The 57,671-nt window shown below is 45.1% G+C and carries 43 protein-coding genes (2 of these 43 cut by a window edge); 15 read left to right on the top strand and 28 right to left on the bottom strand.

Going from position 1 to position 57,671, the window contains the following annotated elements; all coding sequences use genetic code 11:
* The 5 genes in view from QE382_RS15325 to QE382_RS15345 are tightly spaced (at most 49 nt apart) and all read left to right on the top strand, a layout consistent with a single transcriptional unit that may run on beyond the window.
* Nucleotides 1-2,071 carry the 3' portion of a SusC/RagA family TonB-linked outer membrane protein gene (locus tag QE382_RS15325; RefSeq protein WP_307186662.1) on the top strand. The gene continues 1,220 nt to the left of window position 1, outside the view, so the window shows 2,071 of its 3,291 coding nt (coding positions 1,221-3,291); the start codon falls outside the window, past its left edge; its stop codon occupies nucleotides 2,069-2,071.
* 20 nt (nucleotides 2,072-2,091) lie between these two features.
* A complete protein-coding gene (locus tag QE382_RS15330; RefSeq protein WP_307186663.1) occupies nucleotides 2,092-4,353 on the top strand; it encodes a RagB/SusD family nutrient uptake outer membrane protein in 2,262 nt (753 codons plus the stop codon).
* A 10-nt stretch (nucleotides 4,354-4,363) separates the two neighbouring features.
* The gene (locus QE382_RS15335) at nucleotides 4,364-7,084 is read left to right on the top strand and encodes an exo-rhamnogalacturonan lyase family protein (RefSeq protein ID WP_307186664.1); all 2,721 of its coding nucleotides are present in this window, start codon (nucleotides 4,364-4,366) and stop codon (nucleotides 7,082-7,084) included.
* Nucleotides 7,085-7,090: 6 nt separating this feature from the next.
* Nucleotides 7,091-7,774 carry a DUF6250 domain-containing protein gene (locus QE382_RS15340; protein ID WP_307186665.1) on the top strand — a complete coding sequence of 228 codons (684 nt, stop codon included), beginning with the start codon at nucleotides 7,091-7,093 and terminating at the stop codon, nucleotides 7,772-7,774.
* Between the two features lie 49 nt (nucleotides 7,775-7,823).
* Entirely contained in the window at nucleotides 7,824-9,326 is a 1,503-nt protein-coding gene (locus QE382_RS15345) for a sulfatase (RefSeq protein ID WP_307186666.1), read from the top strand.
* 101 nt (nucleotides 9,327-9,427) lie between these two features.
* Here the strand turns inward: QE382_RS15345 and QE382_RS15350 are convergent, their stop codons facing one another.
* The 6 genes from QE382_RS15350 to QE382_RS15375 form a co-directional block, all read right to left on the bottom strand.
* Nucleotides 9,428-11,365 carry a TlpA disulfide reductase family protein gene (locus QE382_RS15350; protein WP_307186667.1) on the bottom strand — a complete coding sequence of 646 codons (1,938 nt, stop codon included), beginning with the start codon at nucleotides 11,363-11,365 and terminating at the stop codon, nucleotides 9,428-9,430.
* The gene (locus QE382_RS15355) at nucleotides 11,358-12,722 is read right to left on the bottom strand and encodes a RagB/SusD family nutrient uptake outer membrane protein (RefSeq protein WP_307186668.1); all 1,365 of its coding nucleotides are present in this window, start codon (nucleotides 12,720-12,722) and stop codon (nucleotides 11,358-11,360) included. The genes QE382_RS15350 and QE382_RS15355 overlap by 8 nt, the downstream gene beginning before the upstream one ends.
* Before the next feature lie 26 nt (nucleotides 12,723-12,748).
* Nucleotides 12,749-15,994 (bottom strand): TonB-dependent receptor, encoded by a 3,246-nt coding sequence (locus tag QE382_RS15360; RefSeq protein WP_307186669.1) that lies wholly within the window; start codon nucleotides 15,992-15,994, stop codon nucleotides 12,749-12,751.
* A gap of 39 nt (nucleotides 15,995-16,033) precedes the next feature.
* Nucleotides 16,034-17,086 (bottom strand): FecR family protein, encoded by a 1,053-nt coding sequence (locus QE382_RS15365; protein WP_307186670.1) that lies wholly within the window; start codon nucleotides 17,084-17,086, stop codon nucleotides 16,034-16,036.
* 44 nt (nucleotides 17,087-17,130) lie between these two features.
* Nucleotides 17,131-17,658 carry an RNA polymerase sigma-70 factor gene (locus QE382_RS15370; protein ID WP_307186671.1) on the bottom strand — a complete coding sequence of 176 codons (528 nt, stop codon included), beginning with the start codon at nucleotides 17,656-17,658 and terminating at the stop codon, nucleotides 17,131-17,133.
* Nucleotides 17,659-17,827: 169 nt separating this feature from the next.
* On the bottom strand, nucleotides 17,828-18,250 hold the full coding sequence (locus tag QE382_RS15375; RefSeq protein ID WP_307186672.1) for a MarR family winged helix-turn-helix transcriptional regulator: 423 nt from the start codon (nucleotides 18,248-18,250) through the stop codon (nucleotides 17,828-17,830).
* Between the two features lie 48 nt (nucleotides 18,251-18,298).
* Between QE382_RS15375 and QE382_RS15380 the strand changes: the two genes are divergently transcribed.
* From QE382_RS15380 to QE382_RS15400, 5 genes are all read left to right on the top strand, one after another.
* A complete protein-coding gene (locus QE382_RS15380) occupies nucleotides 18,299-20,593 on the top strand; it encodes an ATP-binding cassette domain-containing protein (RefSeq protein ID WP_307186673.1) in 2,295 nt (764 codons plus the stop codon).
* Nucleotides 20,594-20,814: 221 nt separating this feature from the next.
* A complete protein-coding gene (locus tag QE382_RS15385; RefSeq protein ID WP_307186674.1) occupies nucleotides 20,815-21,963 on the top strand; it encodes a zinc-dependent alcohol dehydrogenase in 1,149 nt (382 codons plus the stop codon).
* Between the two features lie 11 nt (nucleotides 21,964-21,974).
* Nucleotides 21,975-22,499 (top strand): hypothetical protein, encoded by a 525-nt coding sequence (locus tag QE382_RS15390; protein WP_307186675.1) that lies wholly within the window; start codon nucleotides 21,975-21,977, stop codon nucleotides 22,497-22,499.
* A 132-nt stretch (nucleotides 22,500-22,631) separates the two neighbouring features.
* Nucleotides 22,632-23,414 (top strand): ABC transporter permease, encoded by a 783-nt coding sequence (locus tag QE382_RS15395; protein ID WP_307186676.1) that lies wholly within the window; start codon nucleotides 22,632-22,634, stop codon nucleotides 23,412-23,414.
* The gene (locus QE382_RS15400) at nucleotides 23,374-25,140 is read left to right on the top strand and encodes an FtsX-like permease family protein (RefSeq protein WP_307186677.1); all 1,767 of its coding nucleotides are present in this window, start codon (nucleotides 23,374-23,376) and stop codon (nucleotides 25,138-25,140) included. Before QE382_RS15395 ends, QE382_RS15400 begins: the two co-directional genes overlap by 41 nt.
* A 144-nt stretch (nucleotides 25,141-25,284) precedes the next feature.
* Here QE382_RS15400 and QE382_RS15405 read toward each other — a convergent pair whose 3' ends face one another.
* The 15 genes from QE382_RS15405 to QE382_RS15475 all read right to left on the bottom strand — a co-directional run bounded on the left by QE382_RS15405 (nucleotide 25,285) and on the right by QE382_RS15475 (nucleotide 42,029).
* On the bottom strand, nucleotides 25,285-26,151 hold the full coding sequence (locus QE382_RS15405; RefSeq protein WP_307186678.1) for a hypothetical protein: 867 nt from the start codon (nucleotides 26,149-26,151) through the stop codon (nucleotides 25,285-25,287).
* Nucleotides 26,152-26,813: 662 nt separating this feature from the next.
* On the bottom strand, nucleotides 26,814-27,650 hold the full coding sequence (locus tag QE382_RS15410) for a metallophosphoesterase family protein (RefSeq protein WP_307186679.1): 837 nt from the start codon (nucleotides 27,648-27,650) through the stop codon (nucleotides 26,814-26,816).
* On the bottom strand, nucleotides 27,644-29,443 hold the full coding sequence (locus QE382_RS15415; RefSeq protein ID WP_307186680.1) for a RagB/SusD family nutrient uptake outer membrane protein: 1,800 nt from the start codon (nucleotides 29,441-29,443) through the stop codon (nucleotides 27,644-27,646). The genes QE382_RS15410 and QE382_RS15415 overlap by 7 nt, the downstream gene beginning before the upstream one ends.
* 9 nt (nucleotides 29,444-29,452) lie before the next feature.
* The gene (locus tag QE382_RS15420) at nucleotides 29,453-32,746 is read right to left on the bottom strand and encodes a SusC/RagA family TonB-linked outer membrane protein (RefSeq protein WP_307186681.1); all 3,294 of its coding nucleotides are present in this window, start codon (nucleotides 32,744-32,746) and stop codon (nucleotides 29,453-29,455) included.
* A 78-nt stretch (nucleotides 32,747-32,824) separates the two neighbouring features.
* Nucleotides 32,825-33,865 (bottom strand): FecR family protein, encoded by a 1,041-nt coding sequence (locus QE382_RS15425; protein ID WP_307186682.1) that lies wholly within the window; start codon nucleotides 33,863-33,865, stop codon nucleotides 32,825-32,827.
* Between the two features lie 107 nt (nucleotides 33,866-33,972).
* Nucleotides 33,973-34,671 carry an RNA polymerase sigma factor gene (locus QE382_RS15430; RefSeq protein WP_307186683.1) on the bottom strand — a complete coding sequence of 233 codons (699 nt, stop codon included), beginning with the start codon at nucleotides 34,669-34,671 and terminating at the stop codon, nucleotides 33,973-33,975.
* Between the two features lie 89 nt (nucleotides 34,672-34,760).
* Nucleotides 34,761-34,934, bottom strand: a complete 174-nt coding sequence (locus QE382_RS15435; RefSeq protein ID WP_293880505.1) for a hypothetical protein — start codon at nucleotides 34,932-34,934, stop codon at nucleotides 34,761-34,763.
* Nucleotides 34,921-35,187: a hypothetical protein gene (locus QE382_RS15440; RefSeq protein ID WP_307186684.1), complete on the bottom strand. Its 267-nt coding sequence runs from the start codon at nucleotides 35,185-35,187 to the stop codon at nucleotides 34,921-34,923. Before QE382_RS15440 ends, QE382_RS15435 begins: the two co-directional genes overlap by 14 nt.
* Before the next feature lie 272 nt (nucleotides 35,188-35,459).
* The gene (locus tag QE382_RS15445) at nucleotides 35,460-35,864 is read right to left on the bottom strand and encodes a DUF5675 family protein (RefSeq protein WP_307186685.1); all 405 of its coding nucleotides are present in this window, start codon (nucleotides 35,862-35,864) and stop codon (nucleotides 35,460-35,462) included.
* Nucleotides 35,861-36,394: a DUF6266 family protein gene (locus QE382_RS15450; RefSeq protein ID WP_307186686.1), complete on the bottom strand. Its 534-nt coding sequence runs from the start codon at nucleotides 36,392-36,394 to the stop codon at nucleotides 35,861-35,863. Before QE382_RS15450 ends, QE382_RS15445 begins: the two co-directional genes overlap by 4 nt.
* Before the next feature lie 49 nt (nucleotides 36,395-36,443).
* The gene (locus QE382_RS15455) at nucleotides 36,444-37,088 is read right to left on the bottom strand and encodes a DUF6266 family protein (protein ID WP_307186687.1); all 645 of its coding nucleotides are present in this window, start codon (nucleotides 37,086-37,088) and stop codon (nucleotides 36,444-36,446) included.
* Between the two features lie 135 nt (nucleotides 37,089-37,223).
* The gene (locus QE382_RS15460; RefSeq protein ID WP_307186688.1) at nucleotides 37,224-37,733 is read right to left on the bottom strand and encodes a DinB family protein; all 510 of its coding nucleotides are present in this window, start codon (nucleotides 37,731-37,733) and stop codon (nucleotides 37,224-37,226) included.
* 154 nt (nucleotides 37,734-37,887) lie between these two features.
* Nucleotides 37,888-39,480: an MFS transporter gene (locus QE382_RS15465; protein ID WP_307186689.1), complete on the bottom strand. Its 1,593-nt coding sequence runs from the start codon at nucleotides 39,478-39,480 to the stop codon at nucleotides 37,888-37,890.
* Nucleotides 39,477-40,526, bottom strand: coding sequence for an HlyD family secretion protein (locus QE382_RS15470; protein ID WP_307186690.1), 1,050 nt, complete (start codon nucleotides 40,524-40,526; stop codon nucleotides 39,477-39,479). The genes QE382_RS15465 and QE382_RS15470 overlap by 4 nt, the downstream gene beginning before the upstream one ends.
* A 9-nt stretch (nucleotides 40,527-40,535) precedes the next feature.
* Nucleotides 40,536-42,029, bottom strand: coding sequence for a TolC family protein (locus QE382_RS15475; RefSeq protein WP_307186691.1), 1,494 nt, complete (start codon nucleotides 42,027-42,029; stop codon nucleotides 40,536-40,538).
* Nucleotides 42,030-42,121: 92 nt separating this feature from the next.
* On the opposite strand from QE382_RS15475, the gene QE382_RS15480 reads away from it, so the two are divergent.
* The gene (locus QE382_RS15480; RefSeq protein ID WP_307186692.1) at nucleotides 42,122-42,907 is read left to right on the top strand and encodes an AraC family transcriptional regulator; all 786 of its coding nucleotides are present in this window, start codon (nucleotides 42,122-42,124) and stop codon (nucleotides 42,905-42,907) included.
* Between the two features lie 254 nt (nucleotides 42,908-43,161).
* On the opposite strand, the gene QE382_RS15485 is transcribed toward QE382_RS15480, so the two are convergent.
* Nucleotides 43,162-43,476 (bottom strand): MerR family transcriptional regulator, encoded by a 315-nt coding sequence (locus QE382_RS15485; RefSeq protein WP_307186693.1) that lies wholly within the window; start codon nucleotides 43,474-43,476, stop codon nucleotides 43,162-43,164.
* Nucleotides 43,477-43,522: 46 nt separating this feature from the next.
* Nucleotides 43,523-44,236, bottom strand: a complete 714-nt coding sequence (locus QE382_RS15490) for a LytR/AlgR family response regulator transcription factor (protein WP_307186694.1) — start codon at nucleotides 44,234-44,236, stop codon at nucleotides 43,523-43,525.
* Nucleotides 44,237-44,871: 635 nt separating this feature from the next.
* Here QE382_RS15490 and QE382_RS15495 point away from each other — a divergent pair.
* Entirely contained in the window at nucleotides 44,872-45,417 is a 546-nt protein-coding gene (locus QE382_RS15495) for a cyclic nucleotide-binding domain-containing protein (protein ID WP_307186695.1), read from the top strand.
* Here QE382_RS15495 and QE382_RS15500 read toward each other — a convergent pair.
* On the bottom strand, nucleotides 45,371-47,797 hold the full coding sequence (locus QE382_RS15500) for a TonB-dependent receptor plug domain-containing protein (protein ID WP_307186696.1): 2,427 nt from the start codon (nucleotides 47,795-47,797) through the stop codon (nucleotides 45,371-45,373). The genes QE382_RS15495 and QE382_RS15500 overlap by 47 nt on opposite strands.
* A 235-nt stretch (nucleotides 47,798-48,032) precedes the next feature.
* Between QE382_RS15500 and QE382_RS15505 the strand changes: the two genes are divergently transcribed.
* Nucleotides 48,033-49,001 (top strand): surface glycan-binding family protein, encoded by a 969-nt coding sequence (locus tag QE382_RS15505; RefSeq protein WP_307186697.1) that lies wholly within the window; start codon nucleotides 48,033-48,035, stop codon nucleotides 48,999-49,001.
* Between the two features lie 62 nt (nucleotides 49,002-49,063).
* Here QE382_RS15505 and QE382_RS15510 read toward each other — a convergent pair whose 3' ends face one another.
* Nucleotides 49,064-50,422, bottom strand: a complete 1,359-nt coding sequence (locus QE382_RS15510; protein ID WP_307186698.1) for a hypothetical protein — start codon at nucleotides 50,420-50,422, stop codon at nucleotides 49,064-49,066.
* A gap of 507 nt (nucleotides 50,423-50,929) precedes the next feature.
* On the opposite strand from QE382_RS15510, the gene QE382_RS15515 reads away from it, so the two are divergent.
* Both QE382_RS15515 and QE382_RS15520 read left to right on the top strand, forming a co-directional pair.
* Entirely contained in the window at nucleotides 50,930-51,445 is a 516-nt protein-coding gene (locus QE382_RS15515; RefSeq protein ID WP_307186699.1) for a MauE/DoxX family redox-associated membrane protein, read from the top strand.
* A gap of 4 nt (nucleotides 51,446-51,449) precedes the next feature.
* Nucleotides 51,450-51,791 carry a hypothetical protein gene (locus tag QE382_RS15520; protein WP_307186700.1) on the top strand — a complete coding sequence of 114 codons (342 nt, stop codon included), beginning with the start codon at nucleotides 51,450-51,452 and terminating at the stop codon, nucleotides 51,789-51,791.
* Between the two features lie 29 nt (nucleotides 51,792-51,820).
* On the opposite strand, the gene QE382_RS15525 is transcribed toward QE382_RS15520, so the two are convergent.
* The 3 genes from QE382_RS15525 to QE382_RS15535 form a co-directional block, all read right to left on the bottom strand.
* Nucleotides 51,821-53,335, bottom strand: a complete 1,515-nt coding sequence (locus QE382_RS15525) for a TlpA family protein disulfide reductase (RefSeq protein ID WP_307186701.1) — start codon at nucleotides 53,333-53,335, stop codon at nucleotides 51,821-51,823.
* A complete protein-coding gene (locus QE382_RS15530; RefSeq protein WP_307186702.1) occupies nucleotides 53,335-54,711 on the bottom strand; it encodes a RagB/SusD family nutrient uptake outer membrane protein in 1,377 nt (458 codons plus the stop codon). Before QE382_RS15530 ends, QE382_RS15525 begins: the two co-directional genes overlap by 1 nt.
* A gap of 419 nt (nucleotides 54,712-55,130) precedes the next feature.
* Nucleotides 55,131-57,671, bottom strand: partial view of a SusC/RagA family TonB-linked outer membrane protein gene (locus tag QE382_RS15535; protein WP_307186703.1) — the 3' portion only. It continues 447 nt past the right edge of the window; only the last 2,541 of its 2,988 coding nucleotides appear in the window; the start codon falls outside the window, past its right edge; its stop codon occupies nucleotides 55,131-55,133.

The following is a 57,671-nucleotide window of genomic DNA, read 5'->3' on the forward strand; positions in this document are numbered from 1 at the left end:
AAAAGGTGATGTTTCACCACGAACATGGTTGAAGCTGGGCATATCAACAATAGGAAGCTATGCTGTCCAAAACTATGGAATGGCCGATAATTCCGCCAATTCGGGTGGAAAAGATTCCTACAGCCAAGCCCTAGCACTCATGCCTTATGCGCCGGCCTATGACGAAAATGGCCTTCTCTTAAACACCAATCGTACCGGTCTGTCAGCACATAATGTCTTGCTGAATATTGAAAACAGCAAAAATGAGTACACCCAGTATAGTGTGCTTTCCAATGCCTTTGCGCAGCTCAATTTTACCCCCTGGCTAAAATATCAGCTTAAATTTGGGGTACAATATACAGGGGTAGAAAATGGTTCCTTCTATGGCCCTGACTACACGAACCCATTCTCGGCCGTGGGTACCGCTCCGCTGATTGGCTATAATTCCCATAGCAAACGGTTATCCTGGGTGTTTGAAAATATGTTAACATTCGACAAGAAATGGGCTGATCAGTCGCTGAAAGTGGATGCTTTGCAGTCATCACAGGAAAATCGATCCAATGGCATTAATATCCGGGCACAGGATATCACCTTTCCTTCCTCACTCTGGTACAATTTGGGGGCAAATGATCTGGGCCGCCCCATGAGCTATGGTACATCCTATAGCAAATACACGCTGCTTTCGTATATGCTACGCGCCAATTATGCCCTGAAAAATAAGTACCTCCTTACAGCTACTGGCCGCTGGGATGGCGCATCGGTACTTGCACAAGGGCACAAGTTTGACTTTTTCCCCTCTTTGGCAGTCGCCTATAAACTGGAAGAAGAACCCTGGCTGAAACAGGTGAGTTGGATTAATCAGCTCAAATTCCGCTATGGAATCGGTGTAACAGGAAATTCTTCGGTATCTCCCTACACCACTTCGGGAACAATCGCAGGTGCAGCCTATGTTTTTGACGAAACCCAATATCCGGGCTATAAATCATCGTCTATGCCGAATGCCAATCTTGGCTGGGAAAAAACTGTGCAGCATAATGTGGGACTGGATTTTGGATTTCTGAACAACAGGATATCGGGTTCGATCGAATGGTATCGGGCGAATACCAAAGATCTCCTGCTCAATCGATCCATTCCCCCAGTATTAGGTTACAACAGCATATTGGGCAATATCGGAAAAACGAGTAACAGCGGGCTTGAAATCTCGTTATCAAGTAAAAATGTCGACCGCCCAGATTTTTCCTGGAACACCACCTTGACCTGGAGTAGAAACCGCGAGAAGATCGTCGAATTGGTCGATGGCAAGGTAGACGATGTCGCCAATGGTTGGTTTATCGGGCAACCGATAGCGGTATTTAGGGACTATGTATACGACCGCTTGTGGCAGCAAACTCCCGAAGACCTCCGGCTGATTGAACTGTATCGGAAAATTGGCAATATCACGGCGCTACCGGGGCAAGTAAAGATTAAAGACCAGCAACTGGTGGAAGTGCAGCCCGGTACCGAGGGCGCAAAATCTGTCACACTCGCATCAGGCGAAACGGTGACCTATCTTGACAACGGATTTGGAACCATCAACGACAATGATAAAGAGCTGCTGGGCAGCAACAGGCCCAAATGGAGTGGCGGTATTGTCAACGCTTTTCGTTACAAAAACTGGGATCTTTCTTTCTTTGTCTATGCGCGCATCGGTAGCCGTTATTATGGTGCACTTCAGACGTACGGACGACGGATTGAAAACGATGTTTGGAGTCCTGAAAACACTGCGGCTTCTTTCCCACAGCAGACGACAGCAACGTATACCAACTACAATGCCGCCCGGAATTATACCAATGGCAGTTTGGTCTCTTTGCGCTATATCTCCCTGGGCTACACGTTCAAACAGTCCCTGTTGGATAGGCTCAATATCGGAAGCCTGCAAGTATATGCACAGATCCTAAATCCAGTAATCTGGGGCGGCGAAGCGGTAAAAATAGGCCTCAATCCAGACGATGTGAATGGCTGGGATAATGCTGCTGCTGCCCAGCGTGGTGGTCAGACCTCCAATACCATCTTATTGCGCAGTGCCGTGCTCGGCTTAAGAATCGGTCTTTAAATCAATAGCATCAACAACACATGAGACTTGAAAAAAACACTATAAAAAAAGGTGCCCTTTGGGCCTTAACTATACTATTGACAGGAATAGGATTAAGTTCCTGCAAAGACTTTCTCAAAGAAGAAATGGTCTCTACGATTACTCAAGACTATTTTGAATCTGAAAAAGGACTTGACGAACTGGTCGTTGCAAACTACAACATCTTACGTTTTAAATATGGGTTTATGGAAGGCCCCTTTCTTTTTGAAACAGGCAACGATATCGTCGAACCACTTGATAATGCATGGGCTACCTTCAGTCCCGCAGTGTGGTCGCCATCAGGAGCCGCAGGCGAATACGCCAATAACCTGATCGGCTATTATCAAACCCAACTATTGGGGGCCTACCCCATTATAAATGACTGCAACAAAGCCATCGAAATTATTACCGAAAGAGCACCAGGAAAGTATGCAAATGACGCGGCATATGCCAATCAAAAGCTTTCCGAACTCTATTTTCTACGGGCCTATGCCTATTACTTACTGGTTACCCAACTGGGCGATGTTCCTTTTCCTCTGAAAAGCAACAACAGTCTTCCGGCCAATTTTTATCTGCCCAAAACAAATTCGGCGACCATTTATGCCAAATTAATTTCAGACCTGCGATTTGCCGAGCAGCATTTACCTATTGCCGTACAGACGCAGCGCGGACGGATTACCCGCAATGCAGCCCAGCATTTCCTAGCGAAACTTTACCTGCAGCGCCATCAGGCCGCAGCCTTTAAATCCTACCGGAATGCAGACGGCACTTTAGACCCCGCAAGTCCCAATGCCTACCAGGGGCTATTATATAAAGGGGAAGGAATAGCAGATCTGGATTCCACCATTTATTATTCCTCTCAGGTCATAAATTCCGGGATCACCCTGGCCTCAAATTATTGGGACCTTTTTGCCATTGAGAAAGGAAATTGGACGAACGAAACAAATCCAGAGATCATCCTACAGGCCTCCTATGGTAATAATTTGGACAATGGTCGTTACGGCATGCGCACCAATGCAGCCTTCACCGCCGATTACCGCAATGCGGCCTGGAATATCCCAAGCTGGACCTGGTCTTATGGACTGCTAAAAGGTCAGGGATTTTTACCCTCAGACTGGGGTTATGATGTATTTACGGATAAAATAAATGATTCCCGTTTTGAAAAATCATTCCAGCTCGAATATCAGAGTGCTTCTTTCGATAATGCGTCCCAATCGGACGGTCCTGGTCTTGCCTATACCGACGCTAAGAATGCTTCCCTGGCCTGGCAAGCTAATGAAGCCGATTTCTTTAATGCCAATATCAAGCCGAACTATCCACGTCCATCCTGGAAAGGGCGGAATGCGCAGGCCGGGCAGCGGAAAATTGGAACCGCTGATTTGGGACTTGTTTTCCTTGAAAACAGCAAAGAAACGGCCATTGATATCAATGAGGCCCTTGCACAACCTTATGTACTCTATCCGCGATGGATCAAAGACAACGGAAAATATTATTACCGAAAGACAGGTGCCGACAGGTACAGTGGAAACGCGGGGCTGTTATTAAACCGGAAAGTGCGTCCATCTTCACGAAAATTTATCGATCCGAATCGCAGTACAGTAGACAACCATTTTGGTACGCGTGATGTAGCCATTTTTCGACTCGCCGAAACTTTTCTTATCCGTGCAGAAGCCTATGGCCGAAAAGGAGACTATGCCAATGCCATTGCCGATATCAATAAATTACGAAACCGAGCCGCCTACAAAGCCGGAGAAAACCGCGCCGAGGTATTGGCCCGCTTGTACCCTGGAGCCGAATCATTGCGTGCAGAAGAACGCTCTTACCCTTACAGCTCCGCGACGGCCACCTTTGATAAAATCAGCGTCGACGCTTCCTATTGGGACGGAAGCTCCGCGAAATCCAAGGCCGAACAATATCCGTCTGAGGCGAATACCGAATTGAAACGTTTTGTCCATTTTATCTACAATGAATACTCGCGCGAGTTTAATACGGAGCAGGTCTTATACGAAGGGATACACCATGCAGGAATACAGCTGGAGCGTATGTTGCATCATGCCCAGCTTGCTTCGAGCCGAAATGCGGGATGGCCCAAATCGGATAATCCATCCGGAGTGAATGGTCAGGACGGCAACGGAAAGGGAACCTTTTCGGCAACCCATACTTTCAAACCTTTTCCGCAATCGTATATCAGTATGTTAACCGATAAAGATGGTGTGCTCCTTGATGAAACAGCCCGCCGTGCCTATCAGAATCCTGGATATTAACCCTTTTAACATGACATTGAACAGACGGAAATTTATAAAAAACACCGGCCTCTTCGGTTTGGGCATCGGGCCGCTCGCCAGCCTCAACTTATATGGCGGTCCAAACCGGACTGCACATAAAAGCGGTGATAACCACTCAGAAGCTGCGTTGGACATTCCATTGCACTGGATCGACCGGCAACAGGGAGCACCCTCTTTGGGGACAACTTTCGGTGTCCCCTGGCCAAAAGGAAAGGTAAGGGAACAGCAGCAATTCGAGCTGCGCGATAACCAGGGCCATACGGCCCCCATCCAAACCTGGCCCTTGGCTTTCTGGCCAGATGGTTCCGTGAAATGGTCGGCATGCGCCGTTGCTAATCCATCGACACTGATCCAGGAAGAACTTTTTTTGACAGCGAGTGAGCGCATACAGCCAGGGATCCAAGTACAGGAGCACGAGGAGTCCATCACTGTCGATAATGGCCTTTTAAAAGTGACTTTCGGAAAGACGGGAACTAAGCTGCTACAGGAAATCCGACAAGATGGCCGGCTCGTTGCTAGCGCTGCTTTCTTGCAGATTTTGTTGCAGGATGCCCCTGATGCAGAACCCGGAGAAAATTTAAATAGGACTACATGGCAGTCCCATATTGAAAAAACTGTAGTCGAAAACAGTGGCAGCCAGCGTGTCCTCATTCGCGTGGCGGGAACGCATCAGCATGGCGAGCAAAAAAAAATCCCGTTTATCGTCCGTTTTTATCTTTACGACAAGTCGCCCACGATAAAAGTAATTCACACCTTTTTATATGACGGCGATGAACAGCGCGATTTTATCAAGGGAATAGGCCTATCTGTGGTAATGCCATTGCATGATACGCCGACCTACAATCGTTACATTCGTTTTGTCGGGGAAAACGGCGAAGTCTTTTCCGAAGCGGTGAAAGGGCTTACGGGACTTCGCCGTGATCCAGGCAGCGCGGTACGGAAGCAACAGCTGGAAGGAAAGGAAGTCAAATGGGAGAACATTACGGAGACCGCAAAAAAAGGACTCCCCTTTATTCCCGAATTTGGCGATTATACCTTGCTGCAGGCCCATCCCTCTGCCAGCAGCATCGAAAAACGGACCAAATCCGGCCATGCTTGGATTCATAGCCACGATGGTGGCCGCGCTATGGGAACCGCATACTTAGGGACACCTTCCGCTGGAGTCGCTTTGGGTATTCGTAACTTTTGGCAAAGTTATCCGGGCCAGCTGGATATCCGTGGTGCCGCATCCGATGCAGCTACCCTGACAGCCTGGTTGTGGGCTCCGAAGGCCGAAGCAATGGACCTGCGATTCTACCACGACGGCATGGGACAGGACAGCTATGAAAAACAATGGGAAGGCCTCGAGATCACCTACGAAGACTACGAGGCTGGATACGGAAGTCCAATCGGTGTCGCACGCACCTCCGAATTATATTTATCCATCTTCGACCAGAGCCCCCCGTCTGAAAAATTGAGGCAACTGGCGCAGGCATACCAGCAACCACCACTACTATCGGCCAGTCCATCCTATCTCTTCGAGCAGCAGGTGTTTGGCGCCAACTGGGGGCTTCCAGACCGCAGCTCGGCCCTGAAAGCGGCGCTGGAAGATAAATTGGATGCACTCGTTACCTTCTATAAGGGAGAGGTTGATCGTAGAGGTTGGTACGGATTCTGGAACTACGGCGACGTCATGCATAGTTATGATGCAGATCGACATGTGTGGAAATACGATGTGGGCGGTTTTGCCTGGGATAACTCTGAACTTGGCACCGATCTTTGGCTCTGGTACTATTACCTCCGTTCGGGCAATCGCGATTGCTTTCGTTTTGCCGAAGCCATGTGCAGACACACCGGAGAAGTAGATGTACATCATCTTGGGCGGTTTGCCCCTTTGGGAAGCCGCCACAATGTGATGCATTGGGGTTGCAGTGCCAAGCAGCTCCGTATCAGTACGGCGCTCAACAGACGGTTTTATTATTACCTCACCGCAGATGAACGTACAGGCGATCTGTTGCGTGAGCAGGTGGAAGCCGCTTATAGGCTTCAAGATATCGTGGCCCTTCGCAAGCGAGTGGATGAACCTGTTGTCACAGAAAAAGGCAAAGCGCTGGTAGGTTTTGGTACCGACTGGGGAGCGATTGCGGCAGCATGGTTTACAGAATGGGAACGAACCCTCGACCCTAAAATATTGGCCCGCCTCAAAGCCAGCATGCAAAGCATCGCCGACCAACCGCAAGGTTTTTTCACAGGGCTGAGCCTGCTGGATATTGCTACCGGAAAATTTGACCGCCAAAAAGATAAAACTGTGCGGGTATCACATCTGAATGCTGTTTTTGGACTTGTCGAAATCTGTCAGGAAATACTGCTTGTAATTCCCGACAAAAGATTTGAAACAGCCTGGCTGCAATACTGTCGCTTATACAACGCATCCGATGAGGAGCGGCTACATGCGCTGGGTACCAAAGAAGGCAAATTTAACCTACGGAGCAGCCATGCCAGGCTTACGGCTTATGCCGCATTCAAATTGGGTGATCAGTTGCTGGCAGAAAGAACATGGCATGAACTTCTTGGAACCAAGGCCGGATCCTTCGTTCAGGCCACCACTATACCACTGGTAGGGCTAGCGAACAATCAGCAGGAATGGAAAAATATATCAACAAACGAAGCGGCCCAATGGAGCTTAAGTACGTTTCAGTGCCTACATTACGTCGGTAAGTTTCTAAAATAATACGTTATGCTCAAATTTTTTAAAAGGCGCTATTTCACATTATCTTGGCTGCTGTTGATTCATTTTATTAGTCCAGCGCAAGAAAAGTCCACATGGAAAGTGCCATTAAACGAAGTAAACCGATGGATCATCGAACTGGAGTATCCCGACAAGTCGCATATTGAAGCGAGCAACGAAGGATTAGTTATTGACTCCTATGGCGGAGCCACTTTATGGCTAGACACCTTGCTGACCGGCGATTACCTCATCCAATACGAAAGGGAAATAAGTCTTGACAAGGGCGAGAACAAACGGCTCTCTGATCTGAACCAGTTTTGGCTCGCACAGGAGCCGCACAACGAAATAAAACTTAAATCCAGGGATGGTAGATTAGACAGTTATAATGACCTAATCCTTTTCTATGTGGGTATTGGGGGCAACAACAATAGTACAACCCGGTTTCGCCGCTACGACGGATCTGGCGAAAGGATACTTTTGGCCGAGAAAAATGAAAAACCTTTTTTGCTGGAGGCAGGCCGCTCCGACACAATCTCTACTTTCGTACGTGCATCAAAGAGACAAACAGAAGTCTGGATGAACGGCAAGCGTTTATTTGTGGAAGAAGGCATCCAAAATACCAAAGGCTACTTTGGGCTGCGGCTTACCGCGAGCCGGCAGGTGATAAAATGGCTCACCCTATCCAAATTATAGCAAATCCACTCGATGAACAACAGCATACGGCTAACGAAAACAAATCAAAATGAAAATATCTCTTAACCTTACACTATGCTTCCTGCAACTTGCCCTATGTCTACAGGGGCAAGCACAACAGCAGAAAGCTGTAAATTCAGTTCCCAAAAAATACAATGTATTGTTTCTGATTGCGGACGACCTGCGAACAGATATGGGCATCTATGGCCATTCTTTGGCACATACCCCCCACCTCGATCAGCTCGCGGTAAAAGGCGTATGGTTTGAACATGCCTATTGTCAATACCCATTGTGCAACCCCTCCAGATCATCGTTGTTAACAGGGAAACGCCCAACAAGCAGTGGCCTGTATGGAAATAGAGAATGGTTTAACGCATCTTTTCCAGACTGGATCAGCCTGCCTAAATATTTTAAGCAAAACGGTTACACGACTATTCGGAGTGGCAAAGTCTTTCATGGCGGAATAGATGACACCGAGGCCTGGGATATTGGCGGCGAGAAACGACAATACGGCACCGTGATCAATGCTTCGGCTCCGTCTGCGGTGGACTCACAATCGTATTGGCAAGCCTACAGCAATTCAGCTCCCCGTATAGAACCCTACGCAGCGACAGTAGCATCCGATAAATGGGCGGCCCTAACAGGCGAAGATGCCAGGCATATAGGCGACACGAAAGTGGCGGACAAAGCCATTCAATATTTAGAAGATCTCAAACAAGCCAAGCAACCTTTCTTTTTGGCCTGCGGCTTTTCAAAACCGCATACACCCTTTGTAGCCCCTAGGGAGTTTTTTGATCTATACGATTTAGACAGTATTGCCCTTCCTCCTGATTTTTCATCGATGCCCGGTATACCGGTGGGATTTCCGGCCGGATCCATCCGCCGGAGAAATGCCGATTTCTTTGTCAACCGCACGGCATCGACACAAGAAGCCAAGGAATATATCAGAGCCTACCTTGCCTGCATAAGTTACATGGACTGGAATGTGGGCCGGGTACTACAGAAACTGGAAGAATCCGGATTGAAAGAAAACACCATTGTGGTTTTTTGGAGCGATCATGGCTATCAACTGGGAGAAAAAGGGAAATGGTCCAAAGCCGGTTCCTTGTGGGAACAAGGCACCCGAGTGCCCTTTATTATTTACGATCCACGGGCACAAGGTAACGGGCAGTCTTCTCCTCGTGTGGTGGAGCTGCTAGACATTTACCCAACTTTAGTCGACCTATGTGGACTACCCAGCTATAAGAACCTAGAAGGAAAAAGTTTAAAGCCATTGCTTTATGAACCTGATAAAACCTGGGAAAGACCTGCTTATACCGTTTGGAACGAAAATGGAAAAGGTGTTACGGGGATCACCGTTCGAACTGAAAAATGGCGATATGCGGAATTTTTCGGACATGGTACCGGAAAATCGCTGACAGATGTGGTTCGCGATCCCCATCAATTGATTAATCTCGCGAACGATCAGCAGTATGCAGACATTGTTGATTATTTCCACCAGCTGGTTATGCAACAGGTTAAGGGCAAGGTTGAGCTCCCTCCTTCAAAATAAGATATCGATTTTGCTAATAACAAAGGGTCTTCAATCATTAAACCCTTTGTTATTCAAGTCTTTTTTAATGCCCGAACAGCTGCATGGACGCATTCAACAAATTAATCCTCCAATTCTTTGAGGTATTCGATCATGGCATCCAAGCTCTGCAGTAGCTTTTCACCTTCAAATCCCACTTTCCGAAAGCGGATGTTCCCCTTTTTGTCCAGGATCAATGTTGTCGGAATGGATGTGATATCCAGCTTGCTACTGAGCTTTTTATCCTGATTGTAATAAAATGTAAAGTCAAATTCGGGATTGGCCTTTGCCCATTTGTACGCATCGTCCCAGCTGTTTCCACTGCCCGAATTGAGGACAACGAACTTCACCTGCGGATCATCCGCATATTTCTTGTATACCTGATGCAAATAGGGAAATGAGGCGATGCAGGGCTTGCACCAGGTTGCCCAAAAATCAATGATGACAATCTTGTCCTTCAGTTCCGTTTTGAGCAACGGTTTCTTGTCCATATCGACAATGCTGATATCCTCTGGAAATGGTGTACTGCCGATGATATTCTGAAACTCCTTGTAATATGCTTGTTTCCATTGCTTGTCAAGCTTGCTAAAATAAGCCTGCCGTTCGGCAGCATTGTCCGTTCCGTTTTTAATGATCGCTTTGTCGAGAAGCTCACGCGTCGCCGCATCAAAAGGAGCATAACGATAGGCTGCCTCCAATGCGGGTATTGCACTGTTTGGATCATTCCACTGCTGATACTGCATGGCCACTGCGCGGAGCAATGCCGCCGATTTGAGTGTAGGGATACTTTTAGTAAACCAGTCACGGGCCGCTTCGGGCTGGTTTAACTGCGCAAGGATAAGTCCCTGATTGGCTATAATTTCTGCTTTTACGGCAGCAATCTTATCCGCCCTGGCCGGATCATGGGCCACCAGATAGCCCGTTTCGGGGAAATAGCGTATTAGACTTACCGGATAGGCCGCAACACTGTCGAGTAGATACAAATTGAGTTTGGACGCCTCCTGCAGCATCAGCTTATGATCTAAGAGCAGCTGCACATACTGATTGTATGCACGCCATTTGTAGGGATCTTGCTCCCATCGGGTGATCAGGGGCAGGTATTTCTTGGCCTGTACGCTGTCACCATGCCGCACATAGTAGGTAAAAAGATAGTCGTAAGCGCTGCCATAGGCCGCCTCATTATCGGCGGTTTTAAGGCCAAGAAGCTGCCCGATCTTGGCAACCACTGCCGTGGAATCCTGCTCGCGAAACAATTTATTGAGCCGATAGGCTATGCCGATCTTCTTGTTGGGAAACTCGTCGATCACCACCTGGCGGATCGAATCTACTTTTTGATTTTGGCCGAGTATCAGATAACCCATGGTCACCTTGTTGAGGTTCCCTTCAAAGAGCGGATTGCTTCTAAATTTTTGTTCCACCACCGCCAAGCCCTTTTGCAACAGCCGCTCCTGCTGGGCCGGACCAGCGTTTTTCATCTGTAGCACAATCAGTCGGAGCTGTGCCTCGTAATTGTCGGGATACAGACTCAGCTCTTTTTTGAGATAATGTTCCTGGGTAGCTAAGATATGATCTGAGGTTTTATCCTGAACCGGTACGCTATATGATTTTCCCAGGTAATTGCCGGCAATCAGTTTACCCTGCTTATAGACGTAGATCTCATACTGACTGCTATCACTTGCCTGCTGCACAAATTTCTTGTCTTTGTCGGCGATCGTAAAGCAGGAAAAGTTGGCGTAGGCAGGCAGTTTAAAACGCAGACGCCAGATTTCACCTTCTTGCTGCATGGCCATGCGGCTCGGAAATTCGTAAAAATTGGAGTAGTTGAAATCTACGAAAAATGGCCCTGCGCCAGGAGCAGCAGTAGATTTCCCCGGATCAAAGCTGATGGTCACGGTATCACCGGCCGCTGCTTTTTGCGGCGAAATGCTTACTTGTGCCTGCACTCCCAAGGTTGCTGGCAGCAACAGCAGCAGCAAGGCCTGTCTAAATAGCAGCGAGGCCTGTTTATATAGCTTAATCATTCTGTTGGAGGTTAGCATTTGTGATTAGAATAGCACTGGCGATCGGTATTTTGGTATCGCTTTCAGTAAAGTCTGTTTTGACCTTCGAAAGTACAGGCAGGGCTCTGTTTGTTCGCACCAGGTCAAACCAACGGTGTCCCCATTCGCCGAGCAGTTCCAGCTGACGCTCCTTTTCGAGTGCCAGGGCGATGCCCGCTTTGTCCAGGGTTTGTGGCAATGCAGCAAGGCCTGCACGCTCGCGGATTTGATTGATATCCTGTAATGCCGCCGGCAACTTATTCTGGTTTAGCCGCGCTTCTGCACGGATCAGATACTGCTCGGCAAGGCGCAGCACGGTATTGTATTCGGTCACAGGTGCGCCTGTGCGCACCTTATACTTATACGGCATATAAAGCGTCTTATTACTTACCACATAAGGTTTTAACCACATCGCTTTACGTAAATCGTTCTCCTCATAGGCCGCTACCGTGGCATCATACACCTGATAGTAACTCCTTGCTGTAGCTACTGCCGGAACGATGCTGAAGCCTTCCCAGGTGTTGACCCCGGCAGTGGAAAGATTTACCGTCTGCAGTTGCCAGATCGCTTCTTTGCTCGTTTTCAAAAAAACTGTATTGAGGTCGCGCGACAGTTCATACCGATTATCCGCGATGACTTTGTCGGCCATCGCTTCGGCATTGGCCCAGTCGCCATGATACAGATAGACCCTGGCCAATAGCGCGTCAACTGCTTTTCTATTAGGGCGGGTACGCTCATTGCCCTGATAAGCATCCGCAATATCAACAGCAGCTTTCTGTAGATCATCCACCATGAAAGCATAGAGCTCTTCCCTGGAAGCCGGCCCCTTTTGATTGTTGGCTTCCAAATCTTTGGTATCCGTGATCAAAGGCACTTTATTGAAGAGGTTGCTCAGGTAAAAGTAATTGAACACGCGCGTAAAACGGGCCTCGGCCGATAACTGCGCTTTCACGGAGCTGCTGAGTGCCGACGCTTCGACACCTTCTATAATCTTATTGCTGTGATTGATATAGCTATAAGGTTGCGACCAAAGTCGGTCGAGATAAGACGTGGCCGGACTTAGTTTATTGTATTTGTATTCATCGTAGCTTGTAAAGGCTGAGTTATAATCGTCGGCCAGGCTGGACAGTACAATGGTCATCAGTCCACTGGCAAACTGGTTATTGTAGTTGTTCATACTGGTATAGAGTCCGCCCACGGTTGCTGTGGCCGTCTTTTCGTCACTGAAAGCCGACGCTGCCGCCACTTCCGTCTTGGGTGGGTCCACGACCAGAAATTTATTGCAGGAGATGTTAAGCAGTGGTGTCGCAAAAAGGCTGTAGATGATATATTTGTTCATAGGATAAGTCTTTAGTTTTATGATCATTAGAAAGTGAGCTGAACCGCAAATGTATACGTGCGCATGGATGGCGTGGCGCTGTTCCGTACCGAACCGAAGGGATTGACATCCGAAACATAAGCGCGGTCAAATCCAGGCATCTCGGGATCCATACCTCTGAAGCTTGTCCAGGTAAAGAGGTTCTGCGCATTAAACTGTACCACAGCGCGGCTCATATTGATCTTCTTTGCCCATTTGGAGATATCGTAACTGAGCGATACATTTTTTAAGCGGATGAACGACGCATCGTCCCATACTGCCGATGAATAGCGGTAGTAATTTCGGTAAGCCAGATTGGCTTCGTTGGCGCTGTTGGCTGTGGCGCGTGGTACATCCGTCACATCTCCGGGCTGCTGCCAACGGTTTAACACATATTCATCCAGGTTGCCCAATCCGCCAATGGTCGTTGCCTGTGGGCCGTAACCAATGGAGGGGCCCTCCTGCTTGACAAATTGGAATAGAAATCCAAGGCTCACATCGCCATAACTCAGATTATTGCCCATACCGCCATAGTACCTTGGCAGCAGGGATCCCAGCGTCACATAATCGTTGAAATCCGTAATTTTCCCGTCACCATCCACATCCCGGAATTGAGCGACCCCGGTTTGCGGATCCACTCCCGTAAACTCAAATCCGCGGACGATACGGGTGGACTCGCCAATGACGTATCGCCTCGCATCGCTGCTACTTGCAAGCCCGGGATATTCCAGCAGGGTATTGGAAGGGAAAGTGATATTGAAATTGGTTTTCCAGCTGAACTTTTCCTTCTGGATATTCACGCTGCTTAGCTCTAACTCAAAGCCCTTATTTTCAATCAATGCGGGTGTATTACCAAAATAAGAATTATAGCCGGTCTGCGGTGCGAGCACGATATTGATCAGCTGATTATCCGATCTATTGTTGTAATAATTGGCCGTAAGGAATATACGATCTCTGATGAAACCCAAGTCGAGACCCAGTTCTTTCTTTTTAATTTCTTCCCATCCAAAATTGGGATTAAACACCCGGGTTGGATAAAGCCCCGTGATGCCCTGGTAGGCAAAGCCCGTTCCCCAGGTATCGAGGTACTGGTAATCGCCGATCTGGTCATTGCCCGTCACTCCCCAGCTGGCACGTAACTTGCCGAAGCTCAAGATAGACTGATCCTGGAGAAATTCTTCGCTGCTGAACACCCAGGCTGCCCCGATCGACCCAAAATTACCGTACTTATTGTTGGGCCCAAAGCGGGAAGAGCCATCCCTTCGGTAGCTGAAATTCAACAGATATTTGTCGGCATAGGCATAATTGATCCGGCCAAATGCAGACTGGTAACGGTAATCGGCATACTGATTGTTGCGATTCACAAGGATACCTGCAGCGCCGATATTGTTTAGCTGCGAATCACTCGGGTAACTGCTGCCATCGAAATATTTCCCTTCGCTGACCCTTTGCTGCCAGGTTCCCCCCAAAAGTAGTTTAAAATCATGTTTACCAAAGGTTTTGCTGTAGTTTAATTGCGGTTCAATGATATAGGACTGATAATCCGAATTCCCGTAAGAGGCCATTGAACCCGTGCTCGTCAATGGATTAAATCCCGCATTGGGCAGCAGGCGTGTCTGGTCCATGCTTTTGAGGTTGTAGCCCAAATTGACTTTTGCGACCAGTTCGGGTAAGATCGCATATTCGGCAGAAAAGTTGGCCAAAAGGGATTTTGATTTCGAAACACTCGAGCGCTCCATATAGGCGGCGGGATTCTGTAAACTCTGTTGGAACCAATAATAGCCGCCCTTTTCATCATATAAAGGATAGTTGGGCGCCAGGTTATAGAACTGCGCAATATCGGTCGGTACGGTATTATTACGGTCCAGGTTAAGGTTGAAACTGCTGTTGAGCTTAAATCGCTGATCTTTGGACTGCGTAGACAAGTTCAACAGCGCACCACCGCGCTGATAATTCTTATTGCCCGGCAAGGGATCCCCCTGACGATTGAAATTGGCACTGGCCAGGTATTGGGTATTTTCGTTACCTCCGGAAAATGACAGCTGATAGGTCGAGAAAGGAGAAGATGCACCATAAAACTCCTTTTGCCAGTCGCTGTAGGCGGACTGATCCCAAGTGAGCAGATCCGGTGCATTATCTGCTGTCGCTTTCAAGTTATCGTTTTTAAAGCCTTCTTTCCGGATTTCCAAATATTGCTCGGTATTGAGCATCTTCAGGTTTCGAATGGCTTTACCGGAGCCCACATTGGCATTAAAGTCTATTTTAAGACCGCTCTTATTTCCCTTTTTCGTTGTGATCAGGATCACTCCATTACCACCGCGGGAGCCATAAATGGCTGTTGCATCGGCATCCTTCAGCACATCGATGCGTTCAATATCCCTTGGATTGATCAGGCTGAGCGGACTTTGGTTGCCATTGGCCGAGGTAAACTGGTTCATGCTTTCGTCCGAAAATGGAATACCGTCGATGATGTAAAGCGGACTGCTGCCATTAGTCAAAGAGTTGACGCCACGCAGCTGCACCTGAAAGGAGCTGCCCGGCAAGCCCGAATTGGAGGCGATATTGAGTCCGGCAACGCGCCCCTGCAAGGCCGCCAAGGGGTCTAGTACCGGTTGTGTTTCGATCTCCCTGCTCGTGACGCTAGATACCGAACCCGTATTTTTGCGTATCGAAGACGTCCCGTAACCGATTACCACTACCTCATCCAGGTTACCGGGATCTACCTCGAGACTGATGTCGATGATACCCTTAGCCTGAACCGTGACTTCCTTGCTGCGGTAGCCCACATAACTCAAAAGTAGTATATCATCCTGCTGCAGGCCATTTAAACTAAAACCACCGTTAGCATCGGTCATCGTACTAGCTACCTTATTTTTAACGCGTACACTAACCCCTTCAAGCGCTGCACCGGATCCATTGCTGACCCGACCGGAAATGGTCATCTGGACCGCCTTTGCAGCCCCCTTCCCCTGGAGTACAATGGTATTTTTGACAATTTGGTAGCGTATGCCTTTAGCTGAGAACGCCTGCCTGAGGAGTTCAGGAATATTGGCGTTGTTTAAATTGACATTTACTGGTAGATCCGGATTGATCTCATTGGGATCATACACAAAGCGATAATCACTGCGTTGCTCGATGGATTTGACGAGCTGTTTAAATCGGACATGGTCAATTGACTTGTCTGCCTGCTGGATCAAAGCATAGCCATTCACATGCATCAGCATCAATAGCAGGGTTTTTACGGACTTTTTCATAAGGTATTTAGATTGAAAATTCGTTTGTTACGATTTTGGTTAGGGAATAAGCAAGAGTTCGTTTTTCTCAATGGTATAATTGATACCGGCGAAGCGTAAAATCTTCAGCACTTCTTCAAAGGATTCTTTTTTGCTGATTTTTCCACTAAGGACTTTATTTTTATAGGCAGGCGACAGGCTATAGGTGAAATTGTACCAACGCGCCAGATCCGCTAAAATCTCAGGCAACGGTGTCTGGTCAAATTCAAAGTACCCGTCTTTCCAGTTGGCTATATCGGGCTGGCTGTTTTCCGCCAGCCGCTGGAAGGCTCCATTCAGCACATTCAGCTGGATCCGCTGTCCGGGCAGCAGAATCTCGTCCAGGCCAGCATTGCTGACCCGTATTTTCCCTTCGTCAAGCTGGGTCGTTAAAAGTGCGTTGTCCTTTGGATACAACTTCACGTTGAAAGCTGTCCCCAGTGCTTCGATACGGGTGTTCCCCACGTGCACAATAAAAGGTTTCGCTTTATTTTTGGCCACCTTAAAATAAGCCTCACCTTCCAGAAATACCGAACGTTTATGTTCATTATACCCCGGTTCAATTTTGAGCTTGCTGTCGGCATTTAACCACACCAGCGTACCATCCGGAAGTTCCATTTTAAATTCCTGTCCCCTTTTGGTTTGAAGCGCCACGTTGCTATCCTTATGCCGATCGAGCCACTCGGGGCTAAACGGCTTTTCCTTACTCAGGCTCACCACCTCATTTCCGATCAAAAGATCGGCCTGAAATTGACCAATACTAAAGGGCAATGGCTTCGGAGCTTGCTGCCGCGGGGAAAAGAAGTATATCGCCGCACCGGCCATCAAAAAAAACACCATACTGGCCGCAACCTTTAAATAGGCTTTTTTATGGCGTTTAGCCCGCCATTCGGGACCAAAAATATGCTGTTGGAAAAACTGGTCTTCGGCAGCCAGATCCAGTTCGGGAATGTCTTTTGCATTATTTTGCCGGCTGAGCTGATTGTACCAACTTTCGACAAGTGCATTTTCTTCAGTGCTGCACATACCCTGTTGGTACTTCTCCAGTAATTGTTTCGTTAATCGTGGTTTCATAGGTACTATCCTGTATACTATTTAGAAGACAGGATAGCGGCAACTTAGTGGTAGAAAAAAATAAAAATTGTGCGTATTTTTTTTCTCAGAACCGTCAAAGCATTGTAAATCTGCTTTTTGACTGTCTGCTCAGAGATCTCAAGTTCTGCGGCGATCTCCCGATAACTCCGCTGCTCGAATCGACTTTTTTTGAAGATCAAAGCCATTTTGCGGGGCAGCTTTTCAATCGCTTGATCAATTTGCTCCGCTAATTCTTTTTCCCGCAACAGATCGTCGGGCATCACTTCAAATGTTGGGGCTGCGTGCTCGAGGTAAGTCTCATATTTCCGACCCACATCCTGGCTGGCAATGCGGTTAATGACCAGGTTACGGGCAGAGCGATAAAGATAAGCCTGATACGAGTGTACGATTTCCAGACGCTCCATGCGATCCCAGAGATTCGTAAAAATTTCCTGCACAATATCACGTGCCTCGTCCTGGTCATCCAACATTCGGAAAACATGCACGTACAGATTGCCCCAATTTTCTTCATAAAGTTGGGTAAACAATTGTCTGACATGCGTTACGTTCATTCTCGATGGTTTAGCTATAGTTGATAAGTCAAAATTAGGCTTTATTTTTAGCAAAGTCAATTGATGATGGATTTCTTACAAAACCAGTAGAATAATGCAACTGCAAGCATTTTATCTTTTTTGCGCACATTTGAGCATTAAAAAAAGTAATTTTATATAAAACAAAATACTACTTTTTTATTGTTGTCAAGACTCTTTGGAGCAATTCGCTCAGCTTATCTAAATCCTCCTCCGTCAAGCTTTTAGCCGCGTCTTTGGCCACCGTTTGCCTGAAATTCTCCGAATTGTCGATAATAAACTTGCCTTGATCCGTTACGCTCAAATTGAAAATACGGCGGTCGGCCGAGGATTGCTGCTGCTCAACGAGATTATTGGCAATCAAAAATTTGAGCTGTTTGGAAACTGCGGGCGGACTTATGTTAAAGGCCTGCGCAATCTGTTTGACGATACATTGATCGTGGCGGTAAATATATTCGATCATATTATAGTGGGTCGCTGTTACGCCATTGATGTCGCCCCTATTCATATTGGCCAAGATGAAGCATTGTAAATCGGTAAATACTTCATAAAATTTGCGTTCGGTTTTGTTCATATCACCCAATATAGTTAACTTAGTTAATAATTACCAAAGTTAATGATTATGGAACATATTCACATCATACATGCCCGACAAAATAATCTCAAGAATATTTCGGTTCAGATCGAAAAGAAAAAGATCACGGTTTTTACAGGAGTTTCCGGTTCGGGCAAATCGTCTTTGGTCTTTGAAACGATAGGTGCTGAAGCGCAAAGGCAGTTTAGCGAAACACAGGGCAGTTTTATCCGAAACCGGCTGCAGCATATCGGCGTTCCTGATGTCGACAAAATCGACAACCTGAATGTCCCCATTATTATCAATCAAAAAAGATTGGGCGGCAATGCACGGTCGACCGTAGGCACTGCTACTGATATCTATGCTTCCCTCCGCTTGCTTTTCTCGCGCATGGGTACACCCTTTGTCGGCTATTCAAATGTCTTCTCATTCAATAATCCCTTGGGGATGTGCAAGGCCTGTGAAGGGCTGGGCATTATGCAGACCATTGATGTAGATCGGCTTATCGACAAGCAAAAATCGCTGAACGAAGGAGCTATCCGATTTCCGACCTTTCAACCAGGTGGCTGGCGCCTGACACGCTACACCCAGTCAGGCTATTTTGACAGCGACAAAAAACTGAAAGACTATACACCGCAGGAATGGGATCTTCTTTTGCACGCTGCCGAACACAAGCCCGAACATCCTGATCCGGAATGGGGAAAAACGGTCCAATATGAGGGTATTATCCCTCGCATTGAAAAAGCATTCCTCAAAAAGCAGTCTAAGGAAATCATGAGCCGAAAAGAGGCTTTAAACACCATTATCGTTAACAAAACTTGTCCAGTATGCAAGGGAAAACGGTTGAATGATACGATTCTGTCCAGTAAAATAGCGGGCAAAAGCATTGCCGACTGTACGTCCCTTTCGATCGATGAGCTGCTGGAATTTGTTGCTTCTTTACCATCCAACACTTTTGATGTTATTCTTACCGAACTGAAAAAGAAACTGCAACATATCGTTGACATCGGCTTGCAGTATTTGACTTTGGACAGAAGAACAGACACGCTGTCGGGCGGGGAAAGTCAGCGCATAAAAATGGTGCGAAACCTAGGGAGCGGGCTGACAGATTTACTCTATATTTTTGACGAGCCGAGCATCGGACTTCATCCAATGGATTTACAGAACATAGCTGCAATTATTAAACAGATACGGGATAAAGGCAATACTGTTTTGCTCGTTGAGCACGACCCCGATTTGATCCGCATAGCCGACCGGGTCATCGATATGGGACCAGCGTCGGGAAAAAACGGTGGCGAGATTGTCTATAACGGTACGGTTGCGGGGCTAAAAACATCCACAGGAAAAACAGGCGAGTACTTTGCCAAAACACCCCAACTGAATACTAAACCACGATCGGCACAGGGATATCTGGAAATCAGGCATGCCAAGCTGCATAATCTGAAAGACATCAATGTAAGTATTCCCAAAAAGGTGATGACCGTGGTAACCGGCGTTGCGGGCTCGGGCAAGAGCACCCTGATCAACAAAGTGCTGCCCAAATTTTATCCCGAAGCAACCATTATCGACCAGTCGTTATTTTCAATGGGCTCACGCTCCAATTTGTTGACCTACCTGGGCTTATCGGATGCGATACGAACCCTGTTTTCAAAAGCCAATCAGGTATCCGATAAGCTTTTTAGCCGAAATAGCCTCGGCGCCTGTGAAAACTGCAAAGGTATCGGCATCGAAAAAATTGACCTGGCCTTTATGGATGATATTGAACAGACCTGCGAGATCTGCGGCGGCTCGGGCTTTAAGCCTGCGGTCTTAAAGTATCTTTACAATAACAAAAATATTGTTACGGTGATGGATATGACCGTAGAGGAAGCCTATGATTTTTTCCCGGATAAACTCTATCGCCAGTCGTTTGACATGTTACTCCAACTCGGGCTGGGTTATCTGACCTTAGGACAACGTTCAGACAGCTTTTCGGGAGGAGAAAGACAGCGGCTCAAACTGACCAAAGAACTGAAGCACTCCAACAAAATTATCGTGCTTGATGAACCCAGCACAGGCTTGCATCCAAACGATACCGAAAAGCTGTTAAACTTTATCAATAACCTGGTGGACAACCACAATACGCTGATCGTTATCGAGCATAACCTCGATGTCATTGCGCAGGCCGATTGGATTATCGATATTGGGCCTGGAGCAGGTAAGTATGGCGGTACTGTAGTATTTACAGGTACCGTTGCGGATTTGCTCAAAGATAAAGTCTCATTAACGGGATCTTGTTTACGAAAACATGTCCATTCTGCAGCCGCAATCGGCAAAAAAAGTAACCCTCAAATTGAAACTTAGGATAAGCGCTTTATCAACGTTGATTCTTGGGTTTAGGATTGTTGAAATACACTATAAATTCAAACTGGATTCCCTTGATGTTCTAAATACGTTGTCTACGTATAAGTCCCCTATCGGTAAAATAGGCAAACGAATGGATCACCACATTCCTTCCTAAGTAAGTGTCATCGAACGGACGCTGGCTTTTTTGACAGTTTAAAAATTTAGGAATTATGCTTGCAATGAATTACCGGGGGCCCTATCGCGTACGTGCCGATAAAAATGCCCCCATGCCAGAGATCCTCCATCCGCAGGATGCCATCGTGCGGGTATTGCGCTCCTGTATCTGCGGGTCTGACTTGCATCTTTACCATGGTCTAGTACCAGACACCCGGGTGGGTTCTACCTTTGGACACGAGTTTATCGGTGAAGTGGTTGAGGTAGGCGCTGGAATAGAAAATTTAAAAGTTGGCGACCGGGTGATGGTGCCTTTCAATATTGCCTGTGGTAAATGTGCCTTCTGTCGGCAGGAGCTGTATGGCAACTGCCATGAATCCAATCCTGAAGCGACTGCGGTAGGCGGTATCTTTGGCTATTCCCATACTGCGGGTGGTTATGCGGGTGGGCAAGCCGAATATGTTCGGGTGCCCTACGCAGATGTTGGTCCGGTCGTCATTCCCGACTGGATGGATCCCGACGATGCGGTTTTGCTGACCGATGTTGTACCGACAGGTTATCAGGCGGCCGAAATGGCGGGAATTCAACCCGGAGATACGGTGGTGGTCTTTGGTGCCGGTCCAATTGGTATTATGGCTGCCAAGTGCTCCTGGCTGTTCGGGGCCGCCCGCGTGATTATAATCGACCATGTCGACTATCGGCTCGAATTTGCCGAACGCTACGCCCAGTGTGAGGCAGTCAATTTCCGCTCCATAGGCGATCCCGTCGTTTTTATCAAAACGGTCACCGATTCACTCGGCGCTGATGTATGCATCGATGCGGTGGGCTGTGAGGCGGCAGGTAACACCATGAATAGTCTTCTGGGAAGATACCTGATGCTACAGGGCGGATCGACCACGGCATTACATTGGGCGATTAATAGCGTAAAAAAAGGGGGTATTGTGTCTATTGTAGGCGTCTATGGCCCTACAAATAGTTTGGTTCCTATTGGTAATGTGTTAAATAAAGGAATCACCATACGGGCCAACCAAGCTTCGGTGAAGCGGCTGCTACCCAAACTGATCCAACATGTAAAGGATGGCGTTATCAATCCCAAAGAGCTGATTACACATCGGGTTCCGCTCGAAGAAGTGGGCGATGCGTATCACCTCTTCTCTTCCAAATTGGACGATTGTATCAAAACTGTGTTAATTCCACCATCGGCATCGATTTAAGATATTTTACTATGATAACAGATCAAACTACACCCGAAGATTTTATCAACGATAGACAATCGGAATATGGGCATATCAAGGGCTGGGGAATCGATTTTGACCCCAAAAACGACCCCACCTATCCCATCAAAAAACGAAACAACCAAGAACATCAGGGCTATTCGTGGCAGCGCCCCCCATTGCAGGAAGAAACGGTTGAGATACTGCATTCTGTTGAACGCCCCAACCTAACAGCAGTTTATGGAACGGGCAATCCACCCAAAGGACTGAGTGGCGCCATTCGACGGATTGCCTTTAAATATAGCGAATCCAGCTACGGTCGCTGGCTCCCGCTGGTACTGGCAGACCGTGTCGATATGCTGGAAGGTCTTGTTGAAGACATCGCGAAAGGCCATCTTCCCAATATCGCCAAAGAACTTGGACTAGGTGCCGAATGGAAGTATAATAAAAAAGCTTTCATAGGGAAAACTGTTGTCGCTGGGCTATTGATTGGATTAGTAGCTTTTCAGCTTTGTTCGAAAAGGAAAAAAAAGTAATATGATGCGCCGAATAAACCCCTCACCGTTTATTCGGCGTTTTTAAAGTTTAACGAATACACTTTTCACATCCATTTAGCTTTTTAATCAATAATTGTGCAATCTCCTAGCTACCCTACTGCTAGTCTCCCTATGAGATTGGTAATCGAACTGTCCGTTTTCGAACAAATACCGTTCGCGTCCGAACAAGAAACTGATTCAGAAAGAATTTTAACAGCTCATTTACAGCGTTTTGAATTATTGGCAAATAAATTGGACGGCATAACTGCACAACGTGTTATTATGATTCTGAATTATTTTAAAATAGCTTTTCGCCACCTTTCAAAAAATAGTGGTTTTACCGCAATTAATAGTATTGGGCTTGCTTCTGGAATGACCGCCGCCATTTTGATCATGTTATGGGTGCGGAGCGAATTTAACTTTGACCGATTTTATGCCGATAACGATCGGATCTATGCAGTAGGCATGAAAGACGTGTGGGCAGGTGAAAGCGTGGAGCATTTTTATACCCCAAAACCAATGGCTCGGGCTTTAAAAACTGACTTTCCAGAAATACAGACCATTACACGCGTGGATAAGGGGACCGGATTTTTATTAACCTGTCAGGATATAAAGCTTGCAAAAGAACCCGGTGTCTTCGTAGATAGTACCTTCCTAAACATATTTGATTATAAAGTGATTGCGGGCAATCCACAGGAGGCATTAAAAAACCCCAATCAGATTGTCTTGACAAAATCTTTGGCGGAACGATTATTTGGGCATTCAAACCCTATCAATCAGACGATCCGATTGGACAGCACGCAAGTGTCAACGGTGTCTGCAATTATCGAAGACATTCCAGATCATTCGTTTATGAAAGGAAGCACCTTATCTGGTGCCTTGGACATTAATGGAAAAAATAGGTTATTCGGATGATTATTGGGGAAATAATTCTATACAGACGTACATCAAGTTACATCAAAACGTCAATATCGATCAATTCCAAAAGACTATCCAATATTATTTAAGAAAGCACACAGACACCAAAGTTGCCAATTTTATTCAGCCCATTGGCGACCAGTGGCTGTATAGCAAATTTACAGCGCAAGGAAAGCCGACTTCACCACGCATTATCATGGTCCGCTCTTTCATTGCTATTGCCTGTTTGATCCTTCTTATTGCCAGCATTAATTTCATGAATCTGAGCACGGCGCAGAGCGAAAAAAGGGCGAAGGAAGTAGGTGTCCGAAAAGTTGTGGGTGCAAGTAAAAAATTGCTGATCGGACAGTTCCTTACAGAATCAATGGTGATTTCCTTTATTTCGGGCCTATTATCGCTATTGATTACGCTAATCGCACTTCCCTATTTTAATGAATTGGTTTCGAGAGAACTCGTTATTCCTTTTGACGATCTTCTTTTCTGGGCCGCTTTTGCAGGTTTTATTTTAGTTTCCGGAATTCTTTCAGGAAGCTATCCCGCATTTTATTTGTCTTCTTTCCTCCCAACAAAAGTACTCAAAGGTAAATACCTCCATATTCAACAGACATTCAACCCGCGCAAAATCCTTGTTGTTTCCCAATTCTGTATTGCAATCATACTGATCGTCACAACGTTATCAATTCGACGCCAAATCAAACACGCTCAAAATAGAGAAACCGGATACAACAAAGAAAGGTTAGTAAGTATTGTCGATCAGGGAGACATCCGCAAAAATAGCTTACTGATAAAAAATGAATTGCTGTCATCCGGTATTGCCAAGCAGGTTTCAAGGACATCCGCACCACTGACGAAAACGATGAGTTTCAATTACATGGAATGGGATGGTAAGCCCAAAGACGACAACACTATTTTTGCTAGAATGGGAGCCGATGAAAATTTGGTCAAGACCGCCGAGCTCGAACTCGTTGCAGGGAGGGATTTTGACCTAACTCAATTTCCAACCGACTCTGGGGCAATGATTATTAACGAATCGGCGGCTAAAGTATTTAATTTCGACGATCCGATCGGCAAAACGGTTGTTGATGGCAGAAAATGGCATATTGTAGGCGTCGTGAAAGATTTTATTCAAGAATCGCCTTTCAGCGCCATTTCTCCACTCGTCATTCAGGGCGCTTTCTCAGGCACTCAGGTCACCAACATACGCCTAAACGATCATGTAAGCACTTCCGAGGCACTTACGGCTATGGAGAAGATCTTTAAAGCTTATAATCCCGACTATCCCTTTGAATACTCTTTTGTAGACCGTAATTATGCAGAAAAATTCAAAGACTTTCAACAGTTGGGCACACTTTCGAGCCTTTTCGCACTGTTGACCATTTTTATTTCCTGTCTCGGTTTATTTGGACTTACCGCCTATATGGCAGAGAACAGAACGAAAGAGATCGGCATCCATAAAGTACTGGGGGCTTCAATTTTTAAGATCATGCGGATGCTGTCGCAGGATTTTGTACTGCTGGTCGTTCTATCCTGCTTGGTTGCCTTTCCGATCGCCTATTATATTGCCGATCAACTCCTCAGCGAATACACGTATCGCATTGCTATCACCTGGGATATCTTTTTTGCTGCAGGATTGGGCGCGCTCATCATAGCATTGCTCACCATGAGTTATCACGCGATCAAAGCAGCCCTTATCAATCCGGTTGTGAGTTTGAGAGATGAGTAAAATAACAGTGAAAAAGGATATTCCGCTGCAATACGGATTACCTAAAAGTTACCGTTGCAGCTGCCGGCTATCTCGACTTTTTAGGTAACGATGAAGGAATCAGACATTTTAAGCAAGCTGTATAACCTACCCGTGTTCAAATTGCTATTTCTGTGCTGCGGGCTCGGCATGCACCCAATAGCTAAAAGCCTCATCTTCATCGTTTTTAAGGTGCAATAATGCAATATTTGACTTGGGGGTTTTCCAGATTTTGAGCACCTCATCTTTTGCCACATCGGCCTTAAAAAGTTGCTTAAACTGTTCACTCAACAGCTCTTTATCGCCTTCAAAATTCGCATTTCCATATAATTTTGTCATATATGCAGACAGCGCATCCCTTTCTTTCTTTCCCAGATTAATTATGTTTTGTCTATAATCGATCGAATCAAAAGCAACTGTCAGTCCTGAATAAACCGTATTTCCTGATTTTCTATTCAGAATGCGAAATTGATAGCCTAGTGTACCATTGGTTGTATAGCCTGTATTTTGATTGATATTGTCTATTCTGTTCCAGTCCACATTCAAGAAATCTGCATTTGCATTTATCTTGATATAGGTAGAATCCCTTACAACCCTCTTGTTGTCTTTATAACCTGACAGATAAGTTTTATAGGTACCGGGCAAATAAAAGTAGTGTCCCCATGCTGATTTTAAAGAAAGCGAACCTGTTCCCTTCGCTAAAAGATTGACTCGACTGGGACTACCCTCTACTTCCCAAAAAAGAGAATCAAGTTCACTATACTTAACCGGAAGGCCAATCCATTCTTTTAGCTCATCAATGGTGCTGTCTTTCATGGTAAAGACCACCATATTAAATATATTGGCTGTTTTAACATCCGTTTCGAGGCGCAGTGGCATCATTGTTAACGATTCTTTGGGAATTTCTTCGTCCGTATCCAAATCGTTGTATTTATCGGAACAGCTGGCCATGAGCAGAAAGGAAAAAGCAAGTAAACTTAAATAGTTGAACATTATAAACGAGTTAAAGAGATAAATTATGTGGTTGTAAACACGCAAATATACAAAATATTTAATTAATTAAATAAAAAGTACAACAATTTTCTATTTCCATTAATTATCCACTATATATTTTTTTCATACTTACAGCTTTTTAAAATCATTCCCTTATTTATTCGAGCAATGCAGGAGAACAAAGAATTGAAAGCCTGGCATTGCGACTGCCCATCCACCAATACCAACTTCGATAAATCAGCAGGTATAGGAATAGAAAATATAGCGTTCTGACTGTCAAGATCTGAAGGGATCTGGCGTACATATGAATCACTGTCCGAGCACAGCGAGTTTGATTCCTATAGTCAGAGAACTAAAAAGATGACACAAAAGAATGCAATGATCTATTCCATACGTGCATTTATCACGCGATCAAAGCAGCCCTTATCAATCCGGTTGTGAGTTTGAGAGATGAGTAAAATAACAGTGAAAAAGGATATTCCGCTGCAATACGGATTACCTAAAAGTTACCGTTTCAGCTGCCGGCTATCTCGACTTTTTAGGTAACGATGAAGGAATCAGGCATTTTAAGCAAGCTGTATAACCATAGCAGAATACTATAAATATTGTACCTGCTATGGTTATAAGTCTACTCATTAAGTAATTACGACCGTGGAACAATCTTACTTGACATACTTCCAGCTAAAATCTCTTCCTTTAACATGTACTTCGAGATGTCCCGGTGCTGTACCCTCAAAAGCACCCTGCCACCAATTTCCGGACACGGCCCCTGCAGTAATAAACTGAACACCTTTCACTTTAATCTCTTCATACAAATGCATATGCCCCTGCAGCACTAACTTTAGGTTATGCTCTTTGAAAAGGTCGAACACCTGTTTTTGGTTTAAAAAAGTATCCGCAGCCGTATACCGCCCCTCCAGCACTGGATAATAAACCGATAAAAATGGGATATGCGAAATAATTACCAAAGGTTGGTCTTTGGCTGTGGTTTTCACAAGGTTCTGCAGCCATTCCAGCTGCTGGTCACCAATAACATAGTGGTTATCTCTGGTTTCCACACTATTGAGCACAATAAACCTCCATCCCTTATGGTCAAAGCTAAAATAAGTCTGGCCAAAAGTCTTTTCGAAGAGTTCAAAATCGTTGCTACCGTTACGCATATCGCGCGGCAAGCGGTCGTGGTTGCCGACAGCCATTCGGTACGGCTTTTTTGCGCGGTCAAAAAGCCCTTTCAATGACTTAAGGCGCTTTTCGCCAGCCGGGAGATCAGCCGCTTTTAAATTGTCAATATCGACATTGTCGCCACCACTGAGCAACAAGTCCACCGCTGGCGGAAGTGATTTTAACCTATGCTCCACCTGACCAAGGGTCGAATCACTATAAACGTGCATGTCGGTTAGAAACGCAAACTTAAATTCCTGTGCACACACTGTCTCCAGTCTAGAAAACACAATAAAAAGAAAAGATAAAATAGCTGTTGTTAAATGATTCATTACCATCCAAATAGTTGTTTAAGATTATTATTTAAAAGTACTTCCCCTTGTGGTATGGGACGATAGTAGAATTTTGGCGATTCAAAAATTCCGGTGTTTTCGATTGTTTCGACGGTACCACTATTTCCATCCGAAAGAAATACCCCCACATCCTGCCCAAAGCGTCCTACGCGATAATACTGCAATTCGCGACCTAGGCTGTTTTTCTCCTTCACTGCCGGAATGGATGATGAGGAAGCCAGCAATACGATATCCGGAACACCATCTCCCGTCATGTCATGCTGCCCCAAGCCGGAGAAGTAAATACCTTCACGTTTGTTTTTTAACAATTCACCCACATTCCAGCGCATCAGATCGTTAAAACGGAAACCCTCGAACGCAAGTTCGACCCGACGCTCTCTCCGGATCTCTAACACTAGATTACGCTGGTTGCTTTCGACATTGGAGTAACGTGTCGCCATAACTGGATCGATACCTACGCCTACAACCATATCTGGCATACCCGCACGTCTACGCAACAAATTAATACTGCGGTCAAGATCAGCCTGCGTCAGCTGTCCGAGCTCGGCCTTTGCTTCAGCAAAATTCAATAAAACCTCCGCATAGCGATATAAAGGAATATCGAGATTATTGCGCGCTTCCAAACTAAGCGTATTTTGAAATCCCTTGATCTGGTGGTAGCCCGAGAAGTTTTTGGCCAGCTGCTGCACATACAATCCGGCACCCTGTGCATAGGTATGCGAATAGATCAATTGCCATCCCGGATAAGCATACGTTTGTGCCAGACGTGGATCGCGGTTTTCGAACTCTTTGACGAAGGTATTTTTTTCATAACCTGGCTGGGCCGCATAAAATGAACCATCTTTCATCAGGTAGGCCTGCACAAGATCACGCAAAGGATAGTACTCATAATTACCAAACATACCCGGCCATGAATCTGCGTTGAGTACATTGTTGGCATAAAAGCGTCCAAGTACGATCTCTTTGTTATTTTCAAGATTTTCACTAAAAAATAAAGTGCCGTAGTCCTGATTGGGCTTACCGGTATTGTATATACTGAAACCGCCCTCGCGCATCTGCTGATCACTCAACGCTTGTGCTTTGTTCAAAAATTCAGTCGCCGTGGTTTTCAATTCCAGTTCGTTGTGGTATTTCCGGTAAGTTCCCTCATACAGGGCAAAGCGGCCATATTCCTGCAGCACCACCCACTTGTTGACCGTACCCGATTTGATCCGCGGCTGTACGTTCTGTGCGGCAAATTCAAAATCTTCCATGATTTTCTGCACGACCGTCGCTCGTGGGTCGCGCTTGGCAAAAAGATAATCCGTATCTCCAACCTCCAGTGCTTTATCCACCCAGGGCACATCTGAGAAACGCTGCACTTTCTCTACGTAAAATCGAGCGCGAAAATAACGGCCTAGCCCCTCATAATGTGCCTTTTCACTCTCACTGATCTTAGCCTTGCCCATATGCTGTAGAAAGAAATTTATTTTGCGGAGCTGATCCCAGCTCCAGCCTCCTGAGATCGTCGCCGCAGAGGCATTACCGGCCATAATGGTTTTTATCTCCGTATTGCCTGTTGTACTTGCATTGTCTGTAGTAGCATCCGATTGATAGATCCCTATTCCTGAAAAATTGTACAATCCATTGATATACAACTCCAGGTCGGTCGCTGTATTGAAGAAATTTTCGTTATTGATCGCAGTCTCTGGAACACGATCCAAGTAGTTGTCGTTACAGCTTCCAAGCAGAGAAAGACCTGAACATACAACGGCTAATTTTATATATTTATTTATCATGATAAGCAATTAAAAGGTGACTTGAATACCTGCAGAAAAACTTCGCTGAAATGGATAAGTAAGCCCATTACCTACACGGTCCGAACCTGCAGTTGGATTGGTATACGTATTTTCGTTCAGTGTCTCCGGATCAAAATAGCGCTTCACAGCAGACCATTCGATGATATTTTCAGCACTTAGATAAACACGTAGGTTATTGATCTTGGCGCGTGAAGTAATAGATTTGGGTAAGGTATACCCTATCGTCAGGTTTTTCAGACGTAGATAGGCCGCATTCAGCAAATAATTGGTCTGCGGAATGGCCAGTCCTTGGGCCTGGTCAATCCGGGTACCCAAGTTACGGTCGGCCAGCCAGGATTGTAAGATCGGGTAAGCCGCATTGAGATTTTGATCGGCCAGTCCCAAATTCAAATAAGCTTGTGAATGTTTCGCGCGGTCGATGTCCGAATCACTTCCCGGACGGTAGAAATCAAGCAAGTGCCCATAAAAGTTACCATAAGGCTGTTGGTATGTCCCCCAATATAGGTAGTCCAACGGATAATAATCGCGTTTACCAATGCCTTGAAAAAATGCCCTAAGATCGAAACCTTTCCAATCTGCAGACAGGTCTATACCAAATTGGTAACGTGGCGTGGAGTTACCAATGATCTTGAGGTCTTTGGTATCGCCCAGAGTATATCCCTTTTCAATCTTACCGTTACCATCCTGATCCACATAAGTAGGCCATCCTGGTACGATAGACAAGGCTCCCCAAGGAATAATCGAAGTCTGGTCCAGCTTGGCAATCTGCGCCTCATCTTTAAAAAGCCCGTTGCTTTCAAGCCCCCAGATCTCACCCATTTGCATGCCCTCATAATACTGGAGAATACTTTTATTAGGATTATCAAAACGTGTAATTTTGGACTGTGAATCCGACAGCAACAGCTTGGCATTGAAGCGCAAGGGCGCATTGGCCAATTCAAAGCGATCCTGAAAATTGACAGTCAATTCCCAGCCGTTGGTCTTTAGATCCGCTGCATTCTCGCGAGGCTCACTTGCCCCCAAAATGTTAGGCAGGTCTTTGCCTAGTGTTAGCATACCTAAGGTACGTCTGGAATAATAGTCAAAACTAGCCGAAAGCTTATTTTTCAAAACGGCGACATCCAGACCGACATTGGCGGTATTGACCTTCTCCCAGGTATAATTTGGCGACACCAACGAAGGAACCTGTATATAGATACCGCGTTCACTGCCAAACAAATAATCCGTATCCTTTTTTTCCATCGAAGGGAGGTAGCCATAGTTTGAGACAGACTGGTTGCCCAACTGACCGTACGAGGCTCTGATTTTTAACAAATCAAGCCCTGATACAGCGGACATAAAGTTTTCACGATCAATGCGCCAAGCTGCGGAACCTGAAGGGAAAAAACCAAAACGATTGGTTTTCGGGAAGCGGGAAGAACCGTCATAACGACCATTCAATTCGACAATATATTTGTCGTCATACGTGTAGTTCAACCGATAAAATGCACCACGTAAGGCATAAGTATCAATAGCTTCACCCATTTTCATTGTTCCTGTTGCAAACTGAATGGTTGGAAAGGATTCTGAAATAAGTCCGGCACGCTCAGCAGTGATCACTTCATACCGATAATCCTCCTGGTTAAAACCCAGTACCGCACTGACCTGATGTTTATTAAAAGATTGCAAGTATGTACCATAGATATTATAAACATTATAATAGGAAAAACCTGCTTCACGATAAGCCCCTGTTGTCCCCTCTTTACGGACATCATCCGGTCCATAACCGATTGCGTACTGCTTGGTGTACCAGTTGCGGTTTAAGGAATTGCGCTGAAAAGTGTAGTCGGCACTGACTTTAAATTTATTTCCAAAAAAGCGAAGCTCAGTATTAAAGGTAGATTGTACATCCAGACGTTTACGATCACTTTTACCGCCATCCACCATTTGTGCGGCAATAATACCTGCCGAAGAATTGGCCCATGTTCCATCCGGGTTCTTATCAAAAGAAGTTGGAAAAATATTATAGATATCGGGCAAACTCATCTGAGAAGGCGTAAGCCTACGTGTACTTCCGATCACTGTATTGTTACCAAATGAAATAAAATCAGAAAGCCTATAGTTTACTTTGGAACGCAGATTATAGCGGTCAAAATAATCCTCTGCTAGCTTAACAGGCGAATTTTGTCGGTTGTAGCTACCACTGATATAGTATTGTACTTTTTCATTTGAACCCGAGATTGACAAGTCGTGTGTATTTGTTGCATTCCAGTCGGACAAGAAATAGCGTGTCCAATCCCTATTACCCATATATTCCCAGAGCTTGGAATCTGAGGGGTTGATACGCACACCGGCAATGGAAGGGTTGTCAGATCGCTCTTTTGCATATTGGTAAAACTGGTCCGAATAGTTGACATTATCCCAGGGTGTATTATCGGTCGAAGTTTCCAATAGCCTCGAAAACACATAAGGGTCCGTTATTTTATCGGGCATTACTGTCGGGGTATTCCATGTAAAGTTATTTGAATAATTCACTTTCACATCGCCTTTCCCTGTTTTTGTCGTGATGATCAGAACCCCAAAGGAGGCACGGGCCCCGTAGATCGCCGCAGCCGACGCATCTTTGATCACCGTAAATGATTCAATATCCTGTGGCGCAATCCGGATTAATTCGGCCGCCGAAATAGGAACATTATCTACTAAAATTAATGGATCGCCTCCATTGATCGATGTAATTCCACGGATATTGATTTTAGGTTCCGCTCCTGGTGCTCCGGAGTTGAACTGTATATTCAAGTTGGGTGAAATCCCCTGAAGCCCTTGCGCAGCATTGGAAATAGGGCGGCTTTCGAGCACATCGCCACTAATCTGATCTACAGCACCAGAGAGGTTGGTTTTTTTCTGAGTACCATACCCCACAACGACCACCTCGTCCATTTGATTTGAAGCTGCGTCTGTGAGTTGAAAGACCACGCTCGATCTTTTACCGGAGGTAACAATATACTGGCACTCCTCTTTTGGCAGTAGTCCTGTATAAGTCACCAAAATACAATAGTTGCTATCCACCGGCAAATTATTGAACACGGCTTTCCCCTGCTGATCAGCCTGACCGGATCGTTTCAGGTTGCTATTCTTGTTTTTTATGGTCACCGTTGCATTGGCCAAACCTTTTGACTTCGCATCCTGCACGATGACAACAAGTTCCCCGCTTTGTTGGGCAAAACCCTTTTGGCCAAAAGCAATTGCTAGTAGCAGTAATAAAGCCGCCTTGGCTGGCCTTTTACCTGTTGAAAATTGTTGCATAGTTTTCATTAATAATTGAGCATAGTTTTCCCAGGCCTCCCTAAAAAGAGAGGCTCAATAGTGTTTTTTTTTGGCTTTTTATTGACTGTTTTTTAAGATCGTATAGGTATTTGTTTCGGTATTAAACTTGAGTTCGAGCTCATTTGCGATACAGATCGTTTGCAGAATCTGCGCGACCTCATTTTCTGTTGTATATGTACCATAGAATGATAGTCCTGACACATCGTCCGGAGAAAAGAGAATCGTTGTGCGGTAGAAAGACGCCAAGGCAGGGAGCACTTCCGCCAAAGGCTTGTGGTGAAATTCCAATATCGTTGGTACGATCTCTTCCACTGGTCTTTCCAGTTTCAAATCAGGTTCTTTTTTGGGTTGTACAACTTTTTCCGCCCAAATTTGCCCTGGATTCAAATAGGCAAGAAGCTTATCTTCCCCATTTTCGCCACGCTCCTTAATGGAAACTCTTCCTGTGATCAGGCGCACACTAGGCTTCCTGTTTTTGGCCTCCTGCACAACCCAAAAAGAAGTTCCTAAAGCCGTTGTCAGGATATTGCCCGATAGCACTGTAAATGGGCGCGATTTATCGTGTGACACCTCAAAAAAAGCCTTTCCTTGTAATTGAATCGCGCGCTGCTTTGCTGGAAAGGGTTGCATCAAGGAGATTGAAGAATTTGCCAAAACACGGACTTTACTGCCATCTTCCAATACAATCGTGCTATCCTGTACAACTGCATAGGTTATCACTTTGGACTTATCGACCATTTTTTCGACTTTAACGAACTGCCTATTTTGGGCATCCCCGCCACTATTCCGGTCGAGTAGATACCATCCAAATGAAAAACAAAAAAGAACAACTGCGGCAACCTTACCCCATAACAGCCAAGGTGGATATGCGATTTTAGTAGGTGTTTCGGTGGCTAGCAAACGGAGGTCTATCTTTTCTTTCATCCGCGTTTGAACTCCTTCCATATCGAAGCGGTCCCCTTCATCATCGAAGCGATAACTTTCATTTACATCAAGCTCCCGCAGCCATCGTGTCAAATGTGCACGTTCTGCATCCGTCAGCTTTGCTGTTGAATACCTTTCGATCAATTTTTCCAGTTCTCTTTTTTTATCCTGCATACACCTTATAGTTGCAGCAATGGGATGATCGTACCATCCCAGATAGGTTAAGTTTGTATAAAGTTTAGTTTAAGAAAATATGATGGCGGCAGCGATAGGACATTAGGCTAAAAGAACAGAAAAAAAGATAAGGACAGAAATACACTGGGATTTAGCTGTTGCTGCTGCATGTGCTGGCGCACAAGATTCAACGCTTTACTCAATTGGTTTTTTACAGTTTGAAGCGATATGCCCAGTTGTTCCGCAATTTCATGATTACTGAGACTACGTTGGTATTTCAAATTAAAAACAACGCGCATACGGTCGGGCATTTCAACGACCGACTGTTCGATCGCCACGAGCACATCCGTATAGTTTTCCTCATAACGATCTATGGGGAATAGGTCATGTAAACCATCTTGCAACAGTATACTATATTGCTGGATATGTTTTTCATACACCCCCTTTTTCCTGAAATGCTGAAATAGTTTGTGGTACAAGGCAGAAATGAGGTAAGCCCGCAGTCCACTGTGGATATTGATTGTGTGTCGTCTTTGCCAGAGGTCTACAAAGAGATCCTGAACGAGATCCATGGCAACGTCCAGGTCGCCGACCTTCTTGATAGCAATTTGAAGCAGGTGACTCCAATGATGTTCATAAATTTCATCAAAAGCACTGTAATCTGCATTTACCAGACGTGCCAATAGCACGGCGTCTATCGTTTTCACAAGCATACTCTGTAGATCAATAATTCTTCGTTGGCTGTAAAGATCATGCTTTAATACAACTACAGTATTAAGGACAGGTAAAGAATATATTAACAACAAAGCATACAACACTTTATACAATTACTTTTGTTGCATTTAGCTAAAGCGCACCTTTCGAATGCGCTTTAGTCTTCCAAAATTAGAGCTTTTTATTTTCGCTGCCTGTCAGTCCATCGGCCGATCAATCGGCTCGTCACAAAACTGACCAGTGTGCCTACCGCAGCCGTCAATGCCGTCTGCAGCACATCGCCCAGCGAAATACTGGCCCAGATGGAACAGATTGTTCCACCGAGTGCTGAGATGCGCATATCATTCCACCTCATCCGCTCCGCTCCTTTCTTTGGGTAACACGGCCTGTTTCGATTCTTCAGACGGGGGCCCTGGCACATCCTGAAATGTGCCACTCGATTTATTCCGTCCGTCATCCGCATCCTTCTCCTCCTCCATGACGGTCTTCACAATACCCAGACCTAACGCAATATATTTTAAAATATTTCCAGCCTTTGCAGGCCATTTAACAGGCGCCGCAAGAACCACCTGCAGCACCTGTCCTATTTTGTTTAAGATTTTTTTCATACTTATAGCTTTTTTAAATCATTCCCTTCTTTATTTGAGCACTATAGGAGGACAAAGAATTGAAAGCTTGGCATTGTGACTGCCCATCCACCCATACCAACTTCGATAAATAGCAGGTATAAGAATAGAAAATATAGCGTTCTGACTGTCAAGATCTGACGGGATCTGGCGTACATATGAATCACTGTCCGAGCACAGCAAGTTTGATTCCTATAGCCAGAGAACTAAAAAGATGACACAAAAGAATGCAATGATCTATTCCATACCTGCATTTATCGAATATTCAAATACACTTCATCCCCCATATCCCAAAGGCTATACACCAAGGCTTTAAGCTTTGCTAAAGCTTTACCGCTGTAATCCCCTCGGCCCTCACCGGTTAAAGTCGTCACCGGCGCGATGCAGCCCTGCAATTCTTTCCATGCATTGTTGGCAGCATGGATCAGAATAGCCTCCCGGCCGAGCACTACTGGAATGCCAATCTGTTCCCCATGCTTGGGGTAGCGCCGCTTTTCGAGTTTATACTGGCCTATGGGAATGCAGCTGATTCGCGGAATATTGTTTCTGTCGGGCAGCTCAATGGTATGGCAGATTACTTCGCCCTGATAGGTGATGGTACCGTTGGTTCCCTGTGCGCCATATGTACGTTGGAGCAACAGGATATGTTTCTTTTTCATTTGGTGGAGTACCCTAGATAACGTGACCGTGAATACTTTTTACCCTTTCTGTCGCAGACCAGCAAGTAAACGTGAAAATCGTCGGCTTCAAAGCCTGCCGGGAGGTGCAAGATGGCCTGCCCTTCGTACCGTCTCCAGACCTTTGCGTTTATAAAAGCATAGCCCTTTTCAACCTGATAAGCACAAAGGATAATCTGATCGTCCAGTGGATATAGGTTATCACTAGTCACTGTATGTGTGACTATTATGCGATCTATTTCGCGTTTTAGTATAGGCATATTGGCCGGCGCGATGGAACCGTCGCTCAAAAGAACCAGTGCTGGGTCTACCACAGGCCTTTCGGCCTCGTGCCTGATTGCTATACGCAGCGTGTGACTCAAGGCCTGCCCAAATGGAAGCGATCTTTTGCGCTTGGCCTGTTCAGCAAAGCCTTTTTTGATCAATCCATTGAGCGGAGCCAAAAAGGCACGCGCAATTTTAAATGTTTCCCGAACGCGCAGCTGCGCAGGAGTCGGCGCTTTTTTTACCATAATAAAAAGAGATAAAAAGGCTGAGCCAGATCGACTCAGCCCGTTAACATTAGATCAGCTGTAGCTCGCCTAGATACACACTTTTAGACACCTTCGTTTTTGAACGGTTGGATAAAAATAACCAGGTGTGCACCGAACCCGTAGTGAGGTGGTCAGGCACCATAAAGGATACCACTCCCGTCTCCCGCGTACTTGGCTTGGTGGAAGAGATAAACTCATCCTTTTCGGGGTGGTAAGCCAGCACGTAGACTAAATCATCACCAAAAGTTTCGAAAACGTCGCTACCGCCCGTCGACCAGCTGTAGGTCAATTCGCCCGAATCGTACGATACGGCTACTGTACCACCACCATACAGGCCACCGTCTGCAATGCTGATGTTGCCATAGTCGAGCGCATAGTTTGGATAAACGCCCGTAATGGCTTTGTTTCCATTAAATTGAAATGCCGCATTGATCGGCGTCAATTTTTCGGTGTTTTTAAGACCGAAACCAATTTTTAAGAAGAAGTTGATGGGCAGTAGGAAACGCATCAGCGTTTTAAATTTCTCCTGCTGCATCAGCTGTGCTTCCGATGCGGGCTTTGATTTTTTTTTGTAAAGCCCTTTAATGTAGTTGATACTCTTCCAGCTACTTCCGATTACTGAGCCGGCTTTACCCTTAAAGCCTCCGTTTGCTCCATGTATAATAGTTCCCATGTGTTGTCATCAATCCTTTTTTTTATACCGGTATTTCTGATTGACATAACAAACATAAAGCACTTTAAATCAACAACAAATAGCGTTGTAATGAATGACCGATCACTGACCTATGGGCTTCGTATTTTTGACTGATTATAGACCGATCATCATTTGCTTCTGGTGATGTAGCGGATGGTAGGACATGAGGTAAAACATCTCTCTGATGGTCAGTTGCCCCAATAGCGGATGAGGTAAGGTAAGGGTGTCGAGTTCATCTTCTGTATAGTTTTCAAACACATCGCTGATCGCTTTCAATGTGCTGTTTATTTCTGCTATAATACCTGCTTTCCGATCTATCGATAGGCTCCTCTGCGGCACAAATTGTGCGGGTGCTTTCAGGCTCGTTTTCGTGTAATTTTCTAACACAGTACGATAACTCCATGTTGGACGATTGATGTTTCCATATTTTTCACGAATGAATGTTTTGGCATTTAAGATTTTGGGGAATGGTTTTATCGTGAGTAAAATATGCTCCAACTGCTGTCCCGCAGTCCATTTCCCACTTTTTGCATAGTCAAATTCTGACTCGTTTAAACCATCAATATATTGAACCACTTCCTGATGATTTTTGATAAATTCCTTCATCAAATCCTGTTTTTTCATTTGTTTCCGTTTTTATGCAAACGACCTTTATCACAAAAAACAAAGTACAATGTCAAGTCACATAGATTTTGTTAAGGGTTTGCTAGGTTTATTTTAAATTCTGATTGCAGATTGTCCCATAAGAAGATTTAAATATATTCAATAAAAATGATTTTCAATAAGGCACATTTCCTTTTGTTAACCGCAACGCTACCCGCTGGATTTGGGGTAAGAATACTAAGATAACGATGACGATCAGCACCCCAGCTAGCATCCAGTCGTAATAATCGCGGGTAGCACGGGCCAATATTTGATGCCCTAGCAGTTGATTAAAATAACCTGTGGATACTGCTTTTGCGGTATACATATCGCTGCCGGCATGCATATATTGATTCTGAATATCCAACATCGTAAGCCGTAATTGCGGGTTGGTTTCTGTCAGTGCCTCCCGCACCTTCTCCCGAACTCCGGATTTTGCAATTAATTGCAGTTCGTTGTTTAATGCCAGGCTTAGGGTAAAACCTGTAAACCTGGCCAATATCCCAACAAGCGAGGCATTGATCGCAATTTTCGGCGGTGCCGATGAAGTGGTAAAGGAAACAATCGGTACAAATAGCACGCCTGTGGCTACACCATACAGCAATAGCGGAAGCAGAAAATCGACCGTCTCTCCCTGTACCGACACAAACAAGATCATATAGGCATAATAAATCGCCATGATTATAAAGCCAACAATAATCAGATGGATCAGATTATACCCCATCAGGACAAATCGGGAAGTAACAAACATACTCAGCGTGGTACCCACAATGACAGCTGTCCATATCGGAATGGTGCTCAATGGATCATTGCCTAAAATCACCTCTACGTAACCATAAGCAAGCCCGGTGCTTCCTTTGAATAGGTAGAATATAATCAGTAGGAATACTCCCAACACGAAATTCTTGGCCTTAAAGATCTTTAAATTGATCAAGGGTCTTTTGAGTTTTGATGCTCTGATTATAAAGAGCAAAAGAATAACTAAATCACCTAAACTGAGCATCCAAATGCGTGAACTATCCAACCATCCCAATTGCCGTCCATAGACCAGGATGTATCCCAACAGCAGAATGAAGGATACATAAAACAGATAGCCGACCCAATCCACCTGATAGAGTGGAATCTTTTTGCTAAACCGGGCTTTACTGTTCATGGTTAACACCACCGCCCCTGCCAGGATCATGAGCAGGACAATAAACCCGTAGAATAGCCAGTTAAAATCAAAGAAATAGAGCATCACACTGTTGTAGATGGCATAGAAGGGCACAGCAATTTGTATACAGCCGTAGAGAAGACTATAAGCAATCACCCGGGCGCGCACAGCATGTAATCTTGGAAAGATAAGCTGTAACACAATCCCCGACATCAAGGCGCAGGTAATTCCCTGCAAAAACTGGCAGATAACAAAAACGGTCCAATCTTTAAAATGAAAGCAGACCACGGAACATAATGCATTCATGGCCAGGGCAATCAGCAAGTATTTTCTCGGCGCAAAATATTTGACTATCCGGAAGTCGAGTGCGAGGAATGCTACGGTAGAACCATAGATAACGACCATGCCATATTGTACATCGGTAGGCTGTATGCCGTAAAATCCCATTGCTGCAACGGGACTACCGTAGAAAGCGAAACTAAATAAGCAGGTCATCAGAATGGCAAATATGACAGATCGCGCCACCCACTCCGACACCCAGGATCTGAAAATCGGTAGGTTATGTGCTTGCATCATTTCGCTTTTAAAACATAGACATTGGCATTCATTCCGGCAGAGAGTTTTCCTAACTTTTCAGCCGTATCGGTTAATTTAATCCGAACAGGAATACGTTGCGTGATTTTTACAAAATTGCCGGTCGCGTTATCCGGTGGAAGTAGCGAGTAGCGGGAACCCGTTGTTGGTGAAAGCGACTCGATGGTCCCCTTGAAGCGCTCGTTCGGAAAAGCATCTACCTCAATCGCTACCGCTTGCCCCACGGTGAATTTACCGACCTGTGTTTCCTTAAAATTGGCCATCACCCACTTTTCTTCGGCCTTGTTCACCAAAAAAGCCAAGGTTTGCCCGGGCTGTATCAATTGACCCTCCTGAATTGTCTTTTTACCGATCTGCCCGTCAAAAGGTGCCGTTATAACTGTATACCGGATGTCCAGTTCCTGCCTTTGCAGCAAGGTTTCCTTCATTTTTATCTCTGCCTCTATCGCCCGCTGCTGTGCGCTAAAATCAGTTAATTTGGATTCGGCTACCTGCAACGATGCGTTAGCCTGATCGTAATCAGATTGTGCAATGGATAGCGCGGTACTGACGTTGTCAAATTTTTGCTGTGTGGTCGATTCATCTGCCAGTAGATTTTTATAGCGTCCAAATTCTCTTTGCTGCTGCTGCAATCTGGCTTTCGCTCCCGCCAACTGCGCTTTGATGACCGCAATACTTTTACGTTGCGTTTCTTCGTTTGCGGCCAATATGGGTAATTTGGCCTGTGCACTCCGCAATTCTGCCGATGCGGCATCTTTTTTCAGTCCATACTCATCCAGTTCAATGACGACAAGGGTATCCCCTTTTTTAACCAGCTGATTGTCTTTGTAATGTATCTTGCTGATGTATCCGCCCACTTTGGCATTTATGGGTGAGAGATAAGCATCTACCTGGGCATCGTTGGTCTGCTCATAGCGATACCCTTTCAAAAAATAGGCAGCTCCCCAAATCAGGATGCCTACGAATAACGCAATGCCCAATCCCTGGGTCAGGCGGATCACAATTTGATCTGTTTTATTTTTGTTCATGATCGTTGATTAAAGAATTCCTACAATGGCCAATAGTCTGATATGGCTTACTTTTACGTTTGTCTGTGCGGTTGTGAGGTTAAATTTTGCTTCCAAAAGCGCATTTTCAGCCTCCATAAGATCGGTCAGCAATGATTCCTGATTTAAATAACTGCTTCTGATCACACGGACGGTTTCCGTGGTTTTAAGGATATTCTGTTCGGCCGTTTTGACACGCTCCAACGCCTGCTGCCGCTGTAAATACGCTTCTTTTACCTGCAGATAGATCTCATCTTTTTGAACGTTCGCTTTTTCCTGCGCCTCATTACGAAGCACCTGGGCATGCGCGATTGTATGTTTACTCTTGAACAGGTTGTCAATAGCGTACTGCACTTTGATACCTGTCTGACCAAATCCCCACAAATCATTTGAATACGGATAAAAGGAAATCTGTGGATAGGTGTAGTTATAGTGAGCGTACAAAGAAACCTGGGGCAATACCATCGCTTTCATCTGCCTGACGTTCAGTTCACTCCATTTGATGTCACTATGGGCTATTTTGTATGCCGGAGATTCGTTAAATGCCAGGTCTACATACGCAGTGTAGTGATCATCTTCGAAGACATCTACTGCAGCGCTGTCTGTATAGTTGATTGCCAATGTCGCGTCGTTTGCACGCCCCATCAGTATATTGAGCCTTTGTTTGGCGATTTCAATCTTTTTTGTCACATCGGAAATATTCAGTTCCAACTCGGCCAATTTCACCGAGGTTCGCAGCACATCACTCTTTAGCACAGTACCGTTGTTATGCAGACTTTCTATTAACCGCATCTGCTTTTTCTCTGCTTGGATCTCTGCGTCAAGAAAATCGTAGAAATGCAAAAACTTGTAGAGATCGAAATAGGCAACAGCGACATCATATTTTACGTGATGCTTTTGCTGCTCTGCTTCATACTGCTTTCGCGTCGTCTCTTCCTTTTTCAGGGCGATATTCCTTTTGTCCTTCCCCCCATTGTACAGATTAAAATTCAGGTTGTAGCCCACCCCATAGCCGTAGCCTTTTACAGGCACATCCTGCGGCGCAGCGAACAATCCATTGTCATAGATCAGAAATTTGGAATTGAGTTTTACATCGCCGCCCACCGATAGTTCGGGCAGCAGGCGGTCTTTGGCTTCCAAAATTGCTAGTTTACTTTGCTGCAGATCGAGGTCGGATAGTTTGAGCTGCCGGTTATTTTTCTCGGCCACGGTCCACATTTCTTCCAAACTTAAGGGTGCGATTTTTTCGGTCTGCTGCGCCCAAATAGCCGGCGCAACCAGCAGCAACAGTATGCCGAAAATAGGCTTGGCTTTTAAGCAATTTTTAAGCATCTTGTTGAATGCATCAAAAGCAAAAGTTAGATCGCATAGGGGCATGAGCGGACTGGCATAGGCGCAAGCCAGCCAATACCGATACGTTTTGTCTGTCTCTTCCGATGGATGCCGCAAGATTCGTTTATCCGGTTTTATGATTTTTTGTTCCATGTTGATTGTATGAAGATTAATACTGCAAAATTATCCAACACGGCAGCTTCTGTTTTTATATAATTAGCCTAATATTTACTAAATTTGGCCACATGGATAGCCTTCGCCAATTAATCAATCGGGTGGATCGACATCCCGGTTCCATCCTCGTCATGCGACAGCAGACCGAACAGCGCCTGCCTGCGCACCATCACGACAAGGCGCAGCTGCTGATGGTATATGGGGGCATTGCTTATTTGCAGACCGACGAAAAGGATTTCTATATTCCTTCCAATCATTACATCTGGATTCCAGCACACTACCCGCACAACCTGATGTTTAATACGCAGGACTTGTACATTATCAATATTTACTTTCCTGCACAACAATCAAGTGCTTTTTATGATGAACTGGGTATTTATCCCGTGAGTAAGCTGCTGGCAGAGATGCTCCTGTTTAGCGAAAAATGGCAGGGTGATTACTGTGCCGGCTCATGGGAATTTGAGTTTCTGACCACGCTTAAAGGTGTATTATCAAAAGAAAACCTTAAAAAATTCTCCATCCAGCTTCCGACAACAGACGATCAACGCCTCAATGCCATCACGGATAACATTAGAAATCGGTTAAATGAAGATCTCAGTCTGGATAGTATTGCGCAGTGGTCGGGTATGAGTGTGCGCAGCCTGACCCGATTATTTCAGACCAAGCTGCACATTACCTTTGTTCAATACTTAAAAATGCTGCGGATTATCCGGGCCATGGAACTGATCAAAGATACCGATCTGAACATGACGCAGATTGCCTATGCTATTGGCTATTCCAATATCGCTGCATTTAGCAACAACTTTCAGCAACTCACCAATATGAGACCGACGGAATTTAGGCTAAAAAAGGGCTAATGCTCCTATTCACTCCTTACTAACTCGCCACCAACTCCCGGTATTCATCGGAATTTTATCGGGTCCGCCTCGGGTCTTGCTCGAATTTGGCCCGAGGGGCACCCGAAGCCAATACGATGAAAATTGCTGTAAAGGCAGGAATTGGTAGGGAAAAGGTTGGGAGAAAGTGGCCAGTTGCCTAAAAATGCCGCCCCGGGTAGGGCGGCGCTCAAAATAGCCTCCTTTCAATAGGTAAACATGTAGGGAATACCGGACTACAGGCCGCGGTAGTGTCGGCGCAGCCGCTCCACATCCACATCGCGGTAGTAGCGTTTGTTGTGCACGCGCCTGGCAATGCAGATATGTCCATCGCGCTGCAGCCGATAGAGCGTTTCGGTGGAGATACCGACATGCGATTTGACGTATTCGGCATCCCGCAGCAGCACATTTTCCTGTTCCAGCTGCTCGCGCAGTTCGAGGTATGCCGCAAGCTGACGCTTGACGGCCAGGAGTTCCAGCAAGATTAATTTTTGGGCATAGGCCTGCCCTGGACTTAATCGTAAGCCCCTGAGGTATTGTTTTTTGGGCATTGTTATTAATTTAAGGTTTATAAAAAGTATATAACCCGTACACCCATCAGGCGTATTGGCGTAATCTTAGCAGCCCCATCGTACTCACGCTAATATCGAGATCGGTACGTTCAGGGAATAAAATCTTACGATTGACAACTTTCTTGGCAAAGTTGACACTCACAATAAAACCGCGGTGTACGCGTACGAAAGTACTTTTTGGTAGCATCGTTTCCACCTCGTCCATCGTGATGCGGTAGTTAAAATCGTCCTCTGCCTGCCGCAGGTGAAAGATTGCATAATTTTTACTGGACGATACCGCAAGGATATCAGTGAACAGTACAAATCGATGCATCTTTTTGAAGGTAAACCATTTCCCGATGGGCTCGCTCTGGACATGCATGTTGATGTGTACATTTTTCTGATGGAGCGCGCGCTCAAAAGCCACAAAAAGTTCGGGAAACCGCACCGGTTTGATGAGGTAGTCGGCCACGGCAATTTTAATGGCCTCGTAAGCATACTGCTGCGAATTGGTACATAGAATAACCGGGGGCCTTTTTGCCAGCGGCAGTGTCTGGTACAGATCCATCCCCGACATCTCGGGCATCTCCACATCCAAAAGCAATACATCCGGGGGATTGTCCATGATGCTGTTGAAACCAGCAATCGGTTTTGTAAAACAGCGCACATCACCTACCTCCTTGATTTGCCGGAATGCGCTTTCTGCGATACGGATATCGTAGGGATCGTCGTCAATAATCATTACATCGTATTTTGCCATTACCTTCGTTTATAAAAGTTAGTTTAACATTAAAATAGCGTGAACTGTCGGTCACTTCCATTCGTTGTCTTTAATTGTATTTGAGCTGTTGCTAGGATCATCATATAACTGCTATTTTAAGCCAAGATAATAATTAAACATAAACAAATCAAATTATAATTATTAAACAACTTTTTAGCCCTATTATTAATCGAAATTTCAACCCTCACGATCCCACCATGGATAGCCAGCTAAATTATATGATAACAACCTGATTTACAATAAATTTTAAATCTCTTATTTGGTCATTTAAGTCCGCTTTCCGCAGCCTATTATCACCTTTTCTTTAGCGACGAAAAATTTATCATTTAACTTATTTCTTTACCTGTTTACTATCCTCTTCTTTAATCCATCACGAGCCAACGCTACAAATATGGGCATTACATTTTATCTATAGAAGTAATGGGAAATAAAGTAGTTTACGGGGACGAATAGATTTTTCGCCCCCTAGTTCAATAGCACTTTATACATTCATCCCATTTTATTGCCTTTTTAACCCTATTGAAACCCTTTATTTCCCAAAAATTGCTATCTCGTTATAAGTTTGATAAATTGCTGCTCCATGTTAGACAGGCAAAACGACCAAATGCTTACATATGAGGAGAAATAAACATGCGCAGCTCGACCTTTTTTTTAAGGATATCCTTCCCCATTGGCGAGAAGATATCCCCGAGCTATCGTCACTCTTGGAAGCGGAAAAATTCGTTAAGGGCGAGCACCTGGTGAACGACTGGGGCGATCTGTATCTGATTACCGAGGGGATTTTTGGCAAATATGAAAAGACCTGCCCGGTACGCTATGCCCTTGCTGGCGAATCGCTGATGATCCCCAATCAGAAGCACAATTATCGCTTTGTTGCGCTGAGCGACTGCCAGACATTTCGCACCTCATTCCGTCAACTGGAAGCGATCAATGCCTACAACCCAAAGGTTTTTTACCTGTACGCCCACCTCAAGGATAAGCAGCTCGGCTATCTTGACTATCGGCACAAACTGCTGTCGCTGCACAATCAGGACAAATATGATTTTGTTTTTGATCATTATCCTGAGCTCCTTGCATACATTACGCAGAAGGAGCTCGCTCAATTTATGGGCATCAGTATGGAGCTGCTCCGGCGGATGATGCGGGATAGGGCGTATTAAGCTTCACGCCGATGGAAATATTACGTCCCGGCAGGGGCGCAAGATACTTGAGTATGGAATTTTGCGGGCGTGCTTCCACATTCAATAGATTATTGCCTGAAATAAAGTAGCGCATTTCATATCGCTTTATACGAACCTGGTAACCCAGCTGTGCTGCCAGTAAGGAATAAGATGGCATAGCAGGTTCTAGGTTTATATTTTTACCGAGATAACGTTGTTTGAGGTAGCGGTCAAAATTGGCGTTGCCGGCAAACTTCTTATAGCGAAACGCCACAGCCCATCCATACCTGCTGGTGGGGAGGTTGGGCATAAAGTCTCCTTCCGCCCACTTGCGCATGCTATCGTCCGAGGTATTTCTATTTTTGACCAGATCAGCGAACGCATTGAATGCCACATGGCCGTCGGTCGACCATGCATAAGTATAGCTCCCCATAAGCTCCCATCCCCTAATCTCGGTGTCTGATGCGCGCCATTCCTTCACCAAAAAGCCTCCAGACCGAGATAGGCCGGTATGGGCCAGATACAGATAGTTGGTAAAAAAACTGCGGTAATGCGTCGCCGACAATTTTAATCCGCCATAGTTTATGCCACCGGACAGCTCGTAGGCATTGGCGCTTTCTTTAGCGAGGCGATCGTCACCATTTTCTTCCACTAAGATTGCAAAATGGTCATTTCCGGCATACAGTTCATTTACCCCGGGTGCACGCTCAGCATGTGTATAGGTGGCCTGTACATAGCCCATGCCAGCAATAGAATAGTTGATATCGCCCGAAAAATGGTTTAACTTAAAATCCCTGTCGGAAAGATTCCCTCCGGCCAAGCCCCTGCTCCGCTGGTAAGTTGGATCGGAAAGAGTACGCCGGGCCACCCAATCGTGCCGATAGCCTACATGGACAGCGACAGGTTTGAACGCTATGGTCTGCAGGGTAAAGACCCCACCTTCCCGACTTAAATTGTTGGGTATATAACGCCGCTCCCCTTCCCCTTCTATAGCGGCAATGGAAAAATCTACTCCACTCACCGCAGACCAAAAACGGCTAAACTGTTGGGTTATTTCCGATCGAACCGCATGACGGGCACTGGCAAATTTATTGACCCGATACCTGCCCAGAAGCTCCCGATCATCCGATAGCTCACCTCTATACTGCAATTTGACCTCGGGTATCAGCCGCGTTTTGGGTTGATAAGCAGATTCCAACTGCCAGGCATAGGCATAGCTGCGCGTGTTTATCGGTTCATAGATCGGCGTCCATGTCGTGGGGGTATGGCTATGCACCGGCTTATTGCGCTGCGCGAAACCGGGTATACCGTAATAACTCTCGAGGGCATAAAGTCCGAGGCCTACCTGAAAGTTGTCCCTGATGTAACTGGCGCCGGCGTTGATGGCCTGTTTCGCGGCATGGCTATTGGGCATCACACCACGCTGCACAGGGGCATAATCTGTAATGCCGTGCACGACTTCCGTATACAGGGGCGTGTTGGGATCCTGCCCAGCGACATATTTGTTATTTCGGGGATTGGGCACCTTTTCGCCGTTGATAAAAGAATAATCTTCAAAGGTATACAGGTCGGCCTCCGACAAGCCCCACCTGGGGTCGTTTAGATTATCGATCACAAACTGGCTCAGATAGGGATACAGCGTCAGGTTGCGGATTGTTTCGCGGTCGACATTGACCTGCGCCATATCGGCCGTCAAATGATCGATCTTCGGATCGTAAGCAATCGGGGCCTTGGTATTGCCCGGGATCTTGAGGTTGCCGTGTGTGAGCCGCATGCCACCGATATGGACTACCCCATATTTTCCAACATTGGTATCAAAGGCAAGCGACTGGCTATTGCCGCTATTGGTGCCCAACTCGGCCTTGGCCTGAGCAGAAATTCCACCTTGCACCCGCGCTGCCGGAATCGTATTATCTTTGACATTAACAGCACCGCCAATTGCTTTTCCGCCGAAGAGCACGCTCGTGGCCCCCTTGTAAACCTCTATTTCGCGTAGGTTGTCCATATCGAAATTTGGATTGAGGTTTGGGCTGATTCCCGACAGATCATTGATGGATAACCCATTGGAAAGCACACTGACCCGGCTTCCACTGAGGCTACGAATCATGGGCACACCCGAATTGGGACCAAAAGAAGCATTTTGAACCCCCGATATATGGCTCAATTTTTCGCCGAGCGTTTGCGCCTGCACACGCTCCAGCTGACTGCGGTCTAGCCTCGTCTTTCGCTCATGTCCCGACACTATGCCGATGGCTTCGGCGGTGGGGAGTGTAATGTTCCGTAAGGTGTCCACTGCGGATCTGCGCTGCGCCTGCACCGTATTTGCGGTAGCCAATAGCCCCAGCGCTGCTAAAAAAAGTTGTCTCTGATGGTGTGACATGATGTAACCTGTTCCTGTTTGCGCTGCAAAAATAAAAAAGAAAACATCAAATGCAATAATGTTGCATTAATAATTTACAATGATTACCTTCGTCAAAATTTTTTACCACATGAAATACATCAACACAAAACTCGCGCTGGCAGCAGCGCTGATGCTGCTACTCGGAACAGCATCATCCTGTAAAAAAGAAACCGCATCCACTCCCGCCGACATCTCGCTTTCGTTACCTGCGGCGGTGAGCCTTCGCTACGGCGAAACTCAGGAGATTAACGTACCGAATGCCCCTTCTGCCACTGCAGGGATAGACTTCAGCTTTGACTTTTCGCAAACAGCAGAAGTTAATCTGGGCAACGGCGGCAAGCTGCGTGAAAAAATGCAGCAGGCTATTCAGTATAATAGCGAAAAGGGCAGCATACAGGTCAACAGTGCCCTACTCTATCCCAATGGTGCTCAATCGGGTAGCGCACGCATCCCCGACGCGTACAAAGTCACTGTAATCGCCAAAGCGTCCAATGGAACCGTGGTGGCCAAAGAAGACTTTTCATTGAAGATAACGGCGGGAACCCTTGCGATCAAAGGACTAAAAACTGGCAGCGAATTACCCTACGCCTATGTGCTGTACGGCGACGAATCTGCTGCTTTTGAAATCGATCCCCAAGGCATCCCAACAACAGGTGCCAGTTTTCAGCTGTCTTCTGCCGGCGGGCAGGACAATATCGCTTCGATAACGGGTACGCAGGTCACATTATCAAAAAATGCAGGCGATCCGGCCAAGAAAGCTGAAAAGACGTACGAGCTCAGCCCCGAATTGCGGAAAGATGGCTTTCCTGTGGCCTCCACAACCTTTCGGGTGATTCTGATTCCACAAATTAAATTTTTGTTCGGCCAGTATTATCCGGACCTCAACCTGACCATCGATTTTAGCCTGATCCACATCGGTCTGTCCAATGGCTATGTCTCTGCAGCACCCACATTGTATCCCGAAAACTATAAATCGGCGTTTGAACTGGTTTCGATACAGAAAGATGGCGTTGCCTTTGACGATAGCGAAAAGCTGTTTAGCGTCAATGCCCAAACAGGTGCTGTTACCGTGAAAAAAAGCGACAATTTAAAAGCGGGGAATTATCAGATCACTGTAAAGGCGCTGACCACTACCGGTCTCACATTTAACGCCAAACTTACCTTAGCCATGTCTGCAGGATAATGGCTATACCCAAGTTACCGTAACGGAACCATTACGGTAACTTGGATGCTATTTCTCGCTGTTTAGCTCGACAGCGCTTCGAGCATGGTATAGGTTTTAAAGATACTGAGGAGAAGCGCAAACAAGAGACAGTACCAGAGCACATCAATTTCCTTGGCCAGTTTGAACGCAAAAACAATGATAAACATGAATGGGCAGACCGCTATAAAAATAAACATAGCTGTTGCTATTGCTTCAAAAATATCCTCATCGTAATTCATCAGCAAGAGCATGATGCCGACGTAAAACAGCCATACCACCAGTGGGGACAGAAAGCATATCAGCAGTTTCCAAAGCAAACTGAGCTTTAGGCTTTTAGGTATTGCTGTGCGCTTATTCCTGTACAATAGGAAGCACATCGCGGCTACCGCTAAAGTCAGCATCGCCAATTGCACATAGGTATTGAAAATAGTATCGGCACGTGTGTTTACCTTGGAAGAGGACTTGAGTTTATCCCCGCTATACTGCTTTACCTGCGTTTTCTCGCCGTTGACAAATGTTTGTACCACCCTTTCGTTACTGCTACTATCGCGGAGTGTCCAGGTAGCGTCTTCCAGTCCCATCTTATAAAATCCTTCTATGACCCGCGTATTACCTTTTGTTCTTACCAATGGTCCATCGAGGCGTCCGCCGTTAAATTGCAACGAATCCGTCCCCTCCTCCGTTTGGATGGTGAGCTGGGTGATTGTTCCAAAAGGAATACGCGTTGCACTGTCCCCGATAATGCTTAACACGTCCTGATCGAGCTGTTGGATATTTTTATTTTTATTGTAATCATCGCTCCGGGCAGGCCTGTTGCTATATAAATAATCTATTTTAACAACAAGCAGCGAATCTTTTTTATAAAATTGAAAGCCATAGTAAGGTTCAAAATTCTTGAGTGTCGGATGCTTTAGTAAGACATACTGCGGTTGCTCAAAAGCTTGAATATATCGCGGCTGTGTGGTGGCACAAAAAGCGAACATAGCCACCATACCGATCAGGTAAGTACTTAGGCGCAGCATGAACGCAGGCGGGATGGCAGTCCGGGATTCGCTCTTTGTATACAACCAGGCCAAGCCGATCATGGGCAATGCCATGAGATCGGAAAGATCGACTGTTCGTCCTATACCAAAATAAGGATTCATCCATTGGATGAGCCCTGTCGAATACTCACTTTTCCAAAAGGTAAATAGCACTGCTGTGGCTATAAAAATCAATGCTTTCCGTTTGGGAAAGATAGCCGACCAGAAAATAGGGAAAATAAAAAGTCCACTAAAATCGGAGATCTTTCCTGTTAGCGCATTGTGAAATGCCCCTTTTAAATAAAAGTCGTTCACGAGCAGCAGCACCAGAAAAAGAATAAAAAGTGGCGAAGCAAGAATCCTTAAGCGTTGATACATAATCTAAGTTACCTTTTGTATTGATACCCCATTATAGCATTTGGTAACCTTTTTCATAGCGATATGTTTTAGGGGTCGCAACTCTTTTTTATTGCTGCTGCTGGGAATACGCTAGCAGAGATCCCATTCTACCTATAAGTTAAACCCAATTTCTTGGGCATGCTATACCAATGTTTTGGGTTTTCGATCGCAATAATTTGCGATCGAAAACCCAAAACATTGTGGTCAAAATCCCAACATTTACCAGAAAATGTAGTGCAACTTTGTAATAGCAGGTCGGATAAAGCAGGTCAGCATCCTAAAGCTTGGTTGAAGCAAGTCAAGGTACCGCTAAGCGATATCCGAAATGCCCAATAAAAAACACGATTATGAGACAGTACAAAAGAAAATTTGCGCTATTCCGGCAATGTCGTTAAGCAGCAAGGCTACCCAGGAAATCCGTCTGCTGGGTGCAGGTGATTCCGCAGAAAAACAAACAAAAGATGCAACAGCACAATATAAGCGCTTATGGAGAAGCACATCAATACATACGAATATCAACAGGATCAGCCGGCAAGCTCCCCTAAACGCGGTAGTTCAATCCGCTCGGGTGCACGCTGGATCTATCGTCACTTACCTGAAGTGATCATTTATGGCTATGCCTTTATCTACATGTACACGGGATGGGCTAAGTTTATGAGCATGGCCGCTTTTATCAAGGGTAATAGCAAGATCCCCTATCTAGGTCAGTACGCGAAGTTGATCGGCTATGGCATCCCCTCCTTGGAGATTATGCTTGCGATCCTATTGGTTATCCCAGTGTATTGGATTAAGCGGGCTGCCCTGTGGGCTTCGACTGTACTGATGATTCTATTCACTGTTTACCTCAGCTTGATGGTCAAATTTGTGGAGAATAAGCTTTGTCACTGTGGTGGTGTAATCGAATCGATGGGCTGGAAAACGCATATCGCCTTTAATATCATCTGGGTGATAGCGGGAATTTTTGCCCTGGTGAGAACAAAAGTTAAACATTCTAAAATTTAAACCCATGGAAAGAATTAAAAATTATGGGAAATTGCTACTGGGTGTAGCAACAATAGGCGGCGCGATATTGACGCAGTCTTTTACTCAACAAGCGGTTAAAACAACTAAATTCGCTGGAGAGGTTTATGTAAATGGTTCATCGTCTGGAAGCTACCAAAAACTCACTTCTCCAGGGGAATATGATCCAAACAACTGCCAGGAAACAAGCGATCAGAACTGTGCCTGGCGACGCACCAGCACACCTGGAACTGTTCCTGACAACTTTGACGCTTCAACTGCATCATCACTTCATGCCGCAGGCTTAATTGAGCCCATGAATGATGATAAAGGAGTTTATATTCCTTAACAACAAAGGGGAGTTCGCTCCCCTTTTATCTATTCCTCCAAAGCCTCACTGATCATTTTGATTAAAGCATTTTTGTTCTTTTCGGTATATGGATTAGGCGGATTCATAGCCACCACATCATCATTTTTACTAATCAAGATCATAGTCGGATAAGAACCTATTTCATAATAGCGAATGATCGGATGTTTATCATTTTGTCCGCCAGTCCAGAGTTTTACATCAAATTTATCAGTATACTCTCCTTTTTGCAATGAATTCAACCAGTTTTCTCTTTTCTTATCGATCGAGATACTGACATATTTAAAATTGGGATTATTTTTGAAATGTTCTTTTATAGGTTTCATATTTTTATGCAGCGCCAGGCATCCCCTGCATCCTGTAAACCAAAAATCCAACAAGACCACCTTCCCTTTCAAATCAGCATTGGTCACCATTTTTCCATTTTCGTCTTCCAATTTAAACTGAAATGACTTCGCTCGTGTTGTTCGCTTTTTTCTCAAATCACTTACATACTGCCTAAAATCCTCATTTTTCATATTCCCCATTAGACTGGTGAGATACATATCATCTAAATACTCTTTCGTACCACGTATCAATAAAGATGAAAATGCAACCTGATCGTACAAAGCACCATGATAGCGCTCTGAAATGAGTAAGTCAGCAAGTGCAACATTTGGTTTTATGCGTCTACCCAGCGGAGCCATTGTTTGCATCAGATCTGTAAAAGCCTTATAAGCTAAGAATTTCGGATATTCATTCGATGTCCCCCGATAGCGTTTCGGATCCCCATAAGATAGTTCATCCGTATAATATTTGTTGTAATACCTCGCGACATACGATCGCACACTATCTGGACTGAAATCCACCAACCAGTTAATATGATTGATCTCATCCCATTTTGTACGTCCAATAAAATCATAATAGTGGGTATTTGCAGTCATCGTATCAAGAAGCTGAGCGTATGAGGTCACCAATTTCTTCGCTTCTAAACATGCATTTAGGTTTATTGATTTATAGGCACTCAAATAGTCATTGATCTGCTTTTCCGTAGTTTTCTCATCAAAAGAACCGAAACTATTTTTTAGGGAAATAAGCCTATCGCTCAGTTTCTTTTTTAGTCTGAATAGCTCTAACTGGCAATCCAAAGAGGATTTTTGCCCTCCCGAGAAAGATACCCCATGTTGATACAACTGCATTTCCATGGGGTTATCTGCTTTTAGCATAAAGAAATTTCCACTATTCCCGATCAACCTATAATCGTCGGAAATATCTTTCGAATAATTCTTTGGCAACCGGATAAAAGCATAAAATGTAGCGGGTAAATTATCGAGGTCTATTTGAAACCGTCCATGCTTTACTTTCACTCTTACCTCTTCTCCTTTACCATACAAATTCTCCTGATCAACAAAATTAGTCGCATACCTAAAGAGGAATGAATCAACTTTTAGCTCCTTATCAATTTTACCATTAATCGTTAACTTTTGTGCGAAAAGTGCTGTTCCAAACGCAAAGAACAACATAAACAATATTTTTAATTTTAACATTATCTTATATTTTGAATTATTCCACTTCTATTAATTTCATCCTGAGGTATATTGAATACATAGCTAGGTGTATTAGGCTCAAGTCTATAAACGGCATCTCCTAATTTGCGCGATAGCACAATTCCTCTGCCCTCTTTGTTGAGACGCTTGATATCGTCCCAGCGCAGGCAACGCCATACCAATTCTTTTCGTCGTTCTTGGAGCACAAATTGCAAAGCCGATTGTTGATCTGCAAAGGCCACATGATTATATGTCCCGGTTTTATAGCGATTTAACAGCAATCGCTCAATCGATAATGAAGCTTGATTGAGTTCGCCCCGCCTCACGAGGCACTCGATCTTATTGAGCAAAACTTCGTCGACAGCAAAGCCATTAAAAGGTGTTAATCCGGTGCCATTATAGCCACGCTTCACGGTATACTTTCCGGCCCCATTGTTGATAAAATAAATCGATAAGCGTAAGTCATTTGGAGCATACATTTTTATCAGCGTACTATCCACGAAAACTGTTTGGCTACTATTGATCTGACCAGAATTTCGATACACGCCAGTGGCGCCATACATGATGAGTTCATCATTTGTCTTTGTAAATGGGGTATTCGACGTTTGCGAAACCTTATTATAATCGATCAACTTATCGTAGCGATTTAACAGGCTATCCGCATACTGCTCCGCTTTATCGTACTCTCGTCTATACAGGTAGATCCTAGATAGTAGTGCAAAGGCTGCCAGTTTGGTTGCCCTGTTCCGTTCGGGTAAGGGTATATCATAAGCAAGATAGCTGAGAGCGTTACTGAGGTCATCAAAAATAAAGTCATAGCACTCCTTTACTGTAGCCCTTTGCGAAGTATAGTCTATCGATGGGTCTTTCCGAATGGGGACGCCAAGATCAGTATGCTGCGTCAGTGCATCAAAAGGTACCGAAAAGTTCTTGACCAAATCAAAATAGGCTTTGGCCCTATGAAAAAGCGCCTGACCATAAATATCACGTAATGCAAATGTTAACTCACCTGTCTTAAACTGTTTTTCAACTTCGCTGATGATATTATTAGCGTAGAAAACACTTTTGTATGGTGCGTTCCAGTCATTAATCTCCAACTCACCTCCAAATATATCCTTGGCCCATATATACGAATTGCGTTCCGTCGCTGTAGCAGAAGCCAGCCAATCCTTTTCCGTGCTGATGTAATATTCATCAGCTGCCAACTGGGGAAGTACACCCGTTACCCCAACCTGTTCCGAATTATCCAGTAGCCGCTGAAAATCCTCCGCTTGTTCGGGTGTCAAAATGTTACTATTGGGAATTTCTTCGAGAAATTCTTTCGAACAGGCCGTTAAAACTGCCAGCAGGACGGTTATTAAAATATATTTTTTCATACTTTTAAAGGTTAAATTTCAAACCGAGCGTTGTTTCAAAGGGAGCTGGATAACCCGATAAGAAATTGGGATCCAGTCCTTGATCGTTTGCTTTCCATAAAAGCCCAATGTTGGAGCAGTATAGATAAAGATGCAATCTTGAAGATCGGTATCGCGTGAAGGGTGCAAAGGCATAGGAAATCCGGATATCCTGCAGTCGCAGCTGATCTCCTTTCACCGCTAAGGCGTCTGAATATTGGTAAAAACTCTCTCTATTTACATTAGCTGGATATACAAATGCTGGTACGGTGGTCCGGTTTTCATCTCCTGCATGCTGCCAGCGTTGGTCATAATCAGCAAATCGATAGCCTCCACTTATAAGACTGTTGGAATTAAAGGAATTAGGTCTTTTCAGATAATATCCAAGTTTATAAACGATATTAAAAGAAAGCTCCCAGTATTGAAACGAGACCGTATGCCGGAGACTGCCAAATTTTGTCGGAAGCCGAGAGCCAACAAAAATTTATACTTTGCCTGTCACTACTGTTGATAATGGCATTGTACTCATCCGTAATCCCCATATCACTTATCCCCATCGGATTACCATCTTCATCAAGACCTTTAAATCGGTATAGCACCAATGTATTAATAGGATATCCTTCTATCGGAATTATGCCTGTGCCGGAAACAATGTCCTTATTGGCTCCGGGGGTCCTATAATATCGCGTTACCTTATCTTTGACCTGATTAAAAATAAAGTCTGTTCTTACCTGAATTGCCTTCTTTTCAAACCAACTCAACCAAAGTTGAGCATCCACACCATGAGTCGATGTACGCGCTACGTTTCCATAAAATTCACCAACACCCACTTGTGGTGCAACGGGGCTCTGCCCCATTAGATCTTTGCCATTTTTCTGAAAGTATTCCACCGTACCACCGACTCTACCTTTTAAGAGGCTAATGTCTACTCCAAAATTTAAATTTTGCACGCGCTCCCAACGCAGCGAACTATTGGGCGGGTTTAAAATGACATCCATGGGCTTTCCCCACAAATTTGTGGTTCTATAGAGTTTTGAGGTTAGATAAGCCGTGGTACTTTTGTCGACGTTACCATTGTAACCATAGGTAGTCCGCATTTTTAAGTAATCCAGTTTATCGCTTTTAAGGAACTGTTTAAAATTATAGGAAGCCCCCATAGACCAAAGCGGGACACCCCTCTGATTGGCTGAGACACCAAATAGATTAGATTCATCCTTACGAATACTACCCGTTAAGGTAAAATTGTCACGATACGAATAAGAAAATAAACCATACCAAGAACGGTTATTGTCCTGTTGCCGAATACGGCCGCCCCCCTTGCTGATCATGGAATAACCTCCATTGTGGTAAAGTGGAAAGTAACTGAAAATATCAACTTCCGAGTAGCTTTCCAGTTTTGGATTATAGCCATACAAAGATCCGGGGCTGTCAAAAAGACTTTTATCTTTACGCCATTCCATCCCAATTAGGCCACTAATCCGATGCAATCGGCCTAAACGTTCATCCCAATCAAGCTGCACGCGTCCATAGTGAGACTGCATTCTTGTCTCACTTGAATCGAAAATATCTCCCAAAGGAATCGGCCGAGCGACAGTTTTAGTAATAAGATCAACCTGAGAGAACTGATTGACCAAATTACGCGTATAGAAAGACCGTTGATCATACAAGGTGCTGTTATCGATCCAATTGTTGCTCATCAGATAATCAGCAGCAATTTTGAACGAACGATATATCTTCGAGCTAATGCCTAATTGAAATCGGAGCTGCTGATCTATACCCCGATATTGTGTCAAGCCATTTTGCACTTCTTCTAAAGGCCGGTATTTCCAATCCAACAAGTAGCCATTACCGACGGTATCTGTATACGATCTTCTTAACGTGCTCATTGTGGCGGCTTCCAGTGCCCGTTCATTATCTGCCAGTCGTTCATACGGATACAACGGAGTATAACCATACGCATTACTTTCTGTGTTGGTATTTTTCACATACCAGAGATCGGTACTCACTTGCAGATAGTCCTTTATTATATTCCACTGGTTGTTATTGCGGATATTTAAACGTGTATTGTCGGCTGTCGCACTTTCGCTCAAGGAACGATCATAAGCCAAAGAGATGAGACTTCGTACCCGATCAGAACCAGCTGTAATACTAAGTTGTTGCTGATTTTGAATTTTGTTTCGGTAGAAGTATTTAGTCAGCTCGTCACGCACATCTACGGCCCTATATCTATCAATTTCGGCGTTTGCCACATCCATATCTAAATTCCCGGACCTCACCTTTTCGAGCAGGCTGACGACTGGTGAAATATTTTTATAGACCGTATTGATATCCTTGTCATAATAGCCTCTTTGGAAAAGATCGATTTCCGAATCTATAAATTCACTCGAGCTAAGCTGTTTTTGGTAAAACAAGTTAGGCTTTTTGGCGATCAGGAAATTTGAAGTAAAATCAATTGTCGTTTTCGTTTTACCCTTCTTTGTCGTAAGGACAATGACGCCATTTCCGGACCGCACACCCCATATTGATGCTGCTGTTGCATCTTTAAGAACGGTTACACTTTCTATATCATTGGGATTAATATTATCAAGATCACCTTCAAAAGGGAAGTTATCGACTACAATCAGTGGACGCGTATTTGAGAATAGCGTACTGCGGCCTCTAACACTGAGGCCATCAGGATTTCCAGCATTCTCATCAAGCAACAGACCATTTGTAACACCATCCAACCTCGATAAAATATTCATTGCTGGATTGCGTTGCAAAGCTTTATTATCCACCTGCACAAAACTTCCTGTGGCTCGTTCTTTTGGAATCTTTTGGTAGCCGGTACTCACCACCTCCACTTCGTTCAATTGATTCTCCAATGGTATTAATTGAACAGCCATTGATACCCCTGCGACATAGGATAGCTCTAAGCGCTTGAATCCCATATGGGAAAACGA

Origin of the sequence: Sphingobacterium zeae (assembly GCF_030818895.1) — a bacterium.
GTDB classification, from domain to species: Bacteria; Bacteroidota; Bacteroidia; order Sphingobacteriales; family Sphingobacteriaceae; genus Sphingobacterium; species Sphingobacterium zeae.

What these genes read in the sequence shown, in the direction of transcription:
- QE382_RS15330 (WP_307186663.1), top strand. Translation starts at nt 2,092, where the DNA reads ATGAGACTTGAAAAAAACACTATAAAAAAAGGTGCCCTTTGGGCCTTA.
- QE382_RS15335 (WP_307186664.1), top strand. Translation starts at nt 4,364, where the DNA reads ATGACATTGAACAGACGGAAATTTATAAAAAACACCGGCCTCTTCGGT.
- QE382_RS15340 (WP_307186665.1), top strand. Translation starts at nt 7,091, where the DNA reads ATGCTCAAATTTTTTAAAAGGCGCTATTTCACATTATCTTGGCTGCTG.
- QE382_RS15345 (WP_307186666.1), top strand. Translation starts at nt 7,824, where the DNA reads ATGAAAATATCTCTTAACCTTACACTATGCTTCCTGCAACTTGCCCTA.
- QE382_RS15350 (WP_307186667.1), bottom strand. Translation starts at nt 11,365, where the DNA reads ATGATTAAGCTATATAAACAGGCCTCGCTGCTATTTAGACAGGCCTTG.
- QE382_RS15355 (WP_307186668.1), bottom strand. Translation starts at nt 12,722, where the DNA reads ATGAACAAATATATCATCTACAGCCTTTTTGCGACACCACTGCTTAAC.
- QE382_RS15360 (WP_307186669.1), bottom strand. Translation starts at nt 15,994, where the DNA reads ATGAAAAAGTCCGTAAAAACCCTGCTATTGATGCTGATGCATGTGAAT.
- QE382_RS15365 (WP_307186670.1), bottom strand. Translation starts at nt 17,086, where the DNA reads ATGAAACCACGATTAACGAAACAATTACTGGAGAAGTACCAACAGGGT.
- QE382_RS15370 (WP_307186671.1), bottom strand. Translation starts at nt 17,658, where the DNA reads ATGAACGTAACGCATGTCAGACAATTGTTTACCCAACTTTATGAAGAA.
- QE382_RS15375 (WP_307186672.1), bottom strand. Translation starts at nt 18,250, where the DNA reads ATGAACAAAACCGAACGCAAATTTTATGAAGTATTTACCGATTTACAA.
- QE382_RS15380 (WP_307186673.1), top strand. Translation starts at nt 18,299, where the DNA reads ATGGAACATATTCACATCATACATGCCCGACAAAATAATCTCAAGAAT.
- QE382_RS15385 (WP_307186674.1), top strand. Translation starts at nt 20,815, where the DNA reads ATGAATTACCGGGGGCCCTATCGCGTACGTGCCGATAAAAATGCCCCC.
- QE382_RS15390 (WP_307186675.1), top strand. Translation starts at nt 21,975, where the DNA reads ATGATAACAGATCAAACTACACCCGAAGATTTTATCAACGATAGACAA.
- QE382_RS15395 (WP_307186676.1), top strand. Translation starts at nt 22,632, where the DNA reads ATGAGATTGGTAATCGAACTGTCCGTTTTCGAACAAATACCGTTCGCG.
- QE382_RS15405 (WP_307186678.1), bottom strand. Translation starts at nt 26,151, where the DNA reads ATGTTCAACTATTTAAGTTTACTTGCTTTTTCCTTTCTGCTCATGGCC.
- QE382_RS15410 (WP_307186679.1), bottom strand. Translation starts at nt 27,650, where the DNA reads ATGGTAATGAATCATTTAACAACAGCTATTTTATCTTTTCTTTTTATT.
- QE382_RS15415 (WP_307186680.1), bottom strand. Translation starts at nt 29,443, where the DNA reads ATGATAAATAAATATATAAAATTAGCCGTTGTATGTTCAGGTCTTTCT.
- QE382_RS15420 (WP_307186681.1), bottom strand. Translation starts at nt 32,746, where the DNA reads ATGCAACAATTTTCAACAGGTAAAAGGCCAGCCAAGGCGGCTTTATTA.
- QE382_RS15425 (WP_307186682.1), bottom strand. Translation starts at nt 33,865, where the DNA reads ATGCAGGATAAAAAAAGAGAACTGGAAAAATTGATCGAAAGGTATTCA.
- QE382_RS15435 (WP_293880505.1), bottom strand. Translation starts at nt 34,934, where the DNA reads ATGAGGTGGAATGATATGCGCATCTCAGCACTCGGTGGAACAATCTGT.
- QE382_RS15440 (WP_307186684.1), bottom strand. Translation starts at nt 35,187, where the DNA reads ATGAAAAAAATCTTAAACAAAATAGGACAGGTGCTGCAGGTGGTTCTT.
- QE382_RS15445 (WP_307186685.1), bottom strand. Translation starts at nt 35,864, where the DNA reads ATGAAAAAGAAACATATCCTGTTGCTCCAACGTACATATGGCGCACAG.
- QE382_RS15450 (WP_307186686.1), bottom strand. Translation starts at nt 36,394, where the DNA reads ATGGTAAAAAAAGCGCCGACTCCTGCGCAGCTGCGCGTTCGGGAAACA.
- QE382_RS15455 (WP_307186687.1), bottom strand. Translation starts at nt 37,088, where the DNA reads ATGGGAACTATTATACATGGAGCAAACGGAGGCTTTAAGGGTAAAGCC.
- QE382_RS15460 (WP_307186688.1), bottom strand. Translation starts at nt 37,733, where the DNA reads ATGAAAAAACAGGATTTGATGAAGGAATTTATCAAAAATCATCAGGAA.
- QE382_RS15465 (WP_307186689.1), bottom strand. Translation starts at nt 39,480, where the DNA reads ATGATGCAAGCACATAACCTACCGATTTTCAGATCCTGGGTGTCGGAG.
- QE382_RS15470 (WP_307186690.1), bottom strand. Translation starts at nt 40,526, where the DNA reads ATGAACAAAAATAAAACAGATCAAATTGTGATCCGCCTGACCCAGGGA.
- QE382_RS15475 (WP_307186691.1), bottom strand. Translation starts at nt 42,029, where the DNA reads ATGGAACAAAAAATCATAAAACCGGATAAACGAATCTTGCGGCATCCA.
- QE382_RS15480 (WP_307186692.1), top strand. Translation starts at nt 42,122, where the DNA reads ATGGATAGCCTTCGCCAATTAATCAATCGGGTGGATCGACATCCCGGT.
- QE382_RS15485 (WP_307186693.1), bottom strand. Translation starts at nt 43,476, where the DNA reads ATGCCCAAAAAACAATACCTCAGGGGCTTACGATTAAGTCCAGGGCAG.
- QE382_RS15490 (WP_307186694.1), bottom strand. Translation starts at nt 44,236, where the DNA reads ATGGCAAAATACGATGTAATGATTATTGACGACGATCCCTACGATATC.
- QE382_RS15495 (WP_307186695.1), top strand. Translation starts at nt 44,872, where the DNA reads ATGAGGAGAAATAAACATGCGCAGCTCGACCTTTTTTTTAAGGATATC.
- QE382_RS15500 (WP_307186696.1), bottom strand. Translation starts at nt 47,797, where the DNA reads ATGTCACACCATCAGAGACAACTTTTTTTAGCAGCGCTGGGGCTATTG.
- QE382_RS15510 (WP_307186698.1), bottom strand. Translation starts at nt 50,422, where the DNA reads ATGTATCAACGCTTAAGGATTCTTGCTTCGCCACTTTTTATTCTTTTT.
- QE382_RS15515 (WP_307186699.1), top strand. Translation starts at nt 50,930, where the DNA reads ATGGAGAAGCACATCAATACATACGAATATCAACAGGATCAGCCGGCA.
- QE382_RS15520 (WP_307186700.1), top strand. Translation starts at nt 51,450, where the DNA reads ATGGAAAGAATTAAAAATTATGGGAAATTGCTACTGGGTGTAGCAACA.
- QE382_RS15525 (WP_307186701.1), bottom strand. Translation starts at nt 53,335, where the DNA reads ATGTTAAAATTAAAAATATTGTTTATGTTGTTCTTTGCGTTTGGAACA.
- QE382_RS15530 (WP_307186702.1), bottom strand. Translation starts at nt 54,711, where the DNA reads ATGAAAAAATATATTTTAATAACCGTCCTGCTGGCAGTTTTAACGGCC.